Annotated in this window: 39 protein-coding genes and 1 tRNA gene (1 of these 40 running past the window's edge); 29 read left to right on the forward strand and 11 right to left on the reverse strand. The window is 40.9% G+C overall.

Features of this window, described 5'->3' with window-relative positions; translation table 11 throughout:
- Positions 1-97, forward strand: a 97-nt coding sequence (locus tag AC6FXG_RS08100; protein ID WP_500571499.1) for an EF-Tu C-terminal domain-related protein, incomplete at its 5' end; no start/stop codon positions are given.
- Positions 98-1195: 1098 nt separating this feature from the next.
- Here the strand turns inward: AC6FXG_RS08100 and AC6FXG_RS08105 are convergent.
- From AC6FXG_RS08105 to AC6FXG_RS08120, 4 genes are read right to left on the reverse strand one after another with little or no spacing between them, the layout of a single operon-like run.
- Entirely contained in the window at positions 1196-1822 is a 627-nt protein-coding gene (locus AC6FXG_RS08105; protein ID WP_075574400.1) for a response regulator transcription factor, read from the reverse strand.
- A complete protein-coding gene (locus AC6FXG_RS08110) occupies positions 1812-2915 on the reverse strand; it encodes a sensor histidine kinase (RefSeq protein ID WP_500572280.1) in 1104 nt (367 codons plus the stop codon). Before AC6FXG_RS08110 ends, AC6FXG_RS08105 begins: the two co-directional genes overlap by 11 nt.
- 20 nt (positions 2916-2935) lie before the next feature.
- Positions 2936-3088 carry a hypothetical protein gene (locus AC6FXG_RS08115; protein WP_500572281.1) on the reverse strand — a complete coding sequence of 51 codons (153 nt, stop codon included), beginning with the start codon at positions 3086-3088 and terminating at the stop codon, positions 2936-2938.
- Positions 3085-4737, reverse strand: a complete 1653-nt coding sequence (locus tag AC6FXG_RS08120; RefSeq protein WP_500572282.1) for a hypothetical protein — start codon at positions 4735-4737, stop codon at positions 3085-3087. The genes AC6FXG_RS08115 and AC6FXG_RS08120 overlap by 4 nt, the downstream gene beginning before the upstream one ends.
- 623 nt (positions 4738-5360) lie before the next feature.
- Between AC6FXG_RS08120 and AC6FXG_RS08125 the strand changes: the two genes are divergently transcribed.
- The 11 genes from AC6FXG_RS08125 (at position 5361) to AC6FXG_RS08175 (ending at position 20569) form a co-directional block, all read left to right on the forward strand.
- On the forward strand, positions 5361-6101 hold the full coding sequence (locus tag AC6FXG_RS08125; protein ID WP_500572283.1) for a copper amine oxidase N-terminal domain-containing protein: 741 nt from the start codon (positions 5361-5363) through the stop codon (positions 6099-6101).
- A gap of 185 nt (positions 6102-6286) precedes the next feature.
- Positions 6287-7501, forward strand: a complete 1215-nt coding sequence (locus AC6FXG_RS08130; protein ID WP_500572284.1) for an SHOCT domain-containing protein — start codon at positions 6287-6289, stop codon at positions 7499-7501.
- 10 nt (positions 7502-7511) lie between these two features.
- Complete coding sequence (locus AC6FXG_RS08135) at positions 7512-9074, forward strand: TFIIB-type zinc ribbon-containing protein (RefSeq protein WP_500572285.1); 1563 nt, start codon at positions 7512-7514, stop codon at positions 9072-9074.
- Between the two features lie 249 nt (positions 9075-9323).
- Positions 9324-10895 carry a hypothetical protein gene (locus tag AC6FXG_RS08140; protein ID WP_500572286.1) on the forward strand — a complete coding sequence of 524 codons (1572 nt, stop codon included), beginning with the start codon at positions 9324-9326 and terminating at the stop codon, positions 10893-10895.
- Between the two features lie 135 nt (positions 10896-11030).
- Complete coding sequence (locus AC6FXG_RS08145; protein WP_500572287.1) at positions 11031-11942, forward strand: LptM family lipoprotein; 912 nt, start codon at positions 11031-11033, stop codon at positions 11940-11942.
- A gap of 506 nt (positions 11943-12448) precedes the next feature.
- Positions 12449-14404 (forward strand): copper amine oxidase N-terminal domain-containing protein, encoded by a 1956-nt coding sequence (locus tag AC6FXG_RS08150; RefSeq protein ID WP_500572288.1) that lies wholly within the window; start codon positions 12449-12451, stop codon positions 14402-14404.
- A 664-nt stretch (positions 14405-15068) separates the two neighbouring features.
- Positions 15069-15710, forward strand: coding sequence for a DUF4428 domain-containing protein (locus tag AC6FXG_RS08155; RefSeq protein WP_500572289.1), 642 nt, complete (start codon positions 15069-15071; stop codon positions 15708-15710).
- Positions 15711-16210: 500 nt separating this feature from the next.
- Positions 16211-17797 (forward strand): hypothetical protein, encoded by a 1587-nt coding sequence (locus AC6FXG_RS08160; protein ID WP_500572290.1) that lies wholly within the window; start codon positions 16211-16213, stop codon positions 17795-17797.
- Positions 17798-17988: 191 nt separating this feature from the next.
- Positions 17989-18885, forward strand: a complete 897-nt coding sequence (locus AC6FXG_RS08165) for an LptM family lipoprotein (protein ID WP_500572291.1) — start codon at positions 17989-17991, stop codon at positions 18883-18885.
- 303 nt (positions 18886-19188) lie between these two features.
- A complete protein-coding gene (locus tag AC6FXG_RS08170; RefSeq protein WP_500572292.1) occupies positions 19189-19614 on the forward strand; it encodes a hypothetical protein in 426 nt (141 codons plus the stop codon).
- A gap of 58 nt (positions 19615-19672) precedes the next feature.
- Positions 19673-20569 (forward strand): LptM family lipoprotein, encoded by an 897-nt coding sequence (locus AC6FXG_RS08175; RefSeq protein WP_500572293.1) that lies wholly within the window; start codon positions 19673-19675, stop codon positions 20567-20569.
- 1605 nt (positions 20570-22174) lie between these two features.
- Here AC6FXG_RS08175 and AC6FXG_RS08180 read toward each other — a convergent pair.
- Positions 22175-22260: transfer RNA gene (locus AC6FXG_RS08180), tRNA-Leu, on the reverse strand.
- 145 nt (positions 22261-22405) lie between these two features.
- Here AC6FXG_RS08180 and AC6FXG_RS08185 point away from each other — a divergent pair.
- The 7 genes from AC6FXG_RS08185 (at position 22406) to AC6FXG_RS08215 (ending at position 31431) form a co-directional block, all read left to right on the forward strand.
- Positions 22406-23686 (forward strand): glutamate-cysteine ligase family protein, encoded by a 1281-nt coding sequence (locus tag AC6FXG_RS08185; RefSeq protein WP_500572294.1) that lies wholly within the window; start codon positions 22406-22408, stop codon positions 23684-23686.
- The gene (locus AC6FXG_RS08190) at positions 23679-24995 is read left to right on the forward strand and encodes a hypothetical protein (RefSeq protein ID WP_500572295.1); all 1317 of its coding nucleotides are present in this window, start codon (positions 23679-23681) and stop codon (positions 24993-24995) included. The genes AC6FXG_RS08185 and AC6FXG_RS08190 overlap by 8 nt, the downstream gene beginning before the upstream one ends.
- 9 nt (positions 24996-25004) lie before the next feature.
- Positions 25005-25715 carry an ABC transporter ATP-binding protein gene (locus tag AC6FXG_RS08195; protein ID WP_500572296.1) on the forward strand — a complete coding sequence of 237 codons (711 nt, stop codon included), beginning with the start codon at positions 25005-25007 and terminating at the stop codon, positions 25713-25715.
- 4 nt (positions 25716-25719) lie between these two features.
- Positions 25720-29223 (forward strand): FtsX-like permease family protein, encoded by a 3504-nt coding sequence (locus tag AC6FXG_RS08200; protein WP_500572297.1) that lies wholly within the window; start codon positions 25720-25722, stop codon positions 29221-29223.
- Positions 29224-29731: 508 nt separating this feature from the next.
- Positions 29732-29983 (forward strand): hypothetical protein, encoded by a 252-nt coding sequence (locus AC6FXG_RS08205; protein ID WP_500572298.1) that lies wholly within the window; start codon positions 29732-29734, stop codon positions 29981-29983.
- On the forward strand, positions 29973-30872 hold the full coding sequence (locus tag AC6FXG_RS08210; protein ID WP_500572299.1) for an AAA family ATPase: 900 nt from the start codon (positions 29973-29975) through the stop codon (positions 30870-30872). The genes AC6FXG_RS08205 and AC6FXG_RS08210 overlap by 11 nt, the downstream gene beginning before the upstream one ends.
- Entirely contained in the window at positions 30865-31431 is a 567-nt protein-coding gene (locus AC6FXG_RS08215) for a hypothetical protein (RefSeq protein ID WP_500572300.1), read from the forward strand. Before AC6FXG_RS08210 ends, AC6FXG_RS08215 begins: the two co-directional genes overlap by 8 nt.
- A 292-nt stretch (positions 31432-31723) precedes the next feature.
- On the opposite strand, the gene AC6FXG_RS08220 is transcribed toward AC6FXG_RS08215, so the two are convergent.
- The 5 genes from AC6FXG_RS08220 to AC6FXG_RS08240 are packed head-to-tail and all read right to left on the reverse strand — an operon-like array spanning position 31724 to position 36247.
- Positions 31724-32224, reverse strand: a complete 501-nt coding sequence (locus AC6FXG_RS08220; protein ID WP_500572301.1) for a dihydrofolate reductase — start codon at positions 32222-32224, stop codon at positions 31724-31726.
- Positions 32185-33258 carry a cation diffusion facilitator family transporter gene (locus tag AC6FXG_RS08225; RefSeq protein ID WP_500572302.1) on the reverse strand — a complete coding sequence of 358 codons (1074 nt, stop codon included), beginning with the start codon at positions 33256-33258 and terminating at the stop codon, positions 32185-32187. The genes AC6FXG_RS08220 and AC6FXG_RS08225 overlap by 40 nt, the downstream gene beginning before the upstream one ends.
- A complete protein-coding gene (locus AC6FXG_RS08230; protein ID WP_500572303.1) occupies positions 33251-34126 on the reverse strand; it encodes a hypothetical protein in 876 nt (291 codons plus the stop codon). Before AC6FXG_RS08230 ends, AC6FXG_RS08225 begins: the two co-directional genes overlap by 8 nt.
- A gap of 8 nt (positions 34127-34134) precedes the next feature.
- The gene (locus AC6FXG_RS08235; RefSeq protein ID WP_500572304.1) at positions 34135-35361 is read right to left on the reverse strand and encodes an aminopeptidase; all 1227 of its coding nucleotides are present in this window, start codon (positions 35359-35361) and stop codon (positions 34135-34137) included.
- Between the two features lie 13 nt (positions 35362-35374).
- A complete protein-coding gene (locus tag AC6FXG_RS08240; RefSeq protein ID WP_500572305.1) occupies positions 35375-36247 on the reverse strand; it encodes a hypothetical protein in 873 nt (290 codons plus the stop codon).
- 538 nt (positions 36248-36785) lie between these two features.
- Between AC6FXG_RS08240 and sufC the strand changes: the two genes are divergently transcribed.
- The 10 genes from sufC (at position 36786) to AC6FXG_RS08290 (ending at position 56505) form a co-directional block, all read left to right on the forward strand.
- Entirely contained in the window at positions 36786-37517 is a 732-nt protein-coding gene (gene sufC / locus AC6FXG_RS08245) for a Fe-S cluster assembly ATPase SufC (RefSeq protein WP_500572306.1), read from the forward strand.
- A gap of 1 nt (position 37518) precedes the next feature.
- On the forward strand, positions 37519-38931 hold the full coding sequence (gene sufB / locus AC6FXG_RS08250; protein WP_500572307.1) for a Fe-S cluster assembly protein SufB: 1413 nt from the start codon (positions 37519-37521) through the stop codon (positions 38929-38931).
- Positions 38932-38939: 8 nt separating this feature from the next.
- Positions 38940-39857 (forward strand): SufB/SufD family protein, encoded by a 918-nt coding sequence (locus tag AC6FXG_RS08255; protein ID WP_500572308.1) that lies wholly within the window; start codon positions 38940-38942, stop codon positions 39855-39857.
- A gap of 1 nt (position 39858) precedes the next feature.
- Positions 39859-41076, forward strand: coding sequence for an aminotransferase class V-fold PLP-dependent enzyme (locus tag AC6FXG_RS08260; protein ID WP_500572309.1), 1218 nt, complete (start codon positions 39859-39861; stop codon positions 41074-41076).
- On the forward strand, positions 41063-41491 hold the full coding sequence (gene sufU / locus AC6FXG_RS08265) for a Fe-S cluster assembly sulfur transfer protein SufU (protein ID WP_500572310.1): 429 nt from the start codon (positions 41063-41065) through the stop codon (positions 41489-41491). The genes AC6FXG_RS08260 and sufU overlap by 14 nt, the downstream gene beginning before the upstream one ends.
- 251 nt (positions 41492-41742) lie before the next feature.
- Positions 41743-46524, forward strand: a complete 4782-nt coding sequence (locus AC6FXG_RS08270; protein WP_500572311.1) for an SHIRT domain-containing protein — start codon at positions 41743-41745, stop codon at positions 46522-46524.
- Between the two features lie 23 nt (positions 46525-46547).
- Positions 46548-49076, forward strand: a complete 2529-nt coding sequence (locus AC6FXG_RS08275; RefSeq protein ID WP_500572312.1) for an S-layer homology domain-containing protein — start codon at positions 46548-46550, stop codon at positions 49074-49076.
- A gap of 462 nt (positions 49077-49538) precedes the next feature.
- On the forward strand, positions 49539-53168 hold the full coding sequence (locus AC6FXG_RS08280) for a CAP and S-layer homology domain-containing protein (RefSeq protein WP_500572313.1): 3630 nt from the start codon (positions 49539-49541) through the stop codon (positions 53166-53168).
- Between the two features lie 161 nt (positions 53169-53329).
- The gene (locus AC6FXG_RS08285) at positions 53330-54988 is read left to right on the forward strand and encodes an S-layer homology domain-containing protein (RefSeq protein WP_500572314.1); all 1659 of its coding nucleotides are present in this window, start codon (positions 53330-53332) and stop codon (positions 54986-54988) included.
- A 197-nt stretch (positions 54989-55185) separates the two neighbouring features.
- Positions 55186-56505: a bifunctional folylpolyglutamate synthase/dihydrofolate synthase gene (locus tag AC6FXG_RS08290; RefSeq protein WP_500572315.1), complete on the forward strand. Its 1320-nt coding sequence runs from the start codon at positions 55186-55188 to the stop codon at positions 56503-56505.
- Between the two features lie 293 nt (positions 56506-56798).
- Here AC6FXG_RS08290 and ppk1 read toward each other — a convergent pair whose 3' ends face one another.
- Positions 56799-57671, reverse strand: the final stretch of a protein-coding gene (ppk1, locus tag AC6FXG_RS08295; protein WP_500572316.1) for a polyphosphate kinase 1. 1275 nt of this gene lie beyond the right edge of the window; the window shows 873 of its 2148 coding nt (coding positions 1276-2148); its start codon lies beyond the right edge, outside the window; it ends in the stop codon at positions 56799-56801.

The following is a 57671-nucleotide window of genomic DNA, read 5'->3' on the forward strand; positions in this document are numbered from 1 at the left end:
AATCACACCAATCGCAATCGAAAAGGGATTAAAGTTCGCTATCAGAGAAGGTGGCAGAACTGTAGGAGCAGGTGTTGTTACAGAAATAGTTGAGTAATTTGTTGCTAAAATTGCGACTTTTTGCAGTGTTCGATATTTTGCTCATTCCGCTGTACACTCTAGTACAGCTCACTCGTCAAAATATCTCAAGCTACAAAAATTCATCAATTTTATCTAACAAATTGTATGTATAATTAGATACAGAAGATAAATATGAAATAAGAAGCAACCATTTTATTGTGGTTGCTTTTTTGGTGGGATAATTAATATTGTTGGGTCGAACCCTCAACCGGGGTGGACCCGGTATCGGGCCCGAAATGGCCGGGATAAACCACGGCCGCTACCCGCAGAGCGAGATTTATATGAAGGTTATTGATATAAATGGCATTTGTATTTTGTGGCGTATCGCGTGTAGGGTCAACTTGCAGCCCTGCCCAAGAGAGCGAGTGATAACGATGCTCGATTGGTATGCAGGACTTACGCAACTTGTTGTTCAATCGTTGGACCGAAGGGAAAAACGATTGATTACAACAATCTGAGGAGAATGGTCGACATAAAAAAATGGTGGTTCGACGCCCCCGATTTTTGTTTTGTTGGATGTATTTTATTTTATAGATGATTTGCGTGGGAATTTCGATGAGGGCCGTAAGATTCACCTATCAGGAAAAATTCGATTCATATATGACAAAAGCGGGGACATCGAATCCCCGCTTTTGAATGGTCACCATAAATGTGACCTCTACAACGTTCTTATTTATTTTTATTATTAATGTTCAAAATAAATATTATCCGTAAGATAATATTCGGGCGAGACTTTTCGGTCCACATAAAGTGGACCCTACAACGTTCTTATAAATCGTTTTACTTTTACATCACTCTAAATTTGCTAGGAAATTTCGATGAGATTCGAAGTGAAATAATTTTTTTAGGACGCAGCTTTACATCTATTCATATATTTCGCTGGAAAATTCGATGAGATTTGGAGCGGACGAATTTTTTGCCGACGCAGGTGTACATATACACTAAATTTGCGAGGAAAAATTGATGGATTTTTGTAGCTTGAGACTTTTTGACGAGTGAGCTGTACTAGAGTGTACAGCGGAATGAGCAAAAAGTCGAACACTGCAAAAAGCCGCAATTTTAACCGCAAATTTCTTTATTCGTCTTCGATGACGAATCCGGTGACCCGTGCCTGTATCGCCAACTGTGTCCTATTTGCAAAGCCCGTCTTATCCAGTAGATGTTGGATGTGGGTTTTTACTGTATTTAAGGATATGTTTAGGGTTTCTGCGATTTCGTCGTTGCCGACTCCTGTGGTGAGGAGGCGGAGGACTTGGATTTCCCTGGGCGTGAGTTCGGTCGACTTGACCATGCCAAGAGCCACTTCTGGAGTTTCAGATGGATAAACGGATTCGCCGGCTAGTGTCCTTTCTATGATTTCAAGGATTGTTTCCTTGGAGACTTCCTTGTACCAAAAGCTTTCGATGCCGATTTCTCTGGCCTTATCCATCCAGGATATCTCGGGCATAGAGGTGACGGCGATGATCTTTAAGTCGGGTTTTAATTTTTTGATTTTTTCCGCGGCTTCAAGGCCGTTGGATCCGTCTTGCATAAGTATATCCATTATGACCAGGTCTATTTTGGAGTTTAGGACATAGGTGTCTGCAAACATGGCCGTGTCCACGCAATAGGCCACTTCATAGTCCGGGCATTGACTTATATATAATTTAAACATTTCGCGTGAAACGAATTGGTCGTCTACTATCATAATTCTATAAGTCATGGTTTCCTCCTTTTGGCCAGGTCAGGTCTAAAATGAAATGGGAATCAGATTGGATTTTCATTTTGCCGCCGCAGCTTTCGATTATTTGGCGGATATTTTTTAAGCCGCCTTTTTCTACTATGGGCCCATGTATAATGACGCCGTCGTTTGTTATCTTACAATGGATATTTATGTCGTCCTCATCAAGGTCAATCCAAATATTTTTGGCCTGACCGTGGCGGATGGCGTTGTTGAGTGATTCGTGGACAATCTTTACCAGCAAGTTTAAATCGCCATCTTCAGCCGGCAATTTGCCGTCGACATTTACTGTCACACCAATATCCTTGGCAGTTGAAATGAGTTTTTTAAATTTATTTATGGACTTTGCTGAATCTGGGTCTTCGCTTTTTTCATCCAGCATGACCAAGCTTTCCATCCAAAGACTTATGAGCTTGTCCCGGTCCTCCTTGGTCTTTACATCCATGTCCAGATAGCGTTTAAAATATATGAGCGACTGGCCAATCTTGTCGTGGATTTTAATCTTGGCCTGGAGAATTTCCTTCTGCCGGGTGTACTTGCCAACATTTATTTGGTAGTCTTTTAGGCTGGCGTTCATCTTTTCTATCTGTTTATTTTTTTCTTGGATTTGCTGATAGAGGGCCCACTCCAGTGTAATATCATAGGCCAGGGTCTCCCTCACATTTTCGTGAGGGATCACTTTTATTTGCCAAGTCCTTCCCATGGCCTCGATTACAAGGGGGTCTCTTTGCAAAATCTTAGATCCTTCTTTTATATTGTTATTTTTTATGTCCTTAGCGCAGACCAGGTCGTTTGCCAGCATCTTACCAAAGACGGCGAAGCTAATGTCTTGCATCATCCTGTTGACGAGAAGGGGCGTTCCATCCATCTTTGAAAAGCAAATCCCGTCTGGCAGATTGTCCATGCTTTTTTTAACAGAGTTTTTGCCTATGGTCTGTCTATTTATTTTCACAAAACTTATTGCAAAAATAAATTCAAGTACAATCAGCAAGATATCGTAGGCGATAAATGCGTAGAGGGGCAGGTCGACAAAGGCCTTGGCCAAGTAGAAGTCGCCGTTCCCCAACTCTGCCAAAACTTGTATAGGAAAAATGCTCAAAACCAATATGATGACGTTTGCAAAAAATACTTGGACCGGCTTTTGATAAAGGCCACCTCTACCACAGCCTTGATGGCAACTACCAAGAGCCCCGTGTTAATTATAAATAAAATCGCCAGTTGGTAGGTGTTTAGGTCTAAGAGAGTCATGAGTCCCTCCTTTCCAGGCGAGCGGACAAATTGATCTCGTCCCTGCCAATGCTTTCGCTAATCCTAATGCCGATTTTTTCATGAGCTTGGCCGTATTCGTCCAAGAATGACTTGGCCCTGGCGCCAGTAATTTTAATATTAAGCTCAGGGACCTTGATTTTTCTTTTCATACTTACATATACAGAATCGACGCCAGGCATGTAAAACTCTAGGGCGTATTGGAAAATTTCATAAAAGGCCAAGGAGACTCCGGCATTGTACATACCGGCAATATCCCAATCCAAACTGGTCTTTACCTTGCTTAAGGATAAATAATCCAGGGATTCGCTAAAGGCCAGCTTGAGTTCGTACAAGTCCAGAAGTTTTTTGTTTTTGGTCAGCAAAAACAAATTGGAATACCTCTTTATATAGGCGTCGATAAAGCAGGCGTGCTTAAGTTTTATTTCAAAGGCATTCTCGTCCTCGGGCAGGTTCATCAAGATGTTTCTAAGCTGGTCAAACTGAGGCTTGAGCTGCCTTTGCAAGTGGTCTCTAATCTCCCTTTGCTCTTCGACCTGAACCATATTTTTCTTGAGGGCGTTGTTGGCCTTGAGAATTTCGTTTTCATTTAGGATTTCCTCGTTCAATTCGATCAAGTGTTTTTTTAGGGCATTAAAATCGCTAAGGTCAACAAACCAAAAGGCCTTGCCTCCTTGGATAGCGGCGCTTTCCATAAGGGTGTCCTCGTCTATGAAAAGAGGAGTGCCCAGGGCCCAATCAATCATCTGGGGACTTACATCAGGTCCACCCTCAGATGCCAAAATAATTTTTCCATTTTTATCTGCCAAGCCGATTTGCAGGGACGAAAGCTTCATAAAACCCTCGTAGCCCCTGTTGGATGGGATAAGACGGGTGAAGACAAGGGACTCTATGAAAAAGATAATTGCAAGTATATTAAACTCCGCACTCTTAAAGGCGACCTTAAAATAATAAAAGAAAGGCGGCTCGTAAATGTATAAAAAAGTGTAGGCGGCCAGTATTGCCAAGATTAGAAGAGGCAAAATAATTGGCCAGGGCGACCGCATGTGCTTAGATGCGCGAATAGTAGAATAAATGCAGCCAATGGCCAAAATTAAAATGTAAATTAAAATTATATAAAAACCCGGCTTGTAAGTCGCAACAGATAAGGGAATATCTGTTGCAAAGACCAGGGAGTGGTAGTCGTTGGTGAGGACCAAGAGAACCAAAATTTCTGTCGGTATCCAAAGAAGCTTCCACCATTTGCTAATTGATTCGCGCTCAGACTTGCCCACCAAAAGAGTGGTTTGAAAAACTAGGTGAACAATATTGATGGAGAAAAAATAATAGAAATAGCGGATGTAGGCGACGGCGGTTGGATTGTTGTAGAGGATCTCGTACTTCAAAGTCCTGGTGCCAATGTAGCCAATCAAAAGAGCAGTAATTGCCCTAAAGAGGCGTTTAGATTCGGTCCGAAGAATCCGTGACTCCATATTGGCCTCCCAAAGGAGAATCATGGCCGTATACAAACAGAAGACAAGAGCATTTACCGGAAAGCCGACAATATTCAGCTCATCCATGAGGTGGAGGGCGCAAGCAAGCATAATACAAATAGTCGAAGATGTATAAGTAATAATTTCCCTGCGATACATGAGAGGCCTCCTTTCAATAAAATACAATTTGCGGTTAAATTCGCGAAAAACGCTTGTTTCGAAATATTTGCAAACTGCAGCCCTGCCCAAGAGAGCGAGTGATAACGACGCTCGATTGGTATGCAGCGACTCACGCAACCTGTTGTTCAATCGTTCGACCGAAGGGAAAAACGATTGAGTACAACAGTCTGAGGAAACGGAGGGCACTCGAGCCCACCTCATTCGCAAAATTTCTGCACTTCGTGTTTTTCATCGAATTTTCCTCGCAAATAACTCTAGTCTTTAAGGTCATTATATCATATATCACTTTATTATACTAGATAAATAATAAAAAATTTTTATAAATATCAACCTTTCGGGTGATGTAAAAGATTTTATTAGGACATATAATAAGATTAGAAAAAATATCAAACGGATATTTTTGTAGCCATGTACCGTCTGGTTTATCCCAGACATTCGGCGAATGTGATTGCCCCTTGTGGGTATGAACATTCGTCGTAAAAACCAATATAATACGGAAATTTTTAAGAACATTGTAACGGCGATCCTTTATGGTCGCCAAGAAATTGACCGATTGGCACTTTTCCAAACGGATATTTCAAAATAAAAAAAGAGGTGATATTATGAAAGACTTTAAAAAGACGATTTTGCTTTTACTGGCCTTTGTACTAATTTTGACAAGCGTACAAAAAATCGAGGCCAAGGGCCAAATCAAAATCTACTTAAATGATCAAATTATTAAGACCGACCAGGCGCCAATTGTCATCAACCAAAGGGTCATGGTCCCCATCCGGGTCATAGCCGAGAACATGGGGGCAGAAGTAAATTACGAGCCAAGCGAAAAGCTGGTCTCAATTCAAAAAGGCGTGATAAGCATTGCCCTTGGCATTGGCGAGTCGTCCATCTGGTACTCTGACGATGTAAAATCTGGGCCAATCCAAATCGACGTGCCAGCCACGGCGAGAAATGGGCGGACCTTGGTCCCGCTTAGGGCCATTGTAGAACTCTTTGACATGGACGTCAAATGGGACGGCAAAAAGAATGCTGTCTATATAAATGACAAGGCCATCTCATACTTGCAAGATGAGATCAACATAGACAATGCAGGCGAAGAAGTTTTAAAAGCACTCTTAGACCTAGGACTGGTAACAAAGGACGCCTATGTATCTGAAGTTAGTGAATATGAAATGGACCAAGACGACTGCAAGGACGAGGGTTTCTGGGTCGTCATTAGAAAGGATAATCCAATCGACAAAAATTTGGCGGAACTTCTTGGCCATTACTTTATGAATAAGAAACAAACTGTGCTTATGAAGCTCGATGTCGCTCACGATAAATTCGTGCCAATATTCGCAGTTAATTAAAAAACAAAAGAGACGCAAATAATTTTTAAAAAAGTATGCAAGTAAAAACAAAATAAAATCACAGTCTTAATTAAAAGAAAAAAGACGCAATCAAAAAATAAAAAAACGCTCTTAATAAAAATAAGACGTTCTAAATTAAAAAACAAAATAAAAAGACAAAAAATAAAATTTAAAAGGAGGACATTATGGGATTTATTAAAGCATTTACAGGCGGTTTAGGCGGCACTTTTGCCGACCAATGGTTGGACTTTTACGGACCAGGCTCACTGGATTCAGGCACACTGGGAATTTTCCCAGCCAAGCCCCAAGGACAAAACGCCGGCCGCGGCGAAAACACCAAGGGAAACAACAATATTATTTCAAACGGGTCCAAGATCGTGGTTCCCGAAGGAACAGCCCTTATTACCATGCAAGACGGGATGATTACAGGCATTATCAACGAGCCAGGCGGATTTATTTTCTCGTCTGACGATCCAAATTCACAAAGCATTTTTGCAGGCGACGGTTTGTCAGCCTCCATTATCAAGTCCACCTGGGACAAGATTAAATTCGGCGGCCAAGCAGGTGCTGAACAATTGGCCTTTTATGTAAACCTCAAGGAAATTCCTAAAAACAGGTTTGGGACCCAAAGCGAAATTTATTGGGATGACGCCTTTTTCGGCACCCAAGTCGGCGCAGTCACCAGGGGCACTTACACCCTAAAGATTGTCGACCCACTACTCTTTGTCAAAAACTTTGTCCCACAAAAATACTTGGTGGCAAACGCACCTGCCTTTGACTTTGCAGACATGGACAACGAAGCGGCAGAAGAATTATTTAACGAAGTCGTTTCATCATTATCAGCTGCATTTTCAAACTACACAAACGATCCATCCAAGGGCAACCGCATGTCCAAGATCCAAGGCGACCAAATCGGTTTTGCCAAATCCTTGTCAGCAGCGGTTGAAGACGGTTACGAATGGAGGTCCACCAGGGGCCTTGAAATTGCAAAGACAGCCATACTTGCCATTGAATATGACGAAGACACCAAGGCTCTTATGTCCGATGTTAAAAAAGCGGACGCACTTTCAGGCAACCGTGGCAATTCCTTCTTCCAACAAGCAGCAGCCAGAGGTATGCAAGCGGCTGGTGAAAACGGCGGCGGTGCCAACATGGCCTTTATGGGCATGGGCATGAACGCAGCTGGCAATATGATGGGAGCCACCCAACAAGAGGGCGGACAAAATTCCTATCAGCCAAACTTTGGAGGCGGACAAAATCAAAACGCAAATCAAAATGCAAATCAAAACGCAAATCAAGACCCAACTGAAAAATTAATCCAGATGAAAAAACTTTTAGACGCAGGAGTTATTACCCAAGAGGAATTTGACAAGGCCAAAAAAGATTTGCTAGGCATATAGGGGTGATCTTATGGCTACAGATGAAGACATTAAAATCAGAGACATAAATAGCGGACTCAAAGATGGTCAGGTCAAGTGCCCCAAGTGCGGGGCGACCGACATCGAAACCAATACCAAGACCGGCAAGCTCAGATGCAATTTCTGCCGGCACGAATTTGAATTAGACTTGGCACCCGAGGACGCAGACATCAGCACACTCCAGGGCACAACCATGGGCACAGGGGCGGCCGACATCGACCAATCCTACGAGGATATGGTAACTGTTAAGTGCGAATCCTGTGGGGCAGAGGTCGTTATCGATACCAAGACCAATACCCAGGCCCGTTGCCACTGGTGCAGGAACACCCTGTCCATCAACAATATAATTCCAAACGGGGCAATCCCTGACGTCATCCTGCCCTTTAAGGTCACAAAGGCCGACGCCCAAGATGAAATCGGCAAATTTGTTAAGTCCAGAAGATTTTTTGCCAGCCCACAATTCTCCAGGGAATTTACCACAGAAAATATTTGCGGCGTCTACCTGCCATATATGCTGGTTGACGTAAACGCCCACATGAACCTCTGTGGCGAGGGGCAAATCGAAAGGGCCTCCTACGAAGTTGGCACTGGCGATGACAAGCAAACAAAATACGACGCCGACGTCTACGAAGTCGAGAGGGATTTTGATATTTTAATTGACGACCTGTCAATCGAAGCCAGCTCAGACAAACTCAATTATACGGCCAAGGACAAGACGACCAATATTATAAATGCAATCATGCCTTTTGATACAGAAAATTGTGTCAAATTTAATGCAGGCTACATGAAGGGCTACACCTCAGAAAAAAGAGACAGCAATATAGATGCCCTTCGCGACACAGTCGAAGCCCAAAGTTCTGACGTGGCAAGGCTTGCAGCCAAGAAAACAATCGAAGAATACGACAGAGGCGTCAGATGGGAAGACGAGACCTATACAGTCAAGGGCGACTCGTGGAAGGCAGCCTACCTACCAGTATGGCTTTACTCCTACATGGAGACTAAGAAAAATAAAAACCTCCTCCACTATGTCGCAGTTAACGCCAGGACCAAGGAAACCATGGGGAGCGTCCCTATCAATTTCAAAAAATTATTCCTCTACTCAGTATTGGTAGAAATATTTGGCGGAATCGCAGCATTTTTCTTGAGAATGCTTGCAGCCATGCCATTCTTTGACGACACCAAGATTCAAGACAACAAAGAGTTTGCCTGGATCCTACTCCTATCGGGCTTCGTCTTCTACTACATGATATATCTCAGGTATAGAAACGCAGATGAAAGACACCACTACGAAGACGAGACCAAGCACGAGATTAGTAATTTGCACTGTGAAGATAAATTTATTAAGAGGCTCACTGGTTTAAGCAAAGAATATATAGAAGGGGAAAACTCTTCAGAGCTAAAGGGCAACCAGCTTGACTTAAGTCAAAATGAACGCATCAAAAAAGCCAAAGAAAAAGGCGTCTTTGATGAGGCCTTAGAGGGCAAGAAGCGACTAAACAAAGAACTTGATCAAGCTGAGGACAAGAAAAAGCACAGCAGAGTCAAGGAAGATTAAGATAAATTCCGGTCTAAAATAAAAGACCATAAATATTTTTTTCATAATCCACCTTTTAGCTAAAAGCTAAAAAGCAAAAGCACTCCAAGATGTCCGGAGTGCTTTTGCTTTGTAAAAATAAATTCAAAACTCACCATTTCGGGTGATGTATTAAAGGGAATTTAATTTTATAATATAAATAGAAGGAAAAGAAAAGAATTTTCCAAGGGATATTTTTGATATACATTATTTAAACAAAGGAGGCTTATTATGAAAAACAAAACAAGGTTTTTGATTATTATCCTGGTCTTGGCATTGCTCTTTGCCACGAGCTGCAAGAAGGACAAGCCTGGAGAAGACAAAGGGCTTAAGGACAAGAAAGAAAGCATAGCCGAAGATTCAAAAGATGTCGAAGATGAGGAAGACAAAAAATCTGAAGAATCCAAGTCTGACGACAAAAAATCTGACGATAAGAAAAAAACTAAGAAGAAATCTGACAATAAAAAATCCGCCAAGGCAAAGGACAAGAAAGACTTGACTTATGTTGAGGGTGGAGAGCTTGGTTCTGTGTCTTCATATGTTGAAGACAGGGAGATTTGGAAGGGCTTTTCTGACGACCGGGACATAGCCATTGCAAAGAGGATTAATAGGGGCGCTCATCTGCCGAGGATTTTATTGGATTCTGCGGATGCCCAGGCGGCAAATGCTGAGATCGATAAGATGGCAGAGGACCTCATGGAAATCTATGAAGACTATAAGGATGAGCCCGAGGCTTATGAAATTGGTTTTTACGCCAATTTTTCCACCTATCAAGACGAAGACCTTTTGAGCATCATGGTTAGTTTTTACGATTATTTGGGTGCAGAAACTCCATACTATAGGGCTTTCAATTTTTCTCTGCCAGACGGCAACATTATCGATGATGTAGACCTGATGAAGCATTTTGGAGTGGATGAGGACGAGATTTTGACCATGGTCGAAGACGCACTCATGGAAGACTGTGAGTTGACGACTGCCCCCTACTACGATGAAGTCGAGGATTACGGTTTTATTTATAATCCGACCAATTACGTTGGCAGGATTTTAAATGACCTCTGGGATAATTTTGATTCTTTGGACCATCAAATTTATATTGACCAAGCTGGCAGGCCACAATTTATTTTCACCCAGTATGAGATTGTAAATACGGTCCCTTGCCCAATGACTTTGGAGCTCAAGGCAAATACCTTTGCCAAGGACCCAATCTCCACCGAGTACTTGCGGATGGCAAGAAAGCTTGGCATCGATCCTTACGATGATAGGTACAAGGCCTTTATAATTTATCTGGGCTCCGCCTATAACGAGCCCAGTTTGGAAGAGGTTTTGAAAAAACTTCAACCTTGGTCAGCCATCTTTATGGATTACTCTGACCCGCCCATGCTAATATCCATGTATACTGACGATGGCCAAATACCTTTTATTAATGGTCAAGAATGTTATTTGATAGTTCCAAAGTACAGGAACGCATCTGTTTCATTAAAAGAATTGGAAATCGTTGACGACGGAGCAAGGGCAAAATTGGAAGAGGTGGAAAATTTTTATATGGATGAAACTGCTTGTGCAGGACCAACCTTTATCTGCCAAAATATGAGCGAGATCGCTCCGAATGCAAAGATTACTATCAGGTACAGGGACGACGTCTTGGAATTTTCGCCGAGCATTAGCCAAAAAGACGGCAGCCTGGTTTTGCCGGACGAAGTTATAGATGCGGAAGATCTCTTGGATTGGGATAGCCTGATCTATGAGTATGGTTATTCGGAAACTATGTATAAAATAATTGACTCGCTCATACCCAAGGATTAGAGATAATTAAAAAAAGGGGAGAGCTTATGGCCACGGAAAAGACAAAAATAAATAAAAAAAATCATCATGAATTGCTTACAATAGGATTATGGTTAAGCAAGTAAATTTAAAATACAAAAACAGGAGGATAAAAAAATGAAAAAGAGATTAGCAATATTATTAGCATTGGCAATGATTTTCTCATTGGCAGCCTGCGGTAAAAAATCTGCAGACGAAAAGGCAGACAAGGCAAGTGAAAAGGTAGAAAGCAAGGCGGACACAGAAAAGAAAGAAGACAAGAAGGAAGAGGCAAAAGCCAAGGGCATGATAGATGTTCACGGTGATGACATATTTACAACTCCAGAAGGTGTCGAAGAGCTTAGCGATGAAAGATTAACAGAGATAGCTGAATACTTTGATGAGGACCATTTAATAAAATTAGAGGGCATGACCTACGAAGAAGTAGAAGAATACATTGGTATGCCAGGTGCCCACTTTGTAGACTTTGATGATGAAGATGAAAATGGAATCTTTACAAAAAGCATTTTTTGGTATTCACCAGACCAGGTCTTTTTTACAATATTTACTGCTGACAAGGACAGTCCTGATGACTTTGGTTTAACAATGGCTGGAGCCATGCCAAAGAACTTTGACGAAGATGAAGAATATGAAGAAGATGATGAAGAATATGCATCAGAAAGTTACGAAGAAATGGTAGTAGAATTTTCACGTGATACAGGCATGGTGGAGGTTACAAACGGAAACCCATTTATAAGTCCTGGGGATACATGGGAGATTAGCGAAGAAGACCTTAAAGAAATAGCTGATTACTTTGATGAAAATTATGAAGAAACATTGGGGATGACTTACGAAGAGCTCAAAGAATACATTGGACTACCTGGCGCCCACTATGAAGCACTTGATGATGTGGATTCTGAAAACGGAGACCTTATAAAACAAGTTTTCTGGTATTCACCAGACCATGTCTTTGTTGTAGTATTTACTGCTGAGGCAGAAAATCCTGATGACTTTGGTCTTGATTTTACTGCCTACTATGAACAAGATTAAAAAAAAATCATCCTTTGGGGTGATGTAAAACATTTTATTAGGACATATAATAGGATTAGAAAAAACAATAGAATTTTGCAAGGAATTTTTTCAAACACGGGGGTAGCGTCCACATTATTTAAAGATGTCTTATACAAATATATTTCTTAGGAAAATTTGATGAGATTCGAAGGGAAAAAATTTAATCGGTAATGTAGCGGCCGATTGCAGCCCTGCCCAATAGAGCGAGTGATAACGATGCTCGATTGGTATGCAGCGACTCACGCAACTTGTTGTCCAATCGTTCGACCGCAGGGAAAAACGATTGGGTACAACAATCTGAGGAGAATGGTCGCCAAGAAATTTCGAAAGGGCGAAGTCGATTGGCTAGCGTCGACGAAGGCAGCCTAATTCAAAAGTAATTGCAACAATATGAGGAGAATTTCGACCATCTCGTACGCGGAGACTCATTGTCCCGCGGTCGAGGTTGCTTTTGATACACATTATTTACAAAAGGAGGTAAAATTATGAAAAGAAGGAATTTAATTTCAATGATGATAGCAATGGTCCTTTGCTTATCATTTATGACAACGACAGGCTTTGCAGAGACATTAATTAATAAGCTCGTTATTAAGACAGATATTGATGAGGTGTTAAAGGCTGGAGAAGATGTAAAGCCACTCAATATTACTGTTACAGCTCCAGAGTATCCAGATCTTAAAATTGATGCAAGCTTTGAGGGCTGGAATATATTTGATGAAAGCACATTTCCATCTGAGCCAGTAGAATTTAAAGGCCCAAAATTTATAGATGGAGCTACTTATGCTTTTGATATGAAAATAAGTGTAGATGATCCAAATTATAAGTTTGCTTCATCATTGAGTCTAGAAGAATATAGCAATAGAGGAATTCGTAATATCTATGAAGGAGAGGAAAATGGATTCGATCTTATATCACTACCATACAAAGCAACAGAAACAGGACCTGAACTAAACCTTCCAGACGATCCAGGAGTACCAGGCCCAGGAGGGAAAACATTTACAGTAAATATTGATTTTAATAATGGATACGGCGATAATGGTACAGAAAGCTTGCCTGAAGGCTTATCTATTACAGTAAATGATTTAAGAGATACGGATACAAGAGCACCAGAAGGAAAAGTAGTATACGCTTGGGAAGTTAATGGAGAAAGAAAAAGTTTAGGAACAGAAATAATTATAAGTGAGAATTTGAATATCAAAATTCTATGGAAAGATGAAGGCGCACCAGATCCAGGTGAACCAGGCGAACCAGGCGGAGAAGACCCAGAAACACCAGAAGAACCAGGCGGACCAGTAGGACCAAGCGAAACAGTCAAAGTTATTGTTGATATTAACAATGATGAAGGACAAAAAATGACTATCAACTTTTATAAAGGCGAAGAATTTGCATTACCAAATGATTTACCGTATGGTGGACACGCACCAAATGGTAAAAAGCTTGTTGCCTGGGAAGTCAATGGTAAAAGAAAAGAAATCGGAGAAAAGATTACAATAGTTGATGGTATGACATTAAAAGCTCTATGGGAAAATAAAGACGCATCAGATCCTGAAGAACCAGGCGGACCAGGATCTCCAGATTTAGTCAAAATTACTTTTATTTACGGTGAAGGAAGTGAAGATAGATTTGACGATACGGCACCTAAAAATCAAGAAATTGAATTACCAAAACAAAATGAGTTAGGAATAGATGTAACTAAAATAGAAGGTAAGGAACTTTATGCTTGGTTAGTAAATGGAGAGAGAAAAGAAATTGGAGAAAAGGTTAAAGCAACAGAAGATTTGATTATAAAAGCTCTATGGAAAGACGAAGGCGCACCAGATCCAGAAACACCTGAAACTCCAGAGACACCAGAAACTCCAGATACACCAGAAACACCAGAGACACCTGATCCATATTATCCAGGATATTATGATGACTGGTATGATTGGTATGAACCATCTGAACCAAACCAAATAAAACTAGATGAAGCCAAGAAGGATGACAAGCCTGAAGAAAAGAAAGAAGAAAAGATTGAAACAAAAACTGAAACTATAGAAAGAAAAGTTGTTTTAACACTCGGTTCAAAGACCTTAGACAGCCAAGTAAATGGAGTAGATTCTTTGACTCAAATGGACGTAGCAGCCTACGCCAAAGACGGCAGGACAATGCTTCCTATCAGATTTGTAGCTGAAGCCTTGGGTATGGGAGTTAGATGGGATGCTAAGACCAGGACAGTTATCATCGAAGACTTGTTCTTTAGGGTTGAAATTCCAATCGACACCAACAAGATCATAGTTAATGGCGAAACTTATACCAGTGATGTTAAACCAGAAATTGTAGACGGCAGAACAATGATGCCTATAGCAAATATTGCAAGGGCTCTTGGTCTAAAAGACGGTCAAGAAATTTTCTGGGATAAGGACACCAAACAAGTAACAATAATTAGAACAATCAGTAGATAAAATATAAGTCCTCGCAAGAGTCCGTGTGGTTTTCCCACGGACTCTTTGCATATATGCAGCCCTGGCATTTGTCAGGGCCATATTTTTTTACAAAAAAATCATCCCTTTGGGTGATGTGGAAAAGGGAAATAAATCTTATAATATAAGTAGAAGGAAAGAGAAATAGAAAGATAAAATTATTTGCTAAAATATTGTGCATATAAAAACCGAACCCTCAACCGGGATTTTCCTCAGACTATTTCAATCAATCAAACATCGCCTTTGGCTCGTTTTCTTGAGAAATAGGTTGCGTGAGTCAACGCTAGCCAATCATCTTCACGCTTTCGCGTTCGATTCTTGGGCGTGGCTGCAAGGATGGACGCTACAACCGCAGAGCGATTTATAAGATGAAGATTATTTATATAAACGAATATTTGTTTAAATATTTTTGCACGAAAATTTATAATTTCTCAATGCAAATGACATTCACAAATTCGGTAAGAACGTAGGTAGAGTCCGATTTATTTCGGACATCTCGAACGCGGAGACTCGATGTCCCGCGGTCGAGGCATATCCAACGAATATTTTTGTAGCCATGTACCGTCCACTTTATTGTGGACATCTCGTACGAGCAGGCTCGATGCCGCGAGGACGAGGTTTATTTTTAAAATGAAAGGAGATAATTATGGGATTATTTGGTAAAAAAGAAAAAAAGTTATGCCCAATATGCGGCAATGAATTGAAATTTCTCAGCGGCTTGCAAGTTGAGGACGGACAAATCTGTAGTGAATGCGAGAAAATGATCCGCGGTAAGTTCGATATCACTGAGTATTGGAAGCAAAGATGGGGCACTAGTGGCTTTGATCGAGATGATTATGTTAGAAAAACTAATGATCCTCTACAAGCCATGACAGTAGCTGAGATTAAAGAGATGATTCAATCGATGAAAGAAGAGCAAGCACAGATTATAGAGAATGTGGGTTCTGATTATGCTAATGTTGCCAAGGTCGATAAGAGCTTTTCCATTGCGCCAAAGCCTTTAGATGTGGGCTTGAAAAGGGCGAAAGCATACAAGAACAGGATTGTCGCCACCTCTCAAATTATAAGTGGTGAATTTGCCAGAGATGATAGGGTTACAGTTACAACAGGCGGTAATAATATCACAACTACGATTCTGGATGTTATTGAATGTAGCAACAGCTCAACCTTTGAGACCATGCTTTCAGCCAATTTGGGCGCCAAGCATAGGGCAGGGGCAGGCACCAGTGCATGGATCATCTTGGATTTGACAGAAGGCGTCGGTGAAGGCAGCCTAATTCAAAAGTAAGATATTAGACCTTAAACCCACTGGTTGTTCTTATACCAGTGGGTTTTTGTTAATAATTTTTGCAAAATCATCCTTATGGGTGATGTGGAAAAGCGAAATAAAATTTATAATATAAATAGAAGGAATACATACGCACGTTTCGAAATGGATGTGGCGTAACGGCGATCCTTGCACACGAGGCGGTGGCCGAAATTCTCCTCAGACTATTATACTCAATCGTTTTTCCCTTCGGTTGAACGATTGAATAATAGGTTGCGTGAGTCAACGCTAACCAATCATCTTCACGCTTCCGCGTTCGATTCTTGGGCGTGGCTGCAATCGGCCGCTACAAATTCCGCCTCGTACGCAAATGGTCGCCATCGTTCGCCTAGGCGGACGAGCTCTATCCTACGGATATTATTGTAGCCATGTACCGTCCACTTTATTGTGGACATATCGTACGAGCAGACTCGATGTCCCGCGGTCGAGCCATATACATTATTTAAACAAAGGAGGGTATTATGAAAAACAAAAATAAATTCTTGATTATTATCTTGGTCTTGGCTTTGCTTTTTGCCACTAGCTGTAAGAAGGAAAAGCCCGGAGAAGATTCAGCGGCCAAGGACAATAAAAAAGAAAGCACAGCAGAAGATTCAAAAGATGTTGAAGATGAAGATGATGAAGACTCGGAGGAAGGCAAGTCTGACGAGAAAAAATCTGACAAGAAGAAAGCGAACAAGAAGAAATCAGATAAAAAATCTGACAAAAAATCTGACAAGAAATCTGCCAAGTCAAAAGCCAAGAAGGATTTGACTTATGTTGAGGGTGGCGAAGTTGGTTCTATGTCTTCATACGTCGAGGACAGGGAAGTTTGGACGGACTTTTCTAGCGAGGCCCACAAGGACCTTGCAAAGAGGGTTCAGCTGGGCGTTCACCTGCCGAGAATTCTCTTGGATTCTGCGGATGCGGATGAGGCAAATGCTGAGATCGAAGAGCTGGCAGATAGCCTCATTGCAATTTACCAAGACCACAAGGATGAGGTCGAGGATGCTGAAATTGGTATTTACGCTAGCTTTTCCACTTATCAAGACGAAAATGTACTTAGCATCATGATTAGGATTTATGATTTTTGGAATTCGGATGCTCCATTCTATAGGGCCTATAATTTTTCCCTGCCAGACGGAGAGCTTATCGGTGATAAGGACCTGATGAATGCTTTTGGCGTGGACGGTGACGATATTTTGACCATGGTCGAAGACTCACTCATAGCAGACCGTAATCTGACGGCTGCCACCTACTATAGCGACGTCAATGATTACACTTTTATCTATAATCCAAACAATTATGTTGGCAAGATTTTTGAGGATATCTGGGATAATTTTGATTCTTTGGATAATCAAATTTATATTGATACAGCTGGCAGGCCGCAATTTATTTTTACTCAGTATTTGGTTGTAAATATGGTCCCTTGCCCACTGACCTTAGAGCTCAAGGCGAATACCTTTGCCAAGGACCCAATTTCCACCGAGTATTTGCGGATGGCAAGACGGCTTGGCATCGACCCTTACGATGATAAGTACAAGGCCTTTATAATTTATCTGGGCGCGGCCTATGACGAGCCGAGTTTGGAGGAGGCTCTTAGAAAACTTCAAGCTTGGTCAGATGTTTTTATGGATTCCAATGACCCGTCCATGCTAATAGCCATGGATTCTGACGAATACGACAATGTTTTTATAAATGGCCAGGAATGTTATTTGGTCATTCCAAAATACAGGAATGCATCTGTTTCAATCAAGGAATTAGAAATAACTGAGGGCGGCGAATTGGAAGAGGCTGACAATTATTACTTAGACCAAGCTTCTTGCGCCGGACCGACCTTTATCTGCCAAAACATTAGCGAAGTCGCTCCAAATGCAAAGATTACCATCAGGTACAGGGACGATATCTTTGAATTTACGCCAAGCATTAGCTTAAAAGACGGCAGCTTGGTTTTGCCAGACGAAGTTATAGACGCAGAAGATGTTTGGAATTGGGAGGATATGACTTTTGAGCAAGGTTATTCGACCCAAATGTATGAAATAATTGACTCACTCATACCTAAGGGTTAGAGATTAATAAAAGGAGTAGAAAAAACAAAATTTCTGTAACGTCCGATTGCAGCCACGCCCAAGAGACGAGCCTCGAAATTTCCATGTAGGGGCGATCCTTTATGGTCGCCAAGAAATTTCGAAAAGGCGAAGTCGATTGGCTGCAATAAATCAAAGAAAAAACAAATTATAAAAAACAGGAGGATAAAAAGATGAAAAAAACATTAGCATTATTATTAGCAATCGCCATGATTTTCACATTGGCAGCCTGCGGTAAAAAACCTGCAGAAGATAAGACAAGCGACAAAGCAGAAAAGAAAACAGAACAGAAAGCGAAGGTAGCGGAGCCCATTAAGGTTTCTGGCGAGGACATATCTACGACTCCAGAAGGCGTCGAAGAGCTTAGTGAAGAAAAACTAAAAGAAATATATGAATACTTTGATGAGAACTATGAAGAAACGGTGGGTATGACCTATGCAGAAGTAGAAAAGAAAATTGGCGTGCCAGGTGCCTACTTTGTAGACTTTGATGAAGAAGACGAAAATGGAAACCCTACAAAAACTATTTTTTGGTTTTCACCAGATCATTTCCTTTATGTAGTCTTTGTTGCTGACAAGGATAATCCTGATGAATTTGGCCTTGACATAGCTGGAGCCCTGCCAAAGAATATTGATGAATATGAAGAAGGTTTAGAAGAAGACACAACAGAAAGCGGAGAAGAAGAAACAACATCTGAAAGTGACGGAGAAGTGATAGCAGAATTATCACCTGATACAGGCATGGTAGAGGTTACAAACGGTGATCCAGATAAAAGTCCTGGGGATACATGGGAGCTTAGCGAAGAATATCTCGAAGAAGTAGCTAAGTACTTTGATGAGAACTATGAAGAAACATTGGGGATGACCTATGAAGAAGTCAGAGACTATATTGGCATGCCAGGTACTAATTATCCGGACTATGATGAAATGGATCCCGAAGACGGAGTCCTGGCAAAATATGTTTTCTGGTATTCACCAGACCATGCCTTTGTAGCAATGTTTACTGCTGACGCAGAATATCCAGATGAATTTGAACTTGAAAATACTGCATACTATGAACAAGTTAAATAAAAAATAATATTTTTTGGGAATTATACGGATATATTTGTAGCCATGTGTAGAGGTGATCCTTGCACACGAGGCGGTGGCCGAAATAAATCGGCCGCTACAAATTCCGCCTCGTATGCAAATGGTCGCCAAAAAATTGACTTGTTGCCCAAGAAGGAAAAATCCAGCGAAGCGTGTAGGGTCAACTTTATGTGGACCGAATTTTTCCTGATTGGCTGCAACAATCTGAGGAAAATTCCGACCATCTCAAACGCGACGACTAAATGTCCCGTGGTGGAGGCATATAAAAATAAGGAGGATAAAAAAATGAAAAAAAGATTATCAATATTATTAGTACTTGCACTAGCACTTACAATAGTCGCATGTAAGGGCGGCCCAGCTGCAAATGGCACAGGCATGATCGAAGTTAAGGGACAAGACGAATCAACTCCACCAAAAAACATCAAATTAGTTAGTGACGATAAAATTCAGGAAGTTAAGACTTACCTACAAGAACACGAAGATGAGGCAGAGTCAATGACTTACGCTGAGCTAGAAGAGTTATTTGGCGCGCAAGGCGCAGATTTCATAGATCTTGATGAAACTGCTAGCGAGAGCGGAAATAAAGTAAAATATATTTACTGGTACTCAGAAAATGATAACTTTTTAGGCATATTCATCGCTACACCAAATGAGCCTGATAAGTTTATACTTAATATATACTCTACAAAAAAGGATATGGAGAATAATTAATTCTATAGTAAATCTACATGAAGAGGGCTAATATATGGAGAATGTAAAGGTGAGAAAAATGAAAAAAAGATTGGCATTATTATTAGCAATCGCAATGATTTTCTCCTTGGCAGCATGCGGTAAGAAACCTGCAGAAGAAAAGGCAGACAAGCCAAGCCAAAAGATAGAAAATAAAGCTGACACAGAAAAGAAAGAAGAAAAGAAGGAAGAAGGATACAAGGCAATAGGCATGGTAGACGTTCACGGTGAAGGCATATTTACAACTCCAGAAGGCATCGAAGAGCTCAGCGAAGAAAGATTAAAAGAAATATATGAATATTTTGATAAAAATATGGAAGAAACACAAGGCATGACCTATGAAGAAGTAGAAGAATACATTGGCACGCCAGGTGCTCACTTTGTAGACCATGATGAAGAAAATGAAAATGGGGAGCTTACAAAAAGTATTTTTTGGTATTCACCAGACCACTTCCTTTCTATGGTGTTTACTGCTGACAAGGATAGTCCTGATGACTTTGGCCTCACAGAGACTTGGGCCATGCCAAAGGCCATTGACGAAGATGAAGTAGACCCACAATCAGAAAGTGAAGAAAAACCGACAGTAGCATATTCAGATGAGACAGGCATGGTGGAGGTTCACGGCAAAGATATGCTCAAACGTCCAGATGGGATCGAAATACTCTCACAAGAAAAAATGCAAGAAGTGGTTGACTATTTCTCCAAAAACAACAGCGACTTAGCAGATGCAACTTACGCAGAAATCGAAAGCCATTTTGGTGTAGCCGGGGCCCACTTTGTAGACTTTGATGAAGTCGATGGCGATGATATCACAAAATATGTCATGTGGTATTCAGAGGAGAACAGCATGGCCGTCAGCTTTATTGGCAAAAAAGATTCACCTGATGACCTCAAGATCCTTATGTGGTCAAGCTCACTAGCACCTAGTGAACAATAAAAAGCTCTGGGGAAAATATTAAATTTTTTAAAATCATCCTTTTGGGTGATTTAATAAAGCGAAAGGCAAGTTATAATATAAATAGAAACAAAGAGAAAAGAATTTTTCTAACGGATATTTTGTAGCCATGTAGTATCCACTTGCAGCCACGCCCAAGAGACGAGCCTCGAAATTTCCATGTAGAGGCGATCCTTGCAGCCCTGCCCAAGAGAGCGAGTGTAAGCGAAGCTCGATTGGTATGCAGCGACTCACGCAACTTGTTGTCCAATCGTTCGACCGCAGGGAAAAACGATTGGGTACAACAATCTGAGGAGAATGGTCGCCAGGAAATTTCGAAAAGGCGAAGTCGATTGGCAAGCGTTGACTCACGCAACCTCTTGTTCAATCGTTAGACCGAAGGGAAAAACGATTGAGGACAAGAGTCTGAGGAGAATCGTGGACATTCGGCGAATGAGATTGCCCCTTGTGGGCATGAACATTCGTCGTAAAAACAAATAGATTACGGATATTTTTAAGAACGATGTAACGGCGATCCTGAAATGGTCGCCATAAAAAATTGGGGGCTCGATGCCCCCGATTTTTTGTTTTGCGTGATGTATTTTATTGGTAAAATATATTTGTTTTTTATAAATATGTATTCATTTCATAAATGGCTTTGCCGTTTGTAGGGGCGACTTTATGTGGCCCGAAAAATATCGATTACACCTTTGGTGTATGAGATATTTTTAATAATATAATCACAATGTAATTTTATGGATGAATATAATTATAATATGTATGTATTTCAGAACGTAGGTAGCGTCCACTTTATTGTGGACATCTCGAACGCGGAGACTCGATGTCCCGCGGGCGAGGTTTATTAAACGGATGTGTTTAATAAATATTTATTTGTTTTTTATGTGATGTGGCTTTTGTGGTGCTCCTAAAGGGGAATTTGACACCCCCACGACTATTTCGCGCTAAATTTTGTAAAAAGACTTGTTTCGAAATTTTTTGTGAATTTCGATGTACAGAAGTACACCTCATTCACAAAATTTCTGTACTGCGCCTTTTTCCTAAAATTTTCCTGTGAAATAGCGTTGTTGTTTGTATTCCGACTTTATCCGCACCACAACAAAAAACACTCACATGGAGATTGCTTTATTTGGTGCTCCTAAAGGGGAATTTGACACCCCCACGACTATTTCACGTTAAATTTTGTAAAAAGACTTGTTTCGAAATTTTTTGTGAATTTCGATGTACAGAAGTACACCTCATTCACAAAATTTCTGTACTGCGCCTTTTTCCTAAAATTTTCCTGTGAAATAGCGTTGTTGTTTGTATTCCGACTTTATCCGCACCACAACAAAAAACACTCACATGGAGATTGCTTTATTTGGTGCTCCTAAAGGGGAATTTGACACCCCCACGACTATTTCACGTTAAATTTTGTAAAAAGACTTGTTTCGAAATTTTTTGTGAATTTCGATGTACAGAAGTACACCTCATTCACAAAATTTCTGTACTGCGCCTTTTTCCTAAAATTTTCCTGTGAAATAGCGTTGTTGTTTGTGTCCCCTTTATCCGCACCACAACAAAAAAACACCCTTTCGGGTGTTTTCGTTGTGGTGCGGATAAAGGGATTTGAACCCCCACGATCTAGGATCACATGGCCCTCAACCATGCGCGTCTGCCAGTTCCGCCACATCCGCATATTTTTGTTACATATTTCTCGCCTATTTGGCCAAAGCTTGTGACTTAGCCTTGTTAATAGGGTATAAGAAAGTAGGTGGTATTCTTGATACCGTTATTTATTATACACTATTTAAAATTTTTTGTAAAGGGGTTTTTGATATTATGCTGAAAAATATAGACAAAGTTTGCGAATACTTCAAGGCTCAGGAGAAGGCTCTTGATAATTTACGGATGGGGGTTGAGTTTGAGCACTTGCTTTTGGACTCTCAAGCTAATGCGCGTTCATATTATGATGCAGGTGGATCAAGGGACCTCTTTTTAGCTATGATTGACAAGGGTTGGAAGGGGAATTTCGAAGGTGAATTTGTTCTTTCAATCAAAAAGGACGGCCTGATTATTTCAACTGAGCCGGGCGGCCAGCTGGAATTTTCAACTGACCCTCTGGAAAATCCTTGCGAAGTCAAGTCGGAGCTCTTTAAATTTTACAGGGACGCAATCGATGCCCTAGAGCCTTTTGATTCTCATATTTACACTTTGGGTTTCCAACCTCTAAGCGATGTTGACGATATAAAAATTTTGCCCAAGGAGCGTTACTATGCCATGTATAATTATTTTAAAACTGCTGGTAGCATGGGCAAGTTTATGATGAAGGGGACGGCCAGCGTCCAAGTGTCTTTGGATTTCCTGAACGAAAAGGACTACGGCCGCAAATATGCCTTGGCCAACAAGCTTTCAAATATTTTGTATATTTTATTTGACAATGTGGCATTTAAAGGCGGCAGGCCAATCGATGTTTACGCCTTTAGGTCCATGGTTTGGAACAATACTGACCGCAAACGCTGTGGAACTTTTGAAGCGGCTTTTCGTCCTGATTTTAAATACGAGGACTACGCCAAATTTCTCTTGAGCAACGATGCAATTTTTACACTCAAGGACGGCGTTTTTCATGCCTTCGATGGGACTATTGACCAGGCCATGACGGGTGCGTCAAAGAAGGAGATGGAGCACCTGATGACCATGATTTTCCCAGACGTGCGGACCAAACGCTTTATAGAAATTCGTCAGCTGGATTCCATTCCTTACCCTTACAATCTGGGGGCTGTTGCACTTTTAAACTCAATCTTCTATAATAATGACAATATGGATAGGGTTTACAATTTGATTGGCGATTTGACTTTCAAGGAAAGCGAACGGGCCCGCCTTGAAATGTATGAAAAAGGGACCAAGACGAAGATGATGGGTAAGACCATGGAGGCTTGGGGCGTGGATATTTTATCGGCCCTGGACATCAAGGACTGCTTTAAGCCTTATATAGAAAAAATTGTACCCCTCATGGAGGGTAACACCCTTCGTAGGCAGCAGATTGACAGGTGGAAGACCTACGCAACTTGCGACTATGCGATTGAGATTTGTAAAATGAATTTGGAGGATATTGATGTATAGCGACAAAAAAATTGATGAGTATATTGAATTTGTAAAAAATGGCGACTATGTAGAGGACTTTAAGCGCTTGCAAGACTTGGCCTTGAAAAATGACGTGACCTATGACGGCAAGATCGTTCCTTTTACTTATCAGCCGCTTTTGGTGTCCAAACGCGACAATGATGCCTTTAAATTTATAGTTACTAGGACCAACGAGATCATCCGCAAGATTACTGAAAAATACTTGCACGACGAAAAATTCCGGGCGCTTTTTGGCTTTTCAAAAGAGCTGGAAGAGCTGATCCTCCACGATCCTCTCTACGAAGTGCCAGTTGCTATTGGTAGGTACGATGTGTTTTTTAATTCTCTAAGCGACTTTAAATTCTGCGAGATAAATACTGACGGGTCATCAGCCATGAGCGAGGACTCAGGATTGGCAGAAATTTTTGAAGAGTCCAAAATCTTCAAGGACTTAAATTGGAATTTAAAATCTTTTGAGCTCTATGATTCATGGGCCCAAAAGTCCTTGGACATCTACGATATGGCGAGGGGCAGTCACCAGGGAATTACAGTTGCCATCGTGGACTTCAAGGGCTCAGGCACGCCAAAGGACTTTGTGAAATTTAAAGAAGCCTACGAAAAAGCAGGCCTTAAAGCCATAATCGCCGACATGGAAGACTTGGTTTACGACGCAAATGAAAATGCCCTTACTTTTGACGGGCAAAAAATCGACATGGTTTACAGACGGGCTGTAACCAGCGAAATCATGGAAAAATATAATGATTCAAAGGCCTTTATCGACGCTTATTTAAACGACGCCTTTATTTCAATCGGGTCCTTTAGGTCGCAGATCGCCCACAACAAGACCTTCTTTGAAGTCCTCCACCGCGAGGATGTCAAAGACGACATGGACATCGAAGACGTCATGTTTATAGAAGAGCACATTCCTTTTACAGCCAAGTTTGAAGGCGACGATGAATTTTTCGAAGAGATTGTCAGGGACAGGGCAAAGTATATCTTTAAGCCAAATGACCTGCGCGGGGCCCGGGGAGTTTTTGTGGGCAGCGAATACTCTGAAGACGAATTTAGGGAAAAGGCAAAAGAAGTTTATAATAAGGACTTTATCTACCAAGAATATGTAGAGAAAAAATTTGTGAAATTTATTGAGCTGGACGAAAATGATGAGTGGCATGTGGTTGAACGGGCCAATATGCTGGGACTTTTCTCCTACAACGAAGCCTTCAAGGGCATCTACGGCCGCTTTGGCATAGATAACATTATAGGATCGGCCAGGGAGTACATCGCAGCACCAGCTTTTAAATACGAATAGGAGCATTTTATGGAAAAGAACGAAGGAGCAAGGGTCAGAAATATCGTAAAGTCTTACGGGACTGGCAATAGTAAAATCTATGCCAACAATGATATTTCTTTTGATATAAAGAAGGGCGAGCTAACGGTTATAGTTGGCCCATCGGGTGCCGGCAAGTCGACCATTTTAAATATTTTGGGCGGCATGGACAGGCCGGACTCTGGGCAAATTATTGTGGATGGCGAAGACATTTCCCAGGCCACAGACGCTGAACTCACCAATTACAGGAGGTACAAGATTGGTTTTGTCTTCCAATTTTACAACCTCATCAACAACTTAACAGCCAAGGAAAATGTGGAACTGGCCAGCCAAATTGTAGAAAATTCTATTCCTGCAGAGGAAATTTTGGCCCAAGTTGGTTTGGACAAGCGGATGGATAACTTTCCTTCGCAACTTTCTGGCGGCGAGCAGCAACGCTGTTCAATCGCTAGGGCCTTGGCAAAACGCCCGTCAATTTTACTTTGCGACGAGCCAACTGGAGCACTCGATTATCACACGGGCAAGCAAATTTTAAAGCTCCTCCAAGACACGGCCAGAAAGACCAATACAACTGTTGTAATTATCACCCACAATACCGCCATTACCCCAATAGCCGACAAGGTTATAGAGATTTGGGATGCCAAAGTGAGGAACATTTACGAGAACGAAAATCCCGTAGATATTGAAACGATTGAATGGTGATTTTATGAAGAAAAAAGCACTCTTAAAAGATATGTTAAGAGAGATCAAGAAAACACGCACCAGATTTTTATCCATAACAGCAATGATTATGGTGGGCGTGTTTGTTTTGGTGGGATTAAAAGTTACGGGCCCGGCCATGAGGGACAATGCGACCATGCACGCCGAAAGGCAAAATATGTATGACTTGACAATAGTGGGACCGGTGGGCATTGACGACGAGGACATAAGGCTCATTGAGGGGGTTGACGGAATTAAGGATTTATATGCCGGTTACTCGGTTGACCTCAATTGGCCCGATGAAAAAATAAATATCAAACTAGAGTCGCTGAGCAATGACATTTCTGTGCCTGAAGTTATCGAAGGCCGCCTACCTGAAAAGACAGGCGAAATTTTAATTGAGGCAGTAAACACCTTTGACCATATAAAGATTGGCGATAAAATTCAGTTTGCCAAGGAAGTTGACAAGTTCAAGGAAGACGACGATCCCGATTCCCTCAAAACTTATACTTACACGGTCGTGGGCAAGGCCATCTCGACCGACTACATTATGCAAGGGCTCAAGGGCGTTAGCTTTAAGTCGGGGACCAGCATAGGGACCATCGGCTATGTGCTGGAAGAAAATTTTAACGAAGCAGACTACAGTTTTGTAAAATTAAGGCTGGAGGAAATCGCTGGGAAAAATCCAGAATCCTCAGCCTATATTAATCACGCTCGTGAAAAGAAATCTGAAATCAAAGACCTGCTTGCACCGCGGTCTGCTATAAAATTCCAAGAGCTCAAGGATAAAAATCTCAAAAAAATCCGTGATGGCGAGGCCGATATCAAGGACGCCAAGGACCAGATTGCAGATGCCGAAAAGAAATTCAACGACGCCGAGAAAAAATTGGCAGATGCCAAAATAAAATTGGACGACGGGCAAAAGAAGATTGCCCAAGGCAAGAGAGATTTGGCCAAGGGCGAGGCCGATGCTAGAAAAGAAATGGCAGACGCTCAGGCTAAGATCGACGACGGCAAAATCCAATTGGCCGATGCCAAAAAGGAATTGGCCGACCACGAGGCCGACTACAATGATGGATTAAAAAAATACAAGGACGGCCTCAAAAAATACGAAGACGGGGTCAAAGAACTCGACGACAACGAAAGAAAAATAAAGCGCGGCCTTAGAGAAGTTGAAAACGGCAAGGCTCAAGCAAGTATGGGGCTCAGCCAGGCCCAAGCGGCTCTTGGTCAAATCGATGCGGGCATTGGCCAAATCGAAGGAGCTATCAGCCAACTGAGTGCAATTCCCCAAGGGGCACCCGGCTATGAGGAAGCCCAAGGGCAAATCGCAGGACTTCAAGGGCAAAAGCAGGCTCTGATTAGTCAGAGGGCCCAAGCAGAAGCGGGCATGGCATCTGCCAGCGCAGGTTTATCTGAAGCCCAACAAGCTGAGACCGATTTAAAAAATAAATTAAAATTGATAAATGAAGCTAGGGAAAAGCTTCCTGAAGAAAAGAAAAAACTCGACGACGCCAAAAAAGAATTGGACGAGGGCAAGGAAAAGCTCGACGACGCCAAAGATCGTTTGGCCAGAGAAGAAAAGAAATTACTGGACGGCGAGGCCGAATTAAAAGACGCCGAGGCCAAGCTCACACGCGAAATCAAAAAGGGCAATGACAAGATTGCCGACGCCATTATCCAGTACAACGAAGGCAACCGCGAGTACATTGAGGGCAAGGCCGAGTACGACGAAAAGCTGGCCGACTTTAACAAGAAAAAGAAGGACGCCCTGGTTGACATTGCCGACGGCGAAAAGAAAATCGCCGACGCCAAGGAGATCATCAGGAATTTAAACGAGCCACACTTTGCGGTTCAAACCAGGAGGGACAACGACGCCCTTTACTTTATGTACGAATCTGCAACAAATTTGGACTATGTTTCCTGGATTTTCCCCGTATTTTTCTTCTTCATTGCAGTCCTAGTTTCGGTTGCAACCATGACGCGGATGATTGAAGAGGACAGGATCGACATCGGAACTTACAAGGCCCTGGGCTATGGCAAGATGGATATCTACCAAAAATATATTTTGTATGGGCTCATTTCAAGTTTGATCGGCGGCATCATAGGCGCCTCGCTAGGGTCGACCTTACTTTTAAAGGCAATCTACAAGGCCTACAGCGCCTCCTTCGTCATTAAAAAATTGCAAATCACCCCTTCCATTGGCATAAATATTACGGCCATCATGGTTGGAGTTTTGGCAAATGTGCTTACTATAATCTTGGTTATCAAGAGGACTCTGAAGGAAAATGCAGCAAGCTTACTAAGACCAAAGGCTCCAAAGAAGGCCAAGAAGATTTTGATAGAAAAAATTCCATTTATTTGGAATCGTTTGAGCTTCCTAAACAAGGTAACTCTTAGAAATGTTTTCCGCTACAAGTCTAGAATGTTTATGACCATCTTTGGCGTGGCTGGCTGTACGGGATTAATTTTCCTGGGCTTCTCACTCAAGGAAGCCATTGGCGGTATGGACAAGCACCAATTCGAAGACGTCTACACCTACCAAGTCACGATTACGACCGACAAATCTTTACCAAAAGACGGCCTTGATGACCTGAAAAAGTTTTTGGACTCTGACGATGTCGAGGCCTATACCAAGATGCACATGGACCAACTTCTCTTGGAAGCCGAAGAAGGCAAGGACCAACAAGTTCAAATCATGGTTCCAGAAAATCCATCCGACTTCGCCAACTTCGTTCACTTGAAGAGGGAAATTTATTTGAAGAAGCCAGTCGAATTGAATTTAGACCGGCCGCTTATGAGTCGAAAATTGCAAAATTATTTGACTGACGGCAAGCTGACCTTGCAGGATTCAAATCTGCAAGACTTCCAAGTGGCTGTTGATCCGGCAGACTGGTTTGACTTCTACATTGGCCACGCCATAGTCATGACCAAAGCCGACTACGAAAAATTCTTTGGCCAGGACTTCGAGGCAAATGCTTACGCAGTAAAATTAAAGGACCCAAAGGCCTCAGCGAAAGCAATCGAAGGCCTCCGCGATAATACATCGATTCTCACCATCACCAACTTCGACGACCACCTAAAGATCATCGAAGACTGGATGGGATCGATCAGGATAATCACTGTGGTCATCCTGCTTTGCGCGGCAGCCCTGGCCTTTGTCGTCTTGTACAATCTAACCAATATCAATATCAGCGAAAGGATGAGAGAGCTCTCAACCGTAAAAGTTTTGGGCTTTAACTCCAAAGAGCTAACCAATTATGTTTATAAGGAAACAATTATGCTTTCAGTCCTAGGAATCCTGGTCGGATTCTTGGTCGGCTGGGGCATGCTTGGTGTCGTCAGCGAAATCCTAAGCCCCGACGACATACAGATGAATTTACTGCTCACTTATAAGCCGTACTTGTTCTCAGCCATAATTACCATGGTCTTTGTATTTTTGATTAGGAGAATTGTGGTAAGGCAGTTGAGGGAGATTGATATGGTGGAGTCCCTCAAATCCTACGAATAATTTTTCGTACTATTTCGCGTTAAATCCGCGACATTCTTGCATCTAAATTTACCCCACTCCTCGATGTGCACTCGAGCACACCTGCGTCGGGGATAAATTTGCTGCTTCGAATCTCATCGGATTTTCCGGCGAAAATAGTTACGAAAAATGTCATATTTCGCGTTAAATTTGCGGTTAAAATTGCGGCTTTTTGCAGTGTTCGACTTTTTCGTCACTGCGGCGTAGGCTCTACTACGCCTCATTCCTAAAAAGTCTCAAGCTACAAAAATCCATCAATTTTTCCTCGCAAATTTAGAGAAATAAAAAAGCAAAGAGAAAATAAAAACTAAAAAATAACGCGAAGCGTTGGTAGCGGCCACTTTATTGTGGCCATTTCGGCCACGGGGTTCGATGCCCCGTGGTCGAGGGAATATATATGTGTAAAAGGGCTCAAAAATTTTTGGGCTCTTTTTTCGTGCCTGGTTTTCTTATATTTCTACCTTGTGCTATAATGGGGGTGGAGGGATGAATGGGAACTTTTGATATTATTATTGCCTTGATTGTTGGGGCGGTATTAATTTTTTATATGGTGTCGGGCTTGGCCAAGGGATATTTGGTTCAGATGACATGGATTTTGGCGATTTATTTTTTGGTCAGGGTTTTTGTGGGCTTGGAGGACTTGGAGATTTTAAATAGGATTGATAAGTTTGTGGCCTTTGTTATGATGATTTTGTGGATTCAAAAATATAAGTACTTAAAGGAGGGGTCAGATGAGGATTGAGATTGAAAATATTGGCAAGATTAGGCGGGCGGATGTAGATTTATCGACGGTGGCGGTTTTGGCTGGGGAAAATAACTCCGGCAAATCGACGGTGGGCAAGGTTTTGTATTCCATTGCCAGGGCTATGGACGAGTGCGCGGACTTAGGAGTTAAGCTCAGCGAAGACTTTGACGAGGTCCTCCGTTTTGAGGCGGACAAGGGGTCCGTTAGGATATCGGGGGACATGGTTTGCGATTTAAAAGTTAATAGCGACGGCAAAATCGAAAGCAAAAATTTTTCCAAGGGAGATTTTAACTTTATTTATATTGACGATCCAAATATTTTAGATTTTAAGGTGGGAGCTCCTTATTTGCCGGAGGTTTTAAATTCCAGGCGGATGGATTTACTTAATATGCTGGCCAATAAAAATGGCCAGGGCTTTGCTAGTGAGAGAATAAATGCTCTTGTGGATGGGGACTTGATTATAAAGGGCAATCAGTTTTTCTACAGCAAAAATGAGGGCCTGTCCATGCACAACACCTCGTCAGGCCTCAAGATGTTTTTGATTTTAAAGACCCTTCTTGCCAATGGCTGGGTGGGCAACAAGTCAGTTCTGATTTTTGACGAGCCCGAAGTCCATTTGCATCCCGAGTGGCAGCTGGTCTTTGCCAAGACCTGCATTGACTTGGTGAAAAAATATCAGGCCAGGATTTTACTAAACACCCACAGCCCGTATTTGGTCGAGGCCTTTGAGGTTTATTCTGCCAAGGAAAAATTAAATGCCAAATTTTATCTGACCGAAAACTCCGAGGATTTTGCAGACATTGTCGACGTGACCAAGGATATCGATTTAATTTACAAGGGCCTGGCCGAGCCTTTTTCTAAGTTGGAAGCTGAGGCCTATGAATAAGTTATTCGAGAAAAATTTAAGGACCCTCAAGGACATTTCAATCGACAACCACGATCCGGCTAATCCCGAATACATGACCGAGTCAGACGAGATGGCCGTGGACTTTGACCGGGTAAAGGAAGATTATGTAGGCGAAAAAGATCTCTATTATCATCCCAAGTCTGCGGACGCTCTTGTAGACCGTGACGGAAAGCTCACTATGATCGAGTTTAAAAACGGGACTGTCGATAGGGACTTGGTCCGTGACATCAGGGAAAAAATGCTGACCTCGGCACTAATTTATTCGGACATTACTGGCAGAGACTTGGAATTTATTAGGTCGACCATGGATTTTATTCTCGTTTACAATTACGACAAAAATCCCTTTAAGGCCAACAAGGTTTCCAATTCCTTTTACAAGGACCAATTGAAGCGGGGGATTTTTAAAAAGGCCAAGCTCCGCTACAGGCAATTTGGCCTGGACCAGTACGAGGGCTTTGTCTATAAAAATGTTTACACCTATTCTATGAGAGACTTTCGCCAGGAATTTACAGGCGACAACAATAAATCAGATGATTAATAACACCAAAAAAGCAAGAGATTTTTCTCTTGCTTTTTTAATGGGATGAAATTGTATGAATATAAAGAGGAAAAATTCGAGCCAAGAAAACAAAATTTTTTGTCCGAAATAAATCGGACGCTACAGAAATTTTGTTTTCTTGGACAAGAGGTTGCGTGAGTCAACGCTTGCCAATCAAATTCGCCTTTTCGAAATTTCTTGGCGACCATAAAGGATCGCCTCTACAGGAAATTTCGAGGCTCGTCTCTTGGGCGTGGCTGCAACCACGGCCGCTACACGAATTTTTTATAATTTATTTTCTTACATAGGTTACGTATTTAAAATGCAGGCCGATGTCTTCCATAATCTCTGATTCTTCGGCGATGACAAAGCCATGGTCTTCGGGGTCGCCTATGCCTGTGTCGGCATCAAAGGTTTCAAAGACCCGGGTCATCAGAATCTTACTGATGTCCGGATAGAGCATCTTGGTTAAACTTGCCCCGCCCACAAAATATCCCTTGGGGTCATTCATGAGTTCCTTTTTAAACTCGTCGAAGTCGTGGATGACCTTGTCGGCCTTGGGAACCTCGCCCCGTGACAAAACGATTATCCGCCTGCCTTTGAGTGGCCCCATATCGTCAAAGGTCTTCCGCCCGCAATATAAATTTTTCCCCATGGTAATTTTCTTGTAGCGGGCCAGGTCTTTTGGTATGTGAAAGAGCATGGTCCCGTCCTTGCCAATATTAAAATTGCCGTCGCAGGCCATTATCAGAGTTATTTGCTTTGAAAGCCCACTATTATGTCCATGTTCCATTTGCCCTTGTCCTCCTTATTTAAAATTTCCACTGCTTGATTTTTGATATCTTCTTTTGAATGCAAGTCGTCTTCGTTAATGGCCAGGGTTACATAATTTTCATTGTCCATAATGAGATCATAGACGCCCGTCACTCCGTCGATATTTTTCAAAAGCCTCTTAATATGGAGGAGCTTAGTATCTTGGATGAGGGGCTCAACGTGGACGACCAGGTCGATGTTTGCGGTCTGCCTCAAATTGGCAGTGATCATTTCAATTTCGTTGTGGACCTCCTTGACCGTGAGATTGGGGTCGACTTCCACGTCTGCAGTCGCGATGACCTTGCCCATGGACTGTCTGTCTACATAAATATCGTGAACGTTCTTAATTAAACCTGACTCGTTTAAAGCATGGACAATCGTATCTATGTCACTGGCCATTGGACTTGGCCCAACAAGCGGCGTGACCGTATCCTTCAAAGTTTCAAAAGCTTGGTAGAGGATAAGGATTGAAATCAAAATCCCTAGGCTTGCGTCCAGCCATTCGTGGCCGGCAAAGAAAAATGATGAGACCAATATAAATGATGAGATAATTATATCCATGAGGGCGTCTTGGCGGTTGGCCACAAAAATTGTCGCCCCGTGTTTCTTGTATTCGATATGATTGAGATAGACAAAGCCTGCCTTCAATACGATTGATAAAATCAAAAAGGCCCTGCCAATCGCATCCACATCAGGCGTCCGCGGATGGATCAAAACCTTGACCGAGGATATAAAAAATTGAATGCCCACAACAGCCGTAAAAATTGCAATCACAAAGCCTGCAATGTATTCAGCCCGGGCGTGGCCGTAAGGGTGGTCCTTGTCGATGGGCTTTTTGGATAATTTAATTCCAATATAAGTGACAACGCCTGTTATCGAGTCGCAGGCGTTGTTAATTCCGTCAGTAAAAAGAGAAATGGACTGGCTAATGAGCCCTAAGATAATTTTTGGAATGGCGATAATCAGGTTCATGATGATCCCGATTAGGCCGACTTTTTCTCCGCTATTATTCATGATGATCTTCCTTTATATTTTCGTCATCGTCAGGTCCGTAATCGCGGGCGTAAGTGTCCGGCAGATAATATCTTACGTGGTCTGAGTAATAAATAAAACTCGATATTGTAAAGGCACTAATAATGAGGGACAAAACATTTGAAAGAAAATCCAAGCCCAAGCCTGCGTAGACCTTGGCTGGGTCTGGAATAATTTTCATAAGATTTTCATAAGTTAAGTTTAAGATAGTGTTTAGGAAAACTATAAAGAGAATTTTCTTCCAGAAGTTTTTGTTCTTAAAGGTATCTGTTAATCTGTCCCAAGCGTCTCCCATCTTGAGCCTGGTGTCGTCCATAATGGAGATGAAGAAGACCTGAACAAAAAAGAGAATTGCTGCCAGGCCAAAGGCCAGAATGATTGTTCCAAGGGTTCCAATGGCTGATAGCAAAAAGAATGCAATCACCATATAGATGGTGAGCATTATAAAGGCCAAAATTGAAGCCCCTAATATTTTTCCCAAGCCCTTCAAGAATAATTTAGACTTGTTTGCCCAAGCGTCAAAGTCCTTGGCCTTTAGGAAAAATAAAAATATAAAATATGCTTGGATGACCATATTGGCCAGGTCCGTCCACATGGAAGCATTTGAGGTCCTGATCCTCAGATAGGACTCCAAATTTTCTGGCACATAGTGAGCCGCCAAGTTGCCATGGATAATATAGGGAATAAGGGGAAGGACCGTCATGAGGATTGCCAAAATCAGGGTCGCGACCGCCATCTTATTCCACAAAAATTCTCCACTGGCTGTAAGTAATTGGAAGGAAGAGCAATCTTCCTCCCTGTTTATTGCGTTTAAATCTTTTAAATCTTCGTAATAATTTTTTTTATACATTTATACTCCTAGATTACAAAATCTCCGTTCTTGAAGATTTGATGTTCTTTGCCGTCCTTGTCGATGCCGACGATTGGTAAAGTCTCGTCGCCAATCATAAAGTCGTCGTGGATTTGTGAATCATTGATGCCGTGAGCTTTAAGCTCTTGGTCGTCCATGTCGACTCCGCCTTCCACGCAAGTTGGATATGCAGCGCCCAGTGCTAGGTGGCAGGAGGCGTTTTCGTCAAAGAGTGTGTTGTAGAAAATGAGACCTGAAGTGTTGATTGGGCTCTTGACACTTACTAGTGCAACTTCACCCAGCCTGCAAGCACCTTCGTCGCGGCTGATTAATTCCTTCAATTGGTCTTCGCCTTTTTTGGCGCCAACTTCAACTGCCTTGCCGCCTTCAAAACGAATCCAGAAATCTTCGACCAGGGTTCCGCTCAAATTAAGAGGCTTGGTTGCGTAAACAATGCCTTCAGCTACTCTATTGTTTGGAGCTGTAAAAATTTCTTCGGTTGGAAGGTTAGGTAGGAAGCGATAACCCCTGTCGTCTTTTGATTCGGCGCCCACCCAGATGTGATTTTCTGGGAGTCCAATCCTAAAGTCAGTTCCGCGGTCGGTCTTATAATGTAATTCCTTTAATTGCAAGTTGTTTAGGACCTCGCCCCTCTTTGCCAGCTTGTCCAAGTGTTCTTCCCAAGCTGCAACAGGATCTTCGTGGTCCAGTCTAACAGTTTTAAAAATTTCTGTCTTTAATCTTTCAAAGGCTTCGTCTTCGTTCAGGTCTGGGAAAACATTTTTGGCCCAGGCCTTGGTTGGGTAGCCCACAACTGTCCATGAGTTGATGTCGTTCATGGTGTATTTCATGGCAGGCTTCATGACCTTTGATGAAGCGCGATTTCTAATTTGCAGGCGCTTTGGATCGATGCCTTTAAATAAATCTGGGTCAGATCCTGTAATGGAAATAAAAGCGACTCCGTCTTTGATGTAGTCCATGCGTTCGTCCAGCTTGTATTCGCCAAAGTGGGCCAGCCTTTCTTCGCTCATGCCCTCCATATTTAATCTGGATAAAACTTCGTCATTTATATTTACCTTTACCTCAGCGGCCCCACATTCGTAGGCCATCTTTGTGAGCTCTCTGGCAAAGGGCAGGTTTTCTGTGTTGGCGTTGATCCAGATGATTGGATTTTCGCGTTTTTGTACGGCTAGGGCCTCTTTGATAATTAATTCTGCATATTTTTTGTCGTTCATAATCAATCTCCTTTTATTTTTTATTTTTGTTTTTATTTTTATCGTCAGGGGTCTTTTGAATTAAAGGTTTGGTCTTTAGAGTTGTCTTTGACGGCTTTTTCATCTCTTCGTATTCGTCCTCGTCATCAAAGTCTTCATCGTCCAAGTCCATATCCATATCCATATCCAAATCAATTTCCTCGACCTCAACATCGTCGATCTCTATATCGATGTCCTCGATGTCAATGTCCTCGATGTCGTCAAGGTCGTCGATGTCTTCGATGCCCGACATCTTCATGAGCTTGGAGATTTCCTCTTCGTCATCTTCGCTGTCGGCCAAGTCAAAGTCCTCTTCCATAGAAAACTTAATGAGGGACAAGCAAGTATCAGGTCTAAACTTGCCCTTCTTGATGTGGGCCTTGCCTTCTTTGACTTCCTCTTCGGTCGGGATTGCGCCTTTTTCATCGGCAAAAGGATCTCCAGGCACAGGAATTTCCAAGCCGTAAACTGCAAAGAGATAATTTAATATATCCCGGTCATAGATTTCATTTAAAATCAAAAACTTGTAAATCAGATGTTCATTGGTGTTTTCCATGTGAAAATTGCAGGCATTTAAAAGTTCAAAAAACACTTCAAAGCTGGGCTCAATTTCATAGGTCATGGTTAGAGTTTGACCATGATCCCAAGGCCACTTGCGTTTAGGATTTAAAAATTTAAGTAAAGTGTCAGCCTTGTCGTGGGCAATAATCTTGGATTTTGATTTCAAAACCTTTCTAATTACAGCCTTGTAATCAATGAGCATTTCCCTTTCGGCCTTGTCTTCGATTTCCTCTGGGTAGAGCTCTGTTGCCAGTTCGTTGGCCATCTTAAAGTATTCAAAGTTATTTATATAGTCAATCTTATCCATAAAAAACCTCCTGTGATTCAAAGATTTGCACATATAATCATAAATAATACATACCCAATATCTTCTATTAATAATAGGCGTAGAGAAAATTAAAAGGCAAATGCAATTTTTATTTGAAAATTTGCAAGTGAGAAATTTCAAAAAAATATTCCAATTTGAAAATCAAAAGTCGCGTCCGCAAAAAGGCAAAAAAATTTTAGGATTTTCATTTCAAAAATCCTTGCCTTTCAAAGTCAAAAAAATATTACGAATTTTATTTCAAAAGCACGCGACCTCAAAAACTAAAAAAAATTTATGATTTGCATTTCAAAAGTGGGCGTATAGAGAAAGATTATCATTTACATTTTTATTTGACAATTGTTTGGCTTTTTGATACAATTGGGTATACATTGAAGGGGCAAGTAAATAGTTTTTTAGGGATTTACATATTTTTTCCGAAATTTTTTATCTACATATTCGAAGGCGAGGCTTTTTGGATATGTAGATTTTTTATTGTTTTTATGAGGGAACTCACAAATATATATTTTAAGGAGGAGCTATGCTTTTAAAATTAGAAAATATTAGTGCAAGTATCGAGGACAAGGAGATTTTAAAGGGCATTAATCTGGATGTTAAGCCTGGCGAAGTCCACGTTGTAATGGGCCCTAACGGGTCCGGCAAGTCCACACTTGCAAATGTTATTATGAATACAGGTGGCTACACCGTTACAAATGGTAAAATTATTTTTAAAGGGGAAGATGTTACAGAAGAAGGCCCAGAAAAACGCGGTCGCATGGGCATGTTTATGTCCTATCAAAATCCAGTTGACATCCCTGGTGTTACACTCGAAAATTTTATCAGGGCAAGCATGAAGGCCCGCGACAAGGAAGTTGGATTTTTTGAACTTCGCGACAAGATGGACGCCGTCATGGAAGAGCTCCACATGGATCCTTCTTACAAGGACAGGTATGTAAACGTTGGTTTTTCTGGCGGTGAAAAGAAAAAATCTGAAATCTTACAACTCTTGATGCTAGAACCAGAACTCGCCATCCTTGATGAAACTGACTCAGGCCTCGACGTCGATGCCATTGATGTGGTCGGCCGCGGCATTGAAAAGTTTAGGGAAAGAGACAACTCCAGCCTGATTGTAATCACCCACCACCACGAAATCCTTCGCCACGTTTACAGCGATTATGTCCACGTAATTATGGACGGCAAGCTGGTCAAGACTGGCACAGAAGATTTGATGCAAAGAATTGATGCAGAAGGCTTTGGTTTTTTGAGGGGATAATATGACACAAAGAAAAAGAACGCAAGTTGATGATATAGAAAGAGGGGTCTACGATACCATTTCCGACGTCAAGTTTAGAAAAAAACTCGACAATGGTCTGACTTATGATATCGTAAGGGCCATCTCAAAGGAAAAAAACGAACCTGAGTGGATGCTGGACCTCCGGTTAAAGGCTGTAGATATTTTCTACAAGCTGGAAAATCCTGTTTGGGGTCCGGACTTGAGCGAAGTAGACTTGGATAACATCTCCACCTACATCAGCCCTGATGCAGATATGGAAGACAATTGGGAAGCGGTTCCTGATGAAATCAAATCCATGTTTGACAAGTTGGGGATACCTGAAGCTGAAAAGAAATCATTGCTTTCTGGGGTTGGCGCTCAATTTGACTCAGAGGTCGTCTACCACAATGTACAAAAAGAATTAACCGACCAAGGCGTTATATTTTTGGACTTCGACACAGCCGTCCAAGAACACGAGGACTTGGTTAGAAAATATTTCCAAAAGGCAATCCCAGCCGGCCTTCACAAGTACGCCGCCCTCCACTATGCAGTTTGGTCAGGGGGGACCTTTGTCTACGTGCCAAAGGGAGTCAAGGTTGACGTGCCCCTGCAAACTTATTATCGTTTGAATGCACCAGGCGCTGGCCAATTTGAACACACCATGATTATCGTGGACGAGGGAGCCTCATGCAGATTTATCGAAGGCTGTTCTGCTCCTAAGTACAATGTTTTAAATATTCACGCGGGATCTGTTGAACTCTTTGTCGAAGAAGGGGCTCACTTGAACTTCACTTCAATTGAAAACTGGTCCAGGAATATGTATAACCTAAACACCAAGAGGGCAGTTGTCGAAAAGAACGGCCACATCGAATGGGTGGGCGGATCTTTTGGTTCAAAAGTTTCCATGCTCTATCCGGGATCAATTTTAAACGGCGAAAACGCAATTTCAGACAATCTGACATTAAACTTTGCAGGCAGCGGACAAATTATTGAATCGGGCGTGCAAATTTTCCACAACGCGCCAAACACCATGAGTAATGTCGACTCAAGATCCATTTCAAAATCAGGCGGCATTTCAGTCTTTAGGTCTACGGTTCAGTTTGCCAAAAACGCCCACGGATCAAAGTCAGCCGCATCTTGTGAATCGCTCATGCTGGACAACGAATCCAGGGCCGACACCATTCCAGTAATTATAAACTCTTGTCCAGACGCTGTGGCCGGCCACGAAGCCGCCATCGGCAAGGTCGACCAAGAGGTCCTCGACTACATGATGAGCAGGGGCCTGGGAGAAGTCGAAGCCAAGTCCATGATCGTTCGCGGATTTGCTGAGCCAATCTCCAGAGAACTTCCACTCGAATACGCTGTTGAGATGAACAATTTAATCAATCTGGAACTAGAAGGAACTGTAGGTTAGGTGATAGTATGCAAGTAAATAAAATTTCATTTCCAACATATAAACATTTAAAGGTTAATCACACGGAAATTAGAGACGCCGAAATTCTAAAGGGTTTTGACCTCCTCTACGCTAGTGATTTAAATCCAATAGAAGTACAAGACAAAGAAATCAAAAGACAAGTTCAAAATACCGACGGCTGGGCCATTGAGGGCGACCACTTTATCGTCCTTGAAGGCGGTCAAGTGCAAAATGGAATCATCTTTACAGGCCAAGACAAGCAAGCCCAAAGGCTCAAGATCGAGCTGCAAAAAAACGCAAAGGCCAAACTCTTTTTCCTCTACGATTTAAAGGGGGGAGACCTGCTAGCTGACGTGGAATTTATTGTAAACGAAGGGGCCGAGCTTGAAATGGGCATGATTTTCTTGGAAGGCCACCACATTTATTACAATATCCATTCGCATTTGAAAGAAAAAAATGCCAAGATGCACATGGAGGCAGCTTACTATGCAGGCGACGGATCGAATTACGATATGAATTTGGAAGTCATCCACGACTCCAAGGAAACCGAAAGTTTACTAAACATGAACGGGGTCCTGGACGATGGGGCATCCAAGCTTTACAAATACAATATCGATTTTCCAAAGGGCTGTTACGGGTCCAAGGGCGAAGAAATTGAAACGGTTATTGCCGTTGGCGACGATTTTAAAAACGTAACTGTGCCAATACTTTTGGTTGGCGAAGACTCAATCGAGGCCGCCCACGGGGCAACCCTCAAGCAGCCTGACGAAAGGACAATCGACTATATCAGCTCACGGGGAATCGACAGGGATACGGCCACACTTATGGTAGTGGAAGGCCACTTCCAACCAGCCATGGACATGATGGATAAGGACACCAAGGACCTGGCCATGAAGAGGCTGGAAGAAATTATAAGGGGAAGATAAAATGCTAGACGCCAAACAAATCAAAAAAGATTTTCCAATCCTGACCGAGGGCGCCCACTATTTGGACTCGGCTGCGACAACTCAAAAGCCGCAGGCAGTCTTGGATGCAGTCATGGATTACTACAAGTCTGCAAATGCAAACCCCCACAGGTCGGCCCATAAATTTGGCCAAGCGGCGACTGATTCTTACGAAAATGCCCGGGCCACTGTAGCAAAATTTATAAATGCAAAATCCGAAAGGGAAATCGTCTTTACCAAAAATGCAACTGAATCTTTAAACATCCTCTCCAATTATTTTATGAGGACCCTTAAAGATGGCGACGAAATCTTAATTACAATCGCCGAACACCACGCCAACTTTGTCAACTGGCAAGAAGTGGCAAAGGCGACTGGAGCAAAGCTCGTCATCGGATATTTAAATGACAAAAGAGAGTTGGACATAGACGAATTTTTATCAAAAGTAAACGCCAAGACCAAGGTCGTTTCCTTCCAAGAGGCGTCAAATGTCACAGGCTATATTACAGATGCCAAAAAATTGATCAAGGAAATTCGTGCAAAATCTGACGCCACGATTATCGTTGACGGGTCCCAATCCGTCCCCCACAAGAAAACCGATGTGGTCGATATGGACTGCGACTTCTTGGCTTTCTCCGGCCACAAGATGCTAGCCCCAATGGGCATCGGCGTTTTGTACGGCAAGGAAGAAAAGCTAAATGAACTTAGTCCCCTCCTTTACGGGGGCGATATGATTGAATATGTCTACGAGACCCACGCGACTTACCTGGATGCGCCAGCCCGTTTTGAAGCAGGCACGCAAAATGTAGGTGCAGCTGTGGGATTGGCAGCGGCCATAGATTATTTAAATGCCATCGGCATGGACCAAGTCCACGCTTACGAAGACCACTTGGCTGAAATCGCTTATGCGAAATTATCTGCCATTGACGGCGTGCAAATGTACACGGCCGACTCCAAGGACAGGCTTGCAGTTATGTCTTTTAATATTGCAGACGCCCACCCCCACGACATAGCGACGATCTTAGACACCAGGGGAGTCATGGTAAGAAGCGGCCACCACTGCGCCCAACCTTTGCACAGGTACTTGGGCAGGCCATTTTCTGCCCGTGCATCATTTTATATTTACAACACAGAAGACGAAATCGACAAACTAGTCGAGGCCATAGAATATGTAAAGGAGGTTTTAAAAATTGGATCTAGATAGAATATACACAGATTTAATCTTGGAGGCCTCCACATCCAAGAAAAACCAAAGGGAAATTGAAAATCCCGATGTGGAAGAGCTGGGCCACAACCCATCATGCGGCGACGAAATTACAATCGTGGTCAAATTTGACGGCGACAAAATTGCAGACGCCTCCTATCATGGGGAAGGCTGCGCCATATCAAAAGCCTCCACATCCTTTATGATCGACACAATCAAAGGACAGACGATCGAAGAGGCCAAGGTCATTATCCAAAGCTATTTGGATATGATCAGGGGGGAAAAGCTCACGGCCGATCAAATGAAAAGCCTAAAGGACGCCAGAGTACTGGAGAATATTAAAAATATGCCGGCCAGAGTAAAGTGTGCGACATTATCCTGGCACACCATGCAAAATATCTTGGCTGATAAGTAAGGATTACAGATAGAAATATTTTGCGAGAATAAAATACGCACAAGCAATTTTTTAGATAAAATAAAATTTAAGAAGAGGCCCCGGCCTCTTTTTTGTTTGTAATAAAAAACATCTAAATAAAATAAAGAAGTTAAACAATTATAAAAAATATTTATTGGACTTATTAAGAAAACTGTTGACATTATATATATATATATATATAATGAAAGTATATATGAAAAACTTATATAAATTTATATTTTGGAGGGACTATGAGAAAAATTATAAGCATCTTGCTCACACTCGCAATGATTTTACCAATGGTCGCCGTGCCAGTAAAGGCCGAGGATAAGACGGTAAGTAGTTTTTACGAGCTGAAAGTAGCAATCGAGGCCTTGACTGATGGGGATACCGTTTATATTGATAATGATATAACTATTGATGAGACATTGAAGATTACAAAACAGATTAATATTAGGACCAATAATAACAGCAAATTAATAGCTGGAGATTTAAAAATGGATTCTCTAATAGATTCAAATATGTTTTATGTAACTGGTACTCTAAATTTATATGACATAACTTTAGACGGAGCTAATAAGGCTAGGATTGTCTATGTAAATAATGGCTTTTTAAATTTAGAAAATGTAAAGATGCAAAACGGTTCAACTAAAAAATATAAAGAAAGCCTTACTGAAAAGCAGAACTATTCCGGTGGAGCAATTTTATCTTTAGGATCTATTGTTACTATTAGGGGAGGAGAATTTTTAAATAACTCTACTGGCCTAGCTCCTGACGGCAGTAAGTCAAGCAATGGTGAAGGTGGAGCTATAAAGCTAGAAGATTCAACTTTAGTAATAAACAATGATTTAGAAAATAAAGCTAGCAAAGATGAAGCGACGACAAAATTTGTAGGAAACCATTTAGCTTCAGTTGGCAGTAACAATGGCCACGGTGGTCTACAAGGTGGAGCTATAGAAGCAACAAATACTGACGTTACTATCTATGGAACAAGCTTTCAAATTCCAGGCCCTTTTAATACAGGTGGGGCAATTAAATTTGAAAGATGTAAATCTGTATTGGTGCAAAATTCTTATTTTGAAATTGATGCTAATAAGGGACAATTTGGTGTTGCTGGCGGTGCAATCACATCTGAAGGCTCAAACTTAATTATTGAATCCTCTGATTTTAAAGCTGGAGATGGCACTCGTGTTCAAGAAGCTGGTGGACTTATCCAAGTAGTAGAAGATGGTAGCTTCGAATTATTGAATTCAAATCTTGAAGGAGCTGGTGCTTCTTGGAACGCTGGTAAATACACAGCTAATACAGGCGGAGCGATTTCATTCTATGATGGTTCAACTGTAACAGCTAATATTACAGGTACAACTATTAAAAACTTTATGGTTGATGGTAACGGAGCCGGAATTGCTTTATCAAAAGGTAATGGTCATTCATCAAATGTAAACTTAACTCTAAAAAATACAACTATTCAAAACGCAGCTGCATATACTTGGGATGCTAATTCTTATGGTGGCTGTATGTATATTGGAGAAGGCAATACTGTTAAGATTGAAGGCGTAACTATTTCTGGTCAAACAACATCAAATGTTGCTGCAGGTATTTATAATATGGGTGACCTAGAGATTACAGGCGGAGCTAAAATTACTGGTAATACTGGCTATCAAATGGTTGGTGGAATTTATCATGGTGGAACTAGATTAAAAATTGACGAAGCCACAATTTCTGGTAATCAAAAAGGAGATAATTCTACTGGACACAATCATTTTATAGATGGTAAAGAAAAAAGTGGTATTAATATTTATGCTGACGCAGACGTTATCATAACACCAAAAGCTACATTTGATGATAATGATGTCAGAGTTTTTGATGGACAATCAAGTATTTTATTGACAGGAGCATTAACAAATAAAATTAATGTTTCCATTAGTGAAAAAGAAAAGACAACTGATTCAACAAATGCAAATATAAAAGTTTTTGAAGAAAGTCAACATAGAAAAGTTGGCTATGTTGTTGCAAAAGGTACAGAAGGATATACTCCGACATATTTGGACGCACAAAAGCTTCATTACGACTCTAACGATACAACTCAAGCAATAGCAGAATTTGGCGATCATGAAAGCGTTGGCACTTGGGACTTTGTTTTAAATCCACAATCAAAGCAAGTTGTCCTAGGTCAAAGAGTTAAGTTGATTTTACACGCAAATGGATATCCACAAACTCCTGCTAAATTTGAAGATGTTAATCCAGGCCGAGATGATGAGAATGGTATATTAACTAAATTACCATCTGAAGATCAAAAAGAAGACATCTATGACATTTATGCCCAAGGAGAAAAATTAGCAGAATTAATCCCTGAGCCAAAACGTAAAGGCTATGAATTTACAGGATGGTATGAAGAACCGATAGTAAAAGATGATAAAGCTGATAAAAAACAAAGTGGTAAAACACTTGTTGAAAATCAAAAACTTGTCGAAGGTACTGGTGAAATAACAACAATCATTAATCCAAATGAATACACACTTTATGCTGGTTGGGAAAAAGTTATTTTAGTTGAAAAAGTTTGGGATGATGAAGATAATAAGTATGGCAACCGTCCAGAAAGTGTCAAAGTTAGGCTATATTCAGGACGTCAACCGTTAAAAAATTCAATAGAACTTAATGCTCAAAATAACTGGAAGGGCAAAATTAGAAACATTGAAGTACCGAAAAGATTTTATGGATATCAAGTCAAAGAAGTTCCAGAACAATATACTGGATATGAAGTAGGCGTTGTGACCGGTAATGATATAGATGGATTTACAATTAAAAACTCAACTGAGTATATAACTATAGAAGGCAGCAAAAATTGGGAACATGGCGAAAATCCAGTAGATAAACAACCAACTGAAGTTACTGTAACTTTATATGAAGACGGAAATGCTACAAATAATTCTAAAACAGGCAATTCTTGGAAATTTGAAAAACTTCCAAAATATAAAGACAAAAAAGAAGTAAAATACACTTTAGAAGAAACTCCAGTAGATCATTACACTTCAACCAAGAGTGATGATGGATATAGCTTTACAAATACTTTTACAAATAAGTATAAAGCAACGTATGAATTTAAGAGTGGCACAGAAGGTAAAGCACTTCCAGCAGCAATTGAAGGATACAAACCAACAGATGATACCGAATATGATGACAAGGCAACTGTAAATGCAAAGCAACCAACTCAAACATCATATGAAGATACTGAAAATAATGGCACATGGACATTTACTTCATGGGATGAAAATTCAAAAACAATAGATAAAGCTGATGTAAAATTTGTAGGCACATGGACATTTGCAGAAAAAGAACCAGAACCACAAACAAAATATAAAGCAACATATGAATTTAAGAGCGGAACAGACGGAAAAGCACTTCCAACAGCAATTGAAGGATTCAAACCAACAGACACAACAGACTATGCTGATGGTGCTACAGTAAACGTAAAAGACCCAACTCAAACAACATATGAAGATACTGAAAACAATGGCAAATGGACATTTACAAAATGGGATGCAAATTCAAAAACAATAGATAAAGCCGATGTAAAATTCGTAGGAACATGGACTTTTGCTGCAAAACCACAAACAAAATATAAAGCAACATATGAATTTAAGAGTGGAACTGATGGAAAAACATTACCAACAGCAATTGAAGGATTCAAACCAACTGATAACACAGAATATGAAGATGGTGCAACAGTAAACGCAAAAGACCCAACTCAAACAACATATGAAGATACTGAAAACAATGGCAAATGGACATTTACAAAATGGGATGCAAATTCAAAAACAATAGATAAAGCTGATGTAAAATTTGTAGGAACTTGGACTTTTGCGGCTAAATCTGATCCAGAACAAAAATCTGATTTCACTGTTACAAAATCTGTTGACAAGGCAACTTATGAAAAAGCAGGCGATGTTTTAACTTATACAGTCACAGTTAAGAATACTGGAGAAAAGAAGCTAGAAAACTTAACTATCAAAGACTCATTAGTTAATATTACAGATAGCACATTCACTTTAGAAGTAGGTGCAGAAAAAACTTACACTTACACTTACACAGTTACAGAAGCTGATGTAAAAGCAAAAAAAGTTACAAACACTGCAACAGTAACTCACGACAATGATTCTAAAAAATCTAGCACAGAATCAAAATTAAAAGAACACAAACCAGAACCAAAGCCTGAACCAAAGCCTGAACCATACGATCCTGGTTATTGGTACGAACCTAGTCCTCCATATTTGAGAGAAGATCCAAAGGAAGAACCTGTTGAGGAAGAACCTGTCGAAGAAGAACCTATCGAAAGGCCTGAGCTCAACAAGGATGACCACAAGATTTATATGTTTGGTTACCCTGACTGGACTTTCAAACCTGAAGGTGAGATGACCAGGGGCGAAGCAGCTGCTATGTTTGCAAGGCTCTTCAAGGAATACCCGGGCGACAATTACAATTATCACGAAGATTTTTCCGACGTGGATGAAAATTACTGGTGCTACAAGGAAATCGCTTACTTGGCAGAGTGGGGCATCATCAACGGTTACGAAGATGGGACCTTCAAGCCTGATAACAAGATTTCCAGGGCGGAATTTGTAAAGATTGTAGAAAGTTTTGAAGCTTTGCAAACTGGTACAAATCCTTACAGTGACGTGGACGAGACTTATTGGGCTTACAAGTATATCGTTTCATCTTCTGCTAAGGGATGGATCAACGGTTACTTGGACGGAACTTTTAAACCAGACAATAATATTTCCAGGTCAGAGGCGGTCAAGATTGCCAACAAGTTGGTAAACAGACACCCAGACAAGGATTTTATTGATAGAAACAAATATCTTTTGAAAGATTTTACTGACCTGCCAACCAGCCACTGGGCTTACTACGAAATCCACGAGGCTGCCAATGGTCACATCTTTGAAAGATTGGCAAACGGTATGGACGAAAGGTGGTTGGAAGTTAACGAAGAAAGATTCGTCTTCACCCCGCCAAAATACCATTACAACAAGTAAAAAATTAAATTGATGGAGGACTTATGAAAAGAACATTAAGTATCTTGCTGGCCTTGCTAATGCTGGTCAGCCTTGTCCCCTTCCACGCCCTAGCAGAAAATGTAGAAAACGCAGAAGGCAGAGAAGTTGTGGAAGAACAGGCACAAGGCCAAGAAGAAAAGCAAGAAGTGCAAGAAGAAAAAGAAGAAGATAAGGAAGACGGAAAAGTTTCTGTTGAAGTAACTGTTGAAGATAAAACAGAAGAAGTAACAGGAGAAACTGAAGAAGAAAAGCCTGTTGAAGAAGTAGAAGAGAAAAAAGAAGAAAAAATTGAAGTAAGCGAAGAAGAGCCAAAAGAAGCTGTTGGCGAAGGTACACCAAATGTAACCCTTGTTGGGCAATGGGTAGATGATTCAAGTAAAAAGATTAACACGGATAAATTTTATGGACCAGATGATAAAATTGGCAAGCCTGAATATAATTCTGGTTTATTAAGAGGCCTAGCCAAACAATTTTTGGTTTGGTCAGATAAAGAACCTAAAGAAAATGGTATTTTACCAGAAGGAGCAAGAATCTTCTCACCAGAAGATAAGATTTCAGATGTATTTCCAGATGGTATTCCAGCAGATGCAAAACTTTATGCTGTTTACTATGAAATAAACAATCCTTATGGAAAACCATTTCCTCAAGATCCATTCTCTTTGACTGCTTTAAGTGGTGTTTTGGAAAATTTAAAAGGAAGGGTAAATAATAATAAAGTAACGATTAATGAAAATGTAAAGCCTGAGGATGTTTTAAAAAATACTGAAAACCATGAATCAGGAGATAAAATTGTCGATTATTACAAAAAGACAGACGATGACAAGACAATAAATGAAGTTACTTTGAAGGCTGAATTTGAAATGGATTGGGTTGTTGCCATGCTTGCCTACAGAAATAAGGCTGGCAGCAATGCAATGAGACCAATTTTAAGCTATGATTACTTTGATAGATACAAGAAAGAAGATTTAACTGAGGGTTTCCCAACTGCTGATGGAGAAGCTGCAGGTTATACCTATGTTGACTTAAATATGAACTTTGGTGATGATGATGGCCTAGTAATTCCTGATAATTTAGGTTTAGAATTTAAGAGCTACTCTTGGAGACCTCTATACGCCTTTGGATACAATGAAAAAGGTGAAAAAGTTGTTTTAAATGAAATTGATGACTTTAAAGCAAATGTAAAGGGTGATGATCCAAGAACACAATTCAATGTCAAGACAGACTACAAAGATGATAAAGGAAATAAGAAAAATTATAGAAATATTACAGTTAGAGTTGTATTGAGAGAATGGGAAAGTAATGAGTATGGTCACCGCAAAGCTGATGGAGAAAGAATTCCTGAAAGTGCTATTAAAGCAGAAGAAGGCAAAAACATTGCGGAAACAATTATTTCCAATATGACTCTAAGAGTTATGGGATCTGAAGATGGTCTTAAAAATAAAGACATAGTAAGGATTTCTGATAAAAAAGCCAAGGCCCTTGCAGAGGGTCAAGGTAAAGAAAACATTAAAGTAACTGGATCTATCCAAGGTCACGTATTTGCATCAGCAGGAAGTATTAGTGCATATGGATTCACTGTTCCATTAGAACAAAATTTAGGAATTGATGAAAGTGAAGTCAAGGACCCAGTAAAGCTATCTTATGTTTTCAAGGAAGAAGAACCTGAACCAGAACCAGAACCAAAGCCAGAGCCATACGATCCTGGTTACTGGTATGATCCTAGTCCTGATTACCTCAACAAAAATACTGAAGCAAAAGAAAGAACTTATGATCTATACAGATGGTATGTAAAGGGTAATGAAGGCGACTTTATGCCTTACAAGGGGATCACCAGAGCAGAGATTGCAGAAATTTTTGCAAGAGCACTGGACTATGACAAGACTTACTTTGATGACTCACATGTAAATTATCCTGACGTAGATGCAAACGCTTGGTATGCAAAGGCTGTTGCCAGAGTTACAAATGCAGGCATCTTCAAGGGAACAGACATGGGCAACTTTGAACCAACCAGGGAAATCACCCAAGGCGAATTGATTTCAACTTTGAAACGCTTCCAAAAGCTAAGCGACTCAATTGAAAACATCATGACCATGAGAGACGACCACTGGGCAAAGGCAGAAGTAAATGCCGCAGCCAAGGAAGGCTGGTTAAAGATTTATCAAGACGGCACAAAGGCTTTTGATGTAGACAAGGTAATCACTCGTGAAGAAGTAGTGGCCATTGCCAACAAGGCATTCGCCAGACCTGTTGACCAAAGATATATCGATGAATACATTGACAGTCTAAAGACCTTCAAAGACATTGACAAAGATATGTGGTCCTACTACGAAATCATAACAGCTGCTAACACTTATTTTGTAAATTACGATAACAAGGACAGCAGATATGACCTCTGGGTCAACCATGCAACTTATGATGACGGACCAACAACCGCTATCGAAGACATCAAGACCTACAAGGAAATTTTGAACAACGACGAGTACAAGACAAATGTCGACCAAGTTAGATTTCAAAGAGACCTGTACAGGTAAATAGTTTTTAAGAAAGAGGCTTCGGCCTCTTTTTTGTTTGGGATTTTTGAGAAAAAAAGCCAGTTGATTTTTAATATCAGCCGGCCTTTTTATTTTATTTTTAACTAGCGGTGGTGGTTTTGTTTTTGTGGGCATAGGGATTTTTTATTTGGTTTTTTGTGGGCGATGAAATTCGTCGGACACATTGACTGAGCGTGACCTATGTGTGCACATAGTCCGAAAGGCGAACAAAAACATTTTTTGCTTTTCACTGCGCCTTTAAAATCATCCAACCACTATATCTTGTATAACTTAGTTTATTAACAGTGTGCTTACTTCTTAAAAATTTTTTATTGGCATAGGTAATTAAAAATTAAAATTTTTTGTTATATTGACATAAAGATATTTAAATTATAAAATATATTATATATAGGAAAGAATTTCTTTTAAATTTAATTATAAAATAAAAATAGGAGGATGGATATGGCAAAGAGGATTTTAACTTTTGTCTTGGTTGGACTTATGGTATTTTTATCAGTGCCTTTTGTCCAAGCAGAGGGAGCCGGCAATTACAAGATTGACTGGCTAGTAGAAAAAAATTACGTCCAAGGAAGGGACGGGGGAAAACTTGACCTGGAAAAAACAATCACTAGGGCAGAGTTTACTAAAATGGTTTTGGTAGCTACAGGTGAACTTGAATTCGCAAAGGCATTTTCAGTGGAAGGAATCTTTACTGACGTGCCTGCAGACCACTGGGCAGCCGCTATAATTAATTACGCCTCACAAAAGGGTTATATAAAGGGCCATCTAGATGGAACTTTTCATCCTGATGACAACATTACTTTTGAGGAGGCTATTACAATTTTAACTCGCTTGAACAAAGAATTTGTTGAGCCTGACTATGCAAGTGAATATTGGGCCCAACCTTACATTGATTTTGCAAATCAAGTAGGGATTTTAGCTGATGTTAAGATTTCTTCCTACAAGGACGATGTTATTAGACAATATGCTTTTGAAATGGTTTATAACGAAATAGAAGTTAAGGAATCATTTGCAAGGGCTGAAGAAGCCAAGAAGGAAGCAGAGAAGAAGGCTGAGGAGGCCAAGAAGGAAGCTGACAAAAAAGCTGAAGAAGCTAAAAAGGAAGCTGACAAAAAGGACCAAGAAAAGAAAAATGATCAAGCCAAGAAGGATAGGGATGATGATTATTACAACCCACCATATTGGCCAGGCAATGATTATTGGGATGGGCCAACTTATGATCCAGAGGTAAATCCTAGTCCAACACCGACACCGGAACCAGGACCAAGTCCAGAAGAAAAGCAAGCAGAAGCTGAAACAGCAGTAGCTGATCTTGAAAAAGAAGACGCAGAAGTAACTGATGAAGCAATAAAAGATGCTCAAGATAAAATTGATAATGTTCAAGATGGTTCTAAGAAAGCTGAATTGCAAGCTAAGTTAGATGCCATAAAGACAGCAAAAGAAGAAGCTGACAAAAAGAAGGCTGAAGAAGCAGCTGATGAAGCTGTAAATGCGCTTGAAAGCAAGAAAATTGAAGAAGTAACTTCTGATGATATTAATGCTGCTCAAGCTAAAGTTGATAAAGTTGCAGACACTGCAAAGAGAGAAGCTTTACAAAATAAATTGAATGATTTAAAAGAAGCAAAAAAAGAAGCAGACGAAAAGAAAGCTGAAGAAGAAAGGAAGGCTCAAGAAGCAGCCGCACAAACAGCAGCTGATGAAGTTTTAAAAGCACTTGAAGAAAAAAATGGTAATGTAACAGATGATGATATTGCAAATGCTGAAAAAGCAATTGAAAAAGTTACGGATGAAGGCAAGAAACAAAATCTAAAAAATAGATTAGATGCTGTAAAAGAAGCAAAAGAAGAAGCCGACAAAAAGAAAGTAGTGGAAGCGGCAGCTGAAAAAGCAGTAGCTGACCTTGAAAAAGCAGATGCGGAAGTAACTGATGAATTAATTAAAAATGCTCAAGATAAAATTGATAACGTTCAAGATGCTACTAAGAAAGCTGAATTGCAAGCTAAGTTAGATGCCATAAAGACAGCAAAAGAAGAAGCTGACAAAAAGAGAGCTAAAGAAGAAGCAGCCGCACAATCAGAAGCACAAGAAGCAGTAAAAGCACTTGAAGATAAAAAAGGCGATGTAACAGATCAAGAAATTCAAGATGCTAAAGAAAAAGTTGGTAAAGTTACAAACCCTGAAAAGAAACAGGAATTACAAACAAAACTTGAAGCAGTAGAAGCAGCTAAAGCAGAATTTGATAAGAAGAAAGCAGCTGAAGCTGCAGCTGACGATGCTTTAAAAGATCTTGAAGATAAAAAAGGCGATGTAACAGACGAACAAATTAAAAATGCTGAAGAAGCAATTAACAAAGTTACAGATGATGCAAAGAAGCAAGATTTGAAAAATAGATTAAATGCAGTAAAGACAGCAAAAGAAGAGGCTGACAAAAAGAAAGCTGAAGAAGAAGCAGCTGCACAAGCAGAAGCAGAAGAAGCTGTAAATACACTTGAAGAAAAGAATGGTAATGTAACGGATAAAGAAATTCAAGATGCTAAAGAAAAAATTGGTAAAGTTACAAACCCTGTAAAGAAACAGGAATTAGAATCCAAACTTAATAAAGTAGAAGAAGCTAAAGCAGAATTTGACAAGAAGAAAGCAGCGGAAGCCGCAGCTGAGACAGCAGTAGCTGATCTGGAAAAACCAGACGCAGAAGTAACTGATGAATTAATTAAAAATGCTCAAGATAAAATCGATAGCGTTCAAGATGGTAATAAGAAAGCTGAATTGCAAGCTAAGTTAGATGCCATAAAGACAGCAAAAGAAGAGGCTGATAAAAAGAAAGCTGAAGAAGAAGCAGCCGCACAAGAAGCAGCTGAAGATGCTTTAAAAGCACTTGAAGAAAAGAGTGATGAAGAAGTAACTGATCAAGACCTTGCTGACGCTAAAGAAAAAATCGATGCAGTTACAGATCCTGATAAGAAAAAAGACTTCCTGAGAAGATACAACACATCAAAGGCAGGCAAGGAAGCAGCAGACCAAAGGAAAGCTGAAGAAGAAAAGAAAGCTAAAGAAGCCGCTGCACAAGCAGAAGCCGAAGCAGCTGTAGAAGCACTTGAAGATAAAGAAGGCGATGTAACAGATCAAGATATTACAAATGCTAAAGAAGCAATTGAAAAAGTTACAGATACTACAAGGAAGCAAGAATTAAATGATAGACTTGAAAAAGTAGAAAAAGCTAAAAAAGCGGCCGACGAAAAGAAAGCCGAAGAAGAAAAGAAAGCTCTAGAAGAAGAAAACGCTTTCCTAGATAAAATCTCAGACTTCTCATTTGGAAAAGATGAGTTTGATTACGCTAAAATGTTCTTTGACAAGGATAGTACTAGGGATGAGAGTTTCGTAACAGGAAAAGGCTTTAATCATACTGCCTTTAGAGAAGAATTCTTGAGGTTAGTTAACGAAGAAAGAGCAAGACAGGGCTTAAATGCACTTACTCTTGATGAGTCTTTAGAAAAAGGAACAGATATTAGAAGTAAGGAACTTGCAGAATGGGGTCATATTAGAGTTGGGGAAAACCTTGATCAGAAGCATAAAAGATTAAATGGCGATTCATTTAGAACAGCCTTTGATTACCTTCCAGGTTATGATTATGATGGGGCAAGATATCTTGGTGAAAACCTACTTTGCAATACTATGCTCCCTGAAAAATACGATTATGAACTCACAACTGACGATGGTCCGATAAATTGTAATGAATATTTAAAAGACTACAAGAAAATAGCTGAAGATATGTTTAAAATGTGGAAAGATAGTCCAGGACATTATGGGAATATGATGGGTGAACACTATAAGACTATGTGGGTCTCAGCTTGGATTGCAGAAGAAAGCTCAAAACTGGGCCAAGATGATGAAGAAAAAATGGACTTACTCGTTGGTGTTAACATATTTAGTACTAAAGATCAAACTGTAAAAGAAAATACAAATCCAGATGCAGATGCAGGTGCAGAAAGTCAAGAAGATTCAAAGGAACCAATTACTCCTGTTGAAAATTCAGTAGGAAGCACAGAAGAAACTCTTAGACCTGCTGCATAAGGGCAAAATTTTAGAGGGGCCTTGGCCTCTCTTTTTTGTGTTTGTATTTACTTTTGCGACCTGCCTGCAATAGCAATTTGCACTTTATTGACAGGAGGGGTGCTAGGGAGTACAATTATCTTAAGTATATGGATTAAATAAATATATAAGAGGAGGATGAGATGAAGAGGAGATTTTTCTTGGTCGTTTTCGTTTTGGTATTGGCCCTGGGTGGCTGGGCTGAGGCGGCGAGTTTTTCGGATATTGATGGCCACTGGGCCAAAGATTATATTGAGTGGACGGCTGCAAATAATATTTTCACTGGCTATGAGGATGGAACTTTTAAGCCTGATAAAAAGATTACCAGGTCTGAATACGTGACCATTATTAGCAAGTTTAAGGGTTTGGACAATTATCCTGATACCCTTAATTACTATGATGTGAAGGCTGATGATTGGTTTTATGTTTATTTGAACGATTTGGTAAATACGGGACTTCTTAAAAATAATTCCACTTTTCAGGGTCAGTCGCTTATTACAAGGGACGAGGCCTTTGGGCTTTTGGGCCAGCTTTTCCCAAATTATACTCCGACTTCTACTTTGACTTTTAATGATAATGCCAGCATTAAGAGGGCCAAGGATATTTTGGTTTTAAAGGATATGGGAATTATCCAAGGGGATGATTACAATTATTTAAATCCAGCCAAGCCTCTATCTAGGGCTGAGGCTGCGACTATTCTTTATAAGCTAAATGTCAAGGGGATTTACGTAAACAAGGCTGAATTGGCCCAGGCCAATAAAAATCGTCTTTTGTCTTTTGACTTTAATTCTGTTCCCATTGGTGATAATTTTAATGAAGACCTGGCTGGCCAAATGAATCAAGCTGTCGACCAAGTAAAAACTATGATGGGGATTACTAATCAGGCCAACAGACAACTTACTGAGGAAGAATTGGAGACTATGGAGCACGAAAAGAGAGTTGCCGAGGCCAAGGCTTCTCCAAACTATGTTGCCACTTATGAGGAGGCCAGGGAAAAGTTTATAAATGCAATCTTAAATCAAGAACCATCCTTTGAGATTACTTACGACGAAAGTATATATGAGGGGACTGATAAGTCTTTTATGAATATTTTTGGTGAATTTTCCCATACTCCATTACTTTTAGGTGTTGTGTCGGAGGGCGGTAACGCAGATCATTATAAATCTGTAAACAAATTTAAATATATAATTTCAAAGGAAGAGGCTGCGTCATATAGGCGGACTATAGAAGATATAGTTCGAGAAGTCGAGTACAAGAGTGATTACGAAAAGGCTAAGTACATCCACGACTGGATTGTAAACAACACCAGCTACGCCTATGATCAGTATCTGTCTGGGAATTATAATATAAGCGAAAATATAACTGTCTATGAGCCTTTGTCAGTCTTTAAATTTGGAAAAGCGGTATGTAGTGGCTATGCCTCAACATTTGACCTGTTAGCTAAGGAAGTGGGCCTAAAATCGAGTATAATTTCTGGTGATGCTTATAATTCTGAGGGTTGGGGAGGTCACGCTTGGAATCTGGTTGAGATTGATGGCGAGCTTTATCATCTTGATACAACCTGGGATGACCCTGTTACAACTGATGGCAAGGAGATGCTAAGATACAAGTACTTTTTAATCGACGACAGGACTATGGGCCAAGACCACAGGTGGGATGAGTCCAAATACCCAAGGGCCAATTCAGGCTGCCTCAACCAAGGCTTGGATATTGACGGCTGGGGTTCTGATAGGAATGATTATAGGTATTATAATAACGATTATAATGATGATTACTATGACGATTATTATGACGACTATTAAAGGTAGGCTTGGCCAAGTAAGGGCTTGAGTATTTATAGAGTTTGCAAAGTGGATTGCAGACATTGTTGAGAAAATTAAATTATAAAACAATTTAAAGGAAAAATTAAAGTCTGGGGCAAATCCTAGGCTTTTTTCTTGAAGTATTTTGGTCTTTTTGATAAAATTAAATTAGTGTATTATACGAAAGGGGTGATGGGATGAAAGATTTTTCTATTGACCATGTAAGGAATCTGAAATTTAAGGATGAGCATTACGATGAGGCAGACTTTGGTGAATACGTGGATTTTATAGGTTCGCGGGTGGGGCTTTCTAATGGTCAGGGCCTAAGGAGGCTGATGGAATTTTTTGACAAGCCTCAGGACAAGTTAAAGATAATTGCTGTTGGAGGGACTAATGGCAAGTCGTCAGTTTGTAATTTTTTGACCAATAATTTGCGGAAGACTGGTTTCTGTGGGCTTTTTATAGATCCTTATTTGGGCGAGATAAATAACGCCATTTCCATTAACTATGAAAGCATTCCCAAAAAACGCTTTATGTTTTATATTGATAGCTTGCGTCCGGTGATTGCTTCTTTGGATGAGGAGGGCTTAAAGGTCTCTTGCCAAGATATTTTGATGGCTATAATGTTTATTTATTTTTGCCAGGAAAAAGTGGACTTTGCCGTGGTTGAATTTGCGGCCTACAAGTCAGCGGATCTTTTTGATATCATGAGCTCGCCTTTTGCCACTGTAATCACAAGTATTTCTGTGGATAAGGCTGCAGGTTTGGGAGAGACTCCTGAGGAGGTCGCAAAAAATATTGGAAAGCTTATTAAAAAATCCTGCCCAGTTTTTGCCTACCCCCAAGAGGATGAGATTGACGAAATTTTAAGGGCTATTGCCGAGGAAAATGAGGCTCCTTATTACACTTTTAAAAAGGAAGAGGTCGTTGTCGACGCCATTAACGAGCACGAAACGGACTTTCATTTTATGGGCTATACTGGAATGATAACTAGCCTTATTGGCATCCACCAAATGTACAATGCGGCCCTTGCCATGATCGTCTTAGATCATTTTAAGGGCGATTTTAAAGTCTTTACTGAGATCATCAGACCGAGCATTTACACGGCCAAGTCCGATGGGCGTTTGCAACTTGCCTTTAAGCATCCCCGCGTCTTGGTCGACGATGCCCATAATCCGGCGGCGGTTGACGCTTTGGCTGAGGCCTTGAAACTCTTTATCTATGACAGGCTGGTAGTACTTTATACTTGCCAGAAGATTGACCCTTATGTTTTGGAAAAAATCTGCGGATTGGCGGATGATTTTGTAATAACAAAAATAGAGGATCCAAATCACTCATGGGACATTGAAGATTTAAGGGCTGAGACTTTGAAATATAAAGACGACATCCAAGTCATCCCAGATTTAAGCGAGGCCTATAAGTGGGCTGTGGACAAGGCTAGTGAAAAGGACATTGTCTTGTGCTGCGGATCCCTCCCCATGGTCAGGGAAATTTTTAAAATGAAGGGTAAGCATTAATTTATATTTAATCAAAAAAGAAAAATAAGGCGAAGCGTGCAGGGTCCACTTGCAGCCACGCCCAAGAGGTCAATTTCCCGTAGAGGCGATCCCTGCACACGAGGCGGTGGTTACCATAAAGGTAACCTCTACAACTTCCGCCTCGTACGCAAATGGTCGCCAAGAAATTGACCGATTGGCAACAATTCTCAAGGAAAATGTGGACCGAATTTTTTTGTTGGAATTTTTGCAAAATAAAAGACCGGTTGATTTTTATTTATCAGCCGGTCTTTTGTTTAAGTCTTATATGTGGATTATTTTTTAAAGAGTTGGCGGATTTTATCCAGCCATTTTTCTTTTTTCTCAACTTTTACTTTTTTATTCTTTTTTGAATTTGGGTCAGCTTTTGGCTGGCGGTTTTTGGCCAGTTCCATCATGGCTTCTTGGGAGTTAATCAAGTCTTCACCAGGAGTGACGGAGATTTTTTCGTATTTGCCCTGGCTATTTATCATGCGTCCCTTTGTGTTGTCAAGCCACTGGATGTTCATGTATTCGACGATTTTTTCCTTGATGGCGGGGTCGTAAATTGGAATGATGACCTCAACCCTTCTGATGAGGTTTCGGGTCATGAGGTCGGCTGAGCCGATGTAGATTTCTTCGTTGTCGCCAAAGATATAGACTCGGGCGTGCTCCAGGTACCTGCCGACTATGGATTTGATTTCGATATTATCCGTATAGCCTTCGACTTGTGGGCGGATGCAGGAGATGCCGCGGACGATCATCCGTACATCGACGCCTGCTTGTGAGGCCTCGGAGAGTTTTTTAATAATTTCCTTGTCGGTTACGGAATTGCATTTTAAAAACAACTTGCCGTCCTTGCCTTTTTTGATTTCCCTTTCCATTTTTTCCAGTATGGAAGACTTCAAAGTGTAGGGGGCTGCCAAAATATTTTCATAAATGTGGTTTACATTTTCCAGATTGATGTGGTTAAAGAAATTGTTGCAATCTTTGCCTATACCTGGGTGGGCGGTCATAAGGGAGATGTCGGCGTACTGCTTGGAAGTGGATTCGTTGTAGTTGCCGGTCCCGATTTGGCTGATGTATTTTATATTGCCGGATGCGTCCTTGTAGGTAATCAGGCAGACCTTGGAGTGAACCTTGTAGTCCTCGGTTCCGTAGAGGATAGT

Source organism: Ezakiella massiliensis, from assembly GCF_059862345.1.

What these genes read in the sequence shown, in the direction of transcription:
- AC6FXG_RS08105 (WP_075574400.1), bottom strand. Translation starts at nt 1,822, where the DNA reads ATGACTTATAGAATTATGATAGTAGACGACCAATTCGTTTCACGCGAA.
- AC6FXG_RS08115 (WP_500572281.1), bottom strand. Translation starts at nt 3,088, where the DNA reads ATGACTCTCTTAGACCTAAACACCTACCAACTGGCGATTTTATTTATA.
- AC6FXG_RS08120 (WP_500572282.1), bottom strand. Translation starts at nt 4,737, where the DNA reads ATGTATCGCAGGGAAATTATTACTTATACATCTTCGACTATTTGTATT.
- AC6FXG_RS08125 (WP_500572283.1), top strand. Translation starts at nt 5,361, where the DNA reads ATGAAAGACTTTAAAAAGACGATTTTGCTTTTACTGGCCTTTGTACTA.
- AC6FXG_RS08130 (WP_500572284.1), top strand. Translation starts at nt 6,287, where the DNA reads ATGGGATTTATTAAAGCATTTACAGGCGGTTTAGGCGGCACTTTTGCC.
- AC6FXG_RS08135 (WP_500572285.1), top strand. Translation starts at nt 7,512, where the DNA reads ATGGCTACAGATGAAGACATTAAAATCAGAGACATAAATAGCGGACTC.
- AC6FXG_RS08140 (WP_500572286.1), top strand. Translation starts at nt 9,324, where the DNA reads ATGAAAAACAAAACAAGGTTTTTGATTATTATCCTGGTCTTGGCATTG.
- AC6FXG_RS08145 (WP_500572287.1), top strand. Translation starts at nt 11,031, where the DNA reads ATGAAAAAGAGATTAGCAATATTATTAGCATTGGCAATGATTTTCTCA.
- AC6FXG_RS08150 (WP_500572288.1), top strand. Translation starts at nt 12,449, where the DNA reads ATGAAAAGAAGGAATTTAATTTCAATGATGATAGCAATGGTCCTTTGC.
- AC6FXG_RS08155 (WP_500572289.1), top strand. Translation starts at nt 15,069, where the DNA reads ATGGGATTATTTGGTAAAAAAGAAAAAAAGTTATGCCCAATATGCGGC.
- AC6FXG_RS08160 (WP_500572290.1), top strand. Translation starts at nt 16,211, where the DNA reads ATGAAAAACAAAAATAAATTCTTGATTATTATCTTGGTCTTGGCTTTG.
- AC6FXG_RS08165 (WP_500572291.1), top strand. Translation starts at nt 17,989, where the DNA reads ATGAAAAAAACATTAGCATTATTATTAGCAATCGCCATGATTTTCACA.
- AC6FXG_RS08170 (WP_500572292.1), top strand. Translation starts at nt 19,189, where the DNA reads ATGAAAAAAAGATTATCAATATTATTAGTACTTGCACTAGCACTTACA.
- AC6FXG_RS08175 (WP_500572293.1), top strand. Translation starts at nt 19,673, where the DNA reads ATGAAAAAAAGATTGGCATTATTATTAGCAATCGCAATGATTTTCTCC.
- AC6FXG_RS08185 (WP_500572294.1), top strand. Translation starts at nt 22,406, where the DNA reads ATGCTGAAAAATATAGACAAAGTTTGCGAATACTTCAAGGCTCAGGAG.
- AC6FXG_RS08190 (WP_500572295.1), top strand. Translation starts at nt 23,679, where the DNA reads ATGTATAGCGACAAAAAAATTGATGAGTATATTGAATTTGTAAAAAAT.
- AC6FXG_RS08195 (WP_500572296.1), top strand. Translation starts at nt 25,005, where the DNA reads ATGGAAAAGAACGAAGGAGCAAGGGTCAGAAATATCGTAAAGTCTTAC.
- AC6FXG_RS08200 (WP_500572297.1), top strand. Translation starts at nt 25,720, where the DNA reads ATGAAGAAAAAAGCACTCTTAAAAGATATGTTAAGAGAGATCAAGAAA.
- AC6FXG_RS08205 (WP_500572298.1), top strand. Translation starts at nt 29,732, where the DNA reads ATGGGAACTTTTGATATTATTATTGCCTTGATTGTTGGGGCGGTATTA.
- AC6FXG_RS08210 (WP_500572299.1), top strand. Translation starts at nt 29,973, where the DNA reads ATGAGGATTGAGATTGAAAATATTGGCAAGATTAGGCGGGCGGATGTA.
- AC6FXG_RS08215 (WP_500572300.1), top strand. Translation starts at nt 30,865, where the DNA reads ATGAATAAGTTATTCGAGAAAAATTTAAGGACCCTCAAGGACATTTCA.
- AC6FXG_RS08220 (WP_500572301.1), bottom strand. Translation starts at nt 32,224, where the DNA reads ATGGAACATGGACATAATAGTGGGCTTTCAAAGCAAATAACTCTGATA.
- AC6FXG_RS08225 (WP_500572302.1), bottom strand. Translation starts at nt 33,258, where the DNA reads ATGAATAATAGCGGAGAAAAAGTCGGCCTAATCGGGATCATCATGAAC.
- AC6FXG_RS08230 (WP_500572303.1), bottom strand. Translation starts at nt 34,126, where the DNA reads ATGTATAAAAAAAATTATTACGAAGATTTAAAAGATTTAAACGCAATA.
- AC6FXG_RS08235 (WP_500572304.1), bottom strand. Translation starts at nt 35,361, where the DNA reads ATGAACGACAAAAAATATGCAGAATTAATTATCAAAGAGGCCCTAGCC.
- AC6FXG_RS08240 (WP_500572305.1), bottom strand. Translation starts at nt 36,247, where the DNA reads ATGGATAAGATTGACTATATAAATAACTTTGAATACTTTAAGATGGCC.
- sufC (WP_500572306.1), top strand. Translation starts at nt 36,786, where the DNA reads ATGCTTTTAAAATTAGAAAATATTAGTGCAAGTATCGAGGACAAGGAG.
- sufB (WP_500572307.1), top strand. Translation starts at nt 37,519, where the DNA reads ATGACACAAAGAAAAAGAACGCAAGTTGATGATATAGAAAGAGGGGTC.
- AC6FXG_RS08255 (WP_500572308.1), top strand. Translation starts at nt 38,940, where the DNA reads ATGCAAGTAAATAAAATTTCATTTCCAACATATAAACATTTAAAGGTT.
- AC6FXG_RS08260 (WP_500572309.1), top strand. Translation starts at nt 39,859, where the DNA reads ATGCTAGACGCCAAACAAATCAAAAAAGATTTTCCAATCCTGACCGAG.
- AC6FXG_RS08270 (WP_500572311.1), top strand. Translation starts at nt 41,743, where the DNA reads ATGAGAAAAATTATAAGCATCTTGCTCACACTCGCAATGATTTTACCA.
- AC6FXG_RS08275 (WP_500572312.1), top strand. Translation starts at nt 46,548, where the DNA reads ATGAAAAGAACATTAAGTATCTTGCTGGCCTTGCTAATGCTGGTCAGC.
- AC6FXG_RS08280 (WP_500572313.1), top strand. Translation starts at nt 49,539, where the DNA reads ATGGCAAAGAGGATTTTAACTTTTGTCTTGGTTGGACTTATGGTATTT.
- AC6FXG_RS08285 (WP_500572314.1), top strand. Translation starts at nt 53,330, where the DNA reads ATGAAGAGGAGATTTTTCTTGGTCGTTTTCGTTTTGGTATTGGCCCTG.
- AC6FXG_RS08290 (WP_500572315.1), top strand. Translation starts at nt 55,186, where the DNA reads ATGAAAGATTTTTCTATTGACCATGTAAGGAATCTGAAATTTAAGGAT.